Source organism: Lentzea atacamensis (genome assembly GCF_003269295.1).
Lineage (GTDB): Bacteria > Actinomycetota > Actinomycetes > Mycobacteriales > Pseudonocardiaceae > Lentzea > Lentzea atacamensis.
In genome coordinates, this window is sequence record NZ_QLTT01000006.1 from 1 (window position 1) to 55,522 (window position 55,522).

A 55,522-nucleotide genomic window follows, 5' to 3' on the forward strand; every position below is an offset into this window, starting at 1 on the left:
GTTCATCGATCTTGGTCGACGTTGTTCTAGCAGGAACCCTGTTGCCCATCCCAGCAGGTTGACAGCTCCGCCCACTCCCTAACTTCCCGGCATTGGGTCTAGTCCGGATCGGCGAGCACGACAGGAGCCGGGCTGTCGTCGCCGACGGCCACGGTGAGATGGTCGTGGCGCAGTTCCAGGCGAAGACGTGCCTCGGAACTCGTGTGCTGGATCGTGTTCTGCACCAGCTCTGAGGCGACGTGCACGTCGTCGTACGTCAGCACGTCCGGCAGTCCCCACTCCGCGCACGTCCGGCGCACGAAAAGGCGGGCGTCGTGCGGGCCGCCGGGATGGTGTGCCAGCACAGCGAGCGCGCGTTTGCGAGGTGCCGGGCGGTCGACGTTCGCCAACGCCTCGTCGACGTCGGCGAACACCGTCAAGTACCGGCGGATGGGTGCGCGGCGGAGAGTTGCGGCATGAGCGGGACCGGTCGCCACGAGCACGGGCACCGCGGGCCAGTCACTGATGCGCAACGACACCGTGGTGAAGACGCTCAGGGCGCTCGTGGTCCCGATGGTGACGTCGCTGAGGTCCACGATCAACGCCCGCGGCACTTCGACCGCGTGTTTGAGCATGCAGTCCCGGAGCCGCGCGTACGTGGAACGATCGAGCACTCCCCCCGGCCGGATCACCACGCAGTTGCTGAGCACGTCAGCGTCGAGCGCCAGTTGGTCCGCGGTCATCGGTCCGCGTCCGTGGGGACGACGATGCTGGTCACCGCCTCCGAAATGGACCGGCTCATCGGCAGGTACGTGTCCAGGCCGCTGATCTCCATGGCCCGCAGCACAGGGTGCGTGCTCGCGACGACGCGGAGTGCGATGGCGCGCCTGAGCGCTGTTTCGCGGGCCCGCACGAGGATGTTCAGACCGGTCGAGCCGATGAACTCGACGTTCGTCAGATCGACGACGACCGGGTTCGACGCCGTGTCGAGGCACGAGAACAGTGGATCGCCCACCAGATCTCCCGTGCTGCCGTCGATTTCGCCGGTCATCCGCACGACGACGACTGCCCCGAGGTCTTTGATGCTGACGGACGCCAGGTCGTCCGGGGTGAAACGTGCGTCAGCCATACGGCTCCTCCTCCGGGAAGCGGAGCACATGAGCCGGGCTGCTTCTTCAACCCAAACCGCAGCAGATCTGCTGCAACTCCGACCATATTCCTCCGGTGCCGGAACGTCGACTCCCAGGCAGGTCAGTCGGACGGACCAGCCTCACAGGTCGGCGGCACGCCGGCGATCAGCCTCGGCCGCGGCACGGTGCTGAGCAGCCGCGTCGCGGTGCTCCGCCGCACCGCTGCCACCTCGTTCCGCCGCCTGCGCATGGACCTCCGCTGCTCGTTCGTGTGCGGCAGCGGCGCGGCTGAGGCTCTCGCCGAGGCTCTCCCGTGCTTGAGCAGCGTGGGCCTTGGCCTCGGTCAGTGCGGCCACAGCCGTTTCGGCGTCTTCCGATGTCGACGCCCTGCCGACGCGTGTTCTGAGCTGAGCGCGACGTGACGCCAGCTCGCGGATGCGCTCCGCCGCACCGCGCGCCCTCGACCTTGCCCGCTCCCCGGACGCCATACATCAGCGTCTCTCCCTTCCGAGCGCGGCACAAGTGCGTCAGGGCGCCGTCGGCAGGTACGCGGGCGCTCGCCGGGCCCGCGCCGCGTCTTCGAAGGCCGCCGCGAACCGCAGCAACGCCTCGTCCGTCCCGTGTCCGCCGATGAACGACATGCCGATCGGCAGCGGACCGGCGAATCCGGCCGGGACGGTGATGCTCGGGTAGCCCGCGACCGCCGCGGGCAGAGCTGTGCGGGGACCGGCCGGGTCGCTGCCGCTGGCGAGCCACGCCGGACCGTTGGTGGGCGCCATGATCACGTCCAGACGGTGGGCCGCGAGCACCTCGTCGATGGACCGGCGCGCAAGGACGATCGCGGCGCGCCGCTGGCCGAGGTAGGTGGGATCGGTGAGCGGCGGTGCCTTCTCGGCGTCGTGGAACAACTCCTGGCCGAACAGGGCCAACTCGACCGGGTCGGTCTCGTTGAACTCGATCAGCTCGCGCATCGTGCGCGGCGCGCCTGGCCGGGTGCGGAGGTACTCCTCGAGGTCGTGTTTGAACTCGGCGAGCATCGCGGGCCGGTCGGCCGCCTGGATCTGGTCCTGGTACGGCAGGTCCACGTCGACCGTGGTCGCGCCGTGAGCGTGCAAAACGTCCACCACCGACGCCACGAGCCCGTCGAATCCGGCCCTGCGCCACACCCCGACCCGCTTGCCCCGCAACGAGTCCGGCGTGAAGGAGCCGATCTGGGCGCCTGCCATGACCGCCATCAGGATCGCGGCGTCCACGACGTGCCGCGCCATCGGGCCGGCCGTGTCCCTGCGAGTGGTGATCGGCACGATCCCCGCGTTGCTGATCCGGCCGGGCGTCGGTTTCAACCCGACGACACCGGCGTGTCCGGCCGGGGACACGATCGAGCCGTTGGTCTCGGTGCCGACCGCGACCTGAGCCAGCGACGCCGCCACCGCCACGGCCGATCCGGACGACGAACCGCACGGGGTGCGGTCCAGCACGTGCGGGTTGGAGGTCTGACCGCCCACCGCCGACCAGCCCGACGTGGCCCACGGGGAGCGGAAGTTCCCCCACGCCGTCATGTTGGTCTTGCCCAGCACGACGGCCCCAGCTGCGCGCAGGCGTGCGACCACCTCGGCGTCAGCGGTGGGCGGCACGCTCAACACCCGCGATCCGGCCGTGGTCGCCAGCCCCAAGGTGTCGATGTTGTCCTTGAGCAGCACGGGAATGCCGTCAATCAGCCCACGTGACTGGCCCTGCGCACGCCTGAGGTCGCTCTCCTCGGCCTGTTGCACCGCGGTCGGGTCAACCGCGAGCACCGACCGCAGCACCCGGTCCACGTCGGCGATGCGGCGCAGGTAGGCGCGGGTCAGGTCGGCAGAGGTGAGCTCGCCGTCCGCCATCCGCTGCGCGAGCAGCGGGATGGTCGCCCGGTCCAGGTCGGCGGCCAGGAGTTCCACGAGCCCATTGCCGGGGTCCGGGCCTGCGCGCGTCAACCTGCAAACGAGCGAGCCAAACGTGACCTTGCTCACATCCTGGCCAAACCGCAGGTCAAACATGATCGTCGGCATTCGGGGTATTCGGACGTCACCGTCAGCGATCGGCCCCGAGGAGACGCCATGTGTGGAATCGCCGGCGAGGTCGTAACCGAGCAGGCGAATCAGCCTGACCTCGGCGCCGTGGAGCGAATGACCCGGTCCATGTGGTCGCGCGGACCGGATGGTTCCGGCTGCTGGTCCGAAGGACGGGTGGCGCTCGGGCACCGAAGACTGTCGATCATCGACCTGTCCGACGCCGGCAGGCAGCCGATGGTCGACGACGAGCTCGGGCTCGCCGTGGTGTTCAACGGCTGCATCTACAACTACAAGGAACTGCGGGAAGAGCTGTCGGACAGGTGCCGCTTCCGGTCCACCAGCGACACCGAGGTGATTCTCAAGGCCTACGACCGCTGGGGTGAGCGGTTCGTCGAGCACCTCGTCGGCATGTTCGCGATCGCGTTGGTCGACCGGCGCCGTGACCGGGTGCTGCTGATCAGGGACCGGCTCGGCATCAAGCCGCTCTACGTGGCCGAGGTGCGCGGGCGCACGCGGTTCGCCTCGACTCTGCCAGCGCTGCTGGCGGGCGGGGGCGTCGACACCGAGCTCGATCCGGTCGGACTGCACCATTACCTGACCTGGCACTCCATCGTGCCCGCACCGCGCACTGTCCTGCGCGGAGTGCGCAAGCTGCCGCCCGCCACGATCCGCGTGCTCCAACCGGGACGGGCGCCGCGCGACCACGTCTACTGGCAGCCGTCGTACACACGGCGGCCCGAGCACGCGGGCTGGACCGCGCAGGACTGGCAGCAGGCGGTTCGGGAGGCGTTGCAGCTCGCGGTCCGGCGGCGCACGGTGTCCGATGTGGACGTCGGCGTGCTGCTCTCCGGCGGGCTGGACTCCAGCCTCCTGGTGGCACTGCTCGCCGACGAGGGACAGCAGCCCAGCACCTTCAGCATCGGTTTCCGCGACCGCGACGGTGTGGACGGCGACGAGTTCGCCTACTCGGACGTGGTCGCGCAGAAGTTCGGCACGGACCACCACCAGCTGCGCATCGGCGACGAGCAGATCGCCCCGGCGGTCGAGCACGCCGTGGGGGCGATGAGCGAGCCGATGGGCAGTCACGACGTCACCGCGTTCCACCTCGTGTGCCGAGAAGTTTCCCAGCACATCAAGGTCGTGCAGTGCGGCCAGGGCGCCGACGAGGTGTTCGCCGGCTACCACTACCACCAGCCCGCGGCGACTGCGGCACGGCATCAGGCCGTCGGCGTGTTCGTGGACGCGTTCCACGACCTCGGCCACGACGAACTAGCGCAGGTCCTGCACCCGGACTGGCTCGCCGACCACGACGTGAGCCGCGACCTGATCACCCGGCACCTCGCGGCTCCCGGCGCGGAGACGGCAATGGACGCCGTGCTGCGCACCGACACGCATTTGCTGATGCCCGACGATCCGGTCAAGCGGGTGGACAACATGGCGATGGCGTGGGGCGTCGAGGCGCGGGTGCCGTTCCTCGACCAGGACCTCGTGGAGCTGGTCGCGGCGTGCCCGCCGGAGCTGAAGTACGGCCAGGACGGCAAGGGGATCCTCAAGGACATCGGGCGCGACCTGCTGCCCGTCGAGGTGGTCGACCGGCAGAAGGGCTACTTCCCGGTACCGGCCCTCACCCAGCTCGACGGCGAGGTCCTCGACCTGATGCACTCGGCCATGAGCTGCGCCGCCGCACGTCGCCGCGGTGTCCTGCGACGCGAGTACGTCGACGCGCTGCTCGCCGACCCCAACGGCAGCGCCACCAAGGCGGGCGGGAACGAGCTGTGGCACCTCGGTGTGCTGGAGCTGTGGCTGCAGCAGCACGGCATCGGGTGATCAACCCGCCGTCGGCAGGGACGTCTCCAGACGCACGCGCAGCGGCAGGAGGTTGTCCATGGCGGTCGCGCGCAACGTGCGCGCGACCGCCGCACTGGCCACCAAGCTGATCGGCACCCCACGCTCCAGCCCGAGGACGCGGATCCTGGCGAGTGCGGTGATGCCTGACGAACCGAAGAACGCAACGTCCGACAGGTCGAGCACGACCTCTTCCGCGCCTGCGTCCATCGCCTGCGCACAACGCCGTTCGAGCTCGTCGCTGTTCGACAGGTCCACCTCCGCGCCCATCTTCACCTCGACGACACCGTGTGCCGGACGGTCCCCCGCGCCGAGGTCGAGCAGGTTCAGAAGAGCCTGCGTCCCACCGTCGCGGAACGCACGCCGCTGCCGGTCCGCGCCACAGCCGAGCCGGTCCAGCAGCCGCACACCTCGCTCCACCAGTGGCAGATCACCGTTGGCTTCGAGAACCGGCTTCAACTGACACACCAACAAGTCCAGTTGGTGCCGCAGCGGCAGCAGCTGCCCGGACAGCACGTCCAGAGCGTGCCCGGCGAGGCCGTCCCTGGCCGCTCGCCAGCAGGACTGGCGCAGGGTCTCGACGGGAACCGGCACCGCCTCCACACCGCGTTCGACATCGGCCACGGCCTTGGTCACGAGAGCACGCGCGAGCGCCGCCAGCAGCACCGTGTCGTCCACACTCGCGGCGACGTCCGAGACGCGCACCTCCACGGTCGGCCATTGATCAGAGGGCCGCACGTCCCAGTAGATCATCGCCGGGTCCAGCGCGGTACCCGCTTCCAGCAACGTGCCGCACACGTCCTGGTAGTGATGCCACGAGGTGAAGAACGGCGGCGGTCCGGACACCGGCCACCGCGACCACACCATCGAACGCCAGCTCGCGAAACCGGTGTCCACGCCGCGCGAGAACGGCGAGTTGGCGGTGATCGCACCCAGCAGCGGCAGCCACGGCCGCAGGTGGTTGCAGACCTGCACCGCGGCCTCCCGGTCCGGCACGGCGACGTGCACGTGGCACCCGCAGATCAGCTGCTGTGCCGCCAGGGCACCGAACTCGCGCGCGATCCGCCGGTACCGCAGACCGTCGGTGATCTCGCCGGTCGTGTCACCCAGCGGCGGCGCACCGACCGCGATCGCCCGGCAGCCGGCCTCCCGTGCGGCCCGCGCGACACTTCGCCGCAGGTCACGCAGTTCACGCCGCACCTGGTCGGCGTCACGACACACCGACGTCTTGGTTTCGACCTGCGTGCCGGTCAGCTCGTGCTCCAGCTCGAGCCCGAACACGTCACGCGCGATCGCGACGACCTCGGCCGCGCGGTTCACCGCGACCCCGGTCACGGGATCCACGAGGAGGAACTCCTCCTCCACGCCGACAGTCGGACCGCACGCAGCCGTCGATGATGTCCGTTCCACGTCTCACCGCCTTCAGCGACCGCCACCCGAAGTGGCGCCGGCGCACTGCTTCACCGGTGGATGCCCCGGCCGAATACCCGCAGCCACCAGCACGAAACACGACGGACGTGATCGTCCACTTCAGATCAGTCAGGCATTGTCGTCGGACGTCCGCAACCACGCGACCATCCACGCGGCCTCCATCGCGGCATCGAGCAGATACGTCTTCGCGATGCGCCCCTTCGGCACGTAGACGAGGTCGATCGCCAGCAACGTGGCCGCCGTGGCCAACCCGAGCGTCCGCGCGTGTTGCCACTGTCCCGCCGCGGCCGAGCGGGTCTGCGCCCAGCCGATCCCCATCAGCAGCCCGGCGGTGGTGCGTTGCAACCAGCGGTCCTCCTTGCGACCGAACACGGCTTCGAAGGAGCGGGCACTCACCATCGGCCAAAGTCCACCCGCGATGTTGAACAGACCGTGAGCCCGTGCCAATGCGGAACCTGTCGCCATGCAACCCAGGTACCCACTGCATGTGCACGCAATCTGACGGTTCCAGCATTGCCGGGAGGGTTTCAGAGCCGCTGACACGGGTAGCCTCGTCATTCACAGTAGCGAACGGTGACTCCGAGTTGACCAAGCAGCTCGCAACGTGCTTGTCGAACCTCATCAGCTGGAGTGATCATGAAGATCGCGATGGTGTCTGCCCACGCGAGCCCACACGTCGCCGGGCTCTCTTCCGCCTTGAGCCGACACGGGCACGACGTGACGGTGTACACCCGCAAGGACGACCCGGACCTGCCCAGCCGGGTGCGCACCGATCGCGGTTACAAGGTGGTGCATGTATCCGCCGGGCCGGCGTCGCCGCTCGCGGATGAGGACTCCTTGCCCCACACCGGCGCCTTCATCTCGCTCCTGCTTCAGGAATGGGCAGCGTCTCCGCCAGACGTGGTGCACGGGCACGGGTGGATGTCCGGCATGGTCAGCGTGCTCGGCGGGCAGCGGGTTCGAGTTCCGGTGGTGCAGACGTTCCATTCGCTGGCGGCGGTCGAGCGGCGTCATCACGTCAGCGACACGGACCCTGAAGAACGCGGCCGGATCGAAGTACTCGTCGGGAAGGAGGCCGCGCACGTCGCGGCGATCAGTTCGGACGAGATGGCCGAGCTGATCAAGGCAGGAGTGGGCAGGCGGAAGATCTCCGTCATTCCGAGCGGCGTCGACATCGACAGGTTCACACCCGAAGGCACCCTCGCAGGACGCGGCCGGCTGCATCGCGTGCTCACCACGGCACCGCTGCTGCGGTACGCGGATGTCGAGCCCGTCATCACGGCGTTCTCCAGTCTCGACGGCACCGAGCTGGTAGTCGCTGGTCGTCCCGGAAGTGGACGACTGCACGACGATCCAGAACTCACGAAGCTGCGGGAACACGCTGAACACCTCGGTGTCGGAGACAGGGTCGTGTTCGCCGGCGCGGTTGCGCGCTCGGCGATGCCCGCTCTGTTGCGATCGGCCGACGTTGTCGCCTGCGCACCGTTGTACGAACCGTCTGGTGCGGTCGCGATCGAGGCGATGGCGTGCGGGGTGCCGGTCGTCGCCACCGCAGTCGGAGCGTTGGCTGATGTCGTTGTGAACGGTGTGACGGGCCTGCTCGTGCCGCCACGAGAACCAGAAAGCCTGGCACGGGCGCTGCGCTCGCTCGTGCTGGACGACACGCTGCGCAACGAGTTCGCGGTGGCGGGCCGGGATCGCGCCACCGCACGGTATTCCTGGAGTCGCGTTGCCGAGGACGTCCTGCGTGCTTACACACTGGCCGGTGCTGATTCGTCCGGACGGATGCGCCCTGCGGAGTGTGACGTGGATTCTGCGGGGTAGTCCGGGCGCTGCGCGGCGCGTGCCGTGCGGTGCCGAAGGGGGATCATGACCACGCTGAAACCCACACCGGTCGTCCCGCTCCCGACGAGGGCCGCTCGGGGCCGCAAGGGCGCCGCCTTGCTGAAGCTGCTGAACACCACCGATCACAAGCTGATCGGGATCATGTACATGGTCACGTCGTTCGGCTTCTTCATGATCGGCGGCGTGATGGCGCTGCTGATGCGTGGTGAGCTCGCGCGGCCGGGTCTGCAGTTCCTGTCCAACGAGCAGTACAACCAGCTGTTCACCATGCACGGCACAGTGATGCTGTTGCTGTACGCGACGCCGATCGTGTTCGGATTCGCCAACTTCGTGGTGCCGTTGCAGATCGGATCCCCCGACGTGGCGTTCCCGCGCCTGAACGCCTTCTCGTACTGGCTGTTCCTGTTCGGCGGCCTGATCGTCGTCTGCTCGTTCATGACCCCGGCCGGCGCGGCAGACTTCGGCTGGACCGCCTACACACCGCTGTCGAGCGCGACGCACTCCCCCGGTATCGGCGGTGACCTGTGGATCTCCGGGCTCGTGGTCGGTGGTCTCGGCACGATCCTCGGCGCGGTCAACATGATCACCACCATCGTCTGCCTGCGCGCGCCCGGCATGACGATGTTCCGCATGCCGATCTTCACCTGGAACATCCTGGTCACGTCGATACTCGTGCTGCTGGCGTTCCCGATCCTCACCGCCGCCCTGCTCGGGCTGCTCGCCGACCGCCACTTCGGCGCGCACGTGTTCGACCCGGCCAACGGCGGCGTGATCCTGTGGCAGCACCTGTTCTGGTTCTTCGGCCATCCGGAGGTCTACATCGTCGCGTTGCCGTTCTTCGGGATCGTGTCGGAGATCTTCCCGGTGTTCAGCCGCAAACCGCTGTTCGGCTACAAGGGCCTGGTGTACGCGACGATCGCGATCGCGCTCTACTCCGTGGTGGTGTGGGCGCACCACATGTACGCCACCGGTGCCGTACTGCTGCTGTTCTTCTCCGCCACCACGTTCATCATCGCCATCCCGACCGGCATCAAGTTCTTCAACTGGATCGGCACGATGTGGAAAGGACAGCTGACGTTCGAGACACCGATGCTGTTCAGCATCGGCTTCATCGTCACGTTCCTCTTCGGCGGCCTGTCCGGCATCCTGCTCGCCTCACCACCGCTGGACTTCCACGTCACCGACACCTACTTCGTCGTCGCCCACTTCCACTACGTGCTGTTCGGCACCATCGTGTTCGCCACCTACGCCGGCATCTACTTCTGGTTCCCCAAGATCACCGGCCGGATGATGAACGAGCCGCTGGGCAAGCTGCACTTCTGGACCACGTTCATCGGCTTCCACGGCACGTTCCTGGTCCACCACTGGCTAGGCAACCAGGGCATGCCCCGCCGCTACGCCGACTACCTCGCGTCCGACAACTTCACGTTCCTCAACACGATCTCCACCATCGGCTCCTTCGTACTCGGGCTGTCGGTGCTTCCGTTCGTGTACAACGTCTTCCGCAGTCGCCTGTACGGCGAGCCCGCTCGGAGCGACGACCCGTGGGGCTTCGGCAACTCGCTGGAGTGGGCCACCACGTCTCCCCCGCCCCGGCACAACTTCCACGAGCTGCCCAGGATCCGGTCCGAGCGCCCCGCGTTCGAACTGCACTACCCGCAGATGGTCGAACGGATGCGCGACGAGTCGCACGTGTCCATCACGAAACGCGGACCCGCCGGCGTCGACAAGACCACCGAAGAGGTGCTCGCCCCGACCGACCGCGAAACGAAGCACTGAGCCGTGGACGCCGCGCACGAACGCCACGAGCTCCGCCGGATCGAGCGCTGGCTGGCGGTCAACGATCCCGGACTGGCCGCGGCGCTCAGCGCACCGGGTGCCGAGCCGCGGCGGCTCAACCGTCGGCCGGTTCGGTTCACCGTCGACCTGCTCGGTGCGACGTGCGTGGTGATCGGCGCGGCCACCGGCGTGCTCACGTTCGTCTTCGTCGGTGTGGTGGTCCTCATGGTCGGCGCGTGTCTGCACACGACTCGCGTTTGAAGCGCAACGAAGTGGGCACAGGCACGGTATGGGAATGCGAGATCATCGTGGAGACCAGTCGTTGCGGCTCCTGATGGAGGGCTACGCCTGGCTGCCAGGTCTGCGGCGCAGCACCGGCAGCGATGTGGTGCGGACACGCGTGATGGGTCAGCCCGCACTCGGGTTGTGCGGACCGGAAGCCGCGCAGTTCTTCTACGACGAGAAGCACGTGCAACGGCACGGCGCGATCCCCGGCCCGGTGCTGAGCACGCTGTTCGGTCACGGTGCCGTGCACACGCTCGACGGCGACGCGCACCGGCAGCGCAAGAGCTTGTTCCTGTCACTGGTGACGCGGGAATCGACTGCCTCACTGGTCTCCTGCGTGGCCGCCGCGTGGGAGGACACCGTCGTCGGGTGGCCCGAGGCCGCGAGGTCGTGCTGTTCGACGAGGCGAGCCGGGCGCTGACCGCGGGCGTTCGCCGGTGGGCCGGCATACCCGTGGAAACCCACGAGGTGGCCGCGCTGGCAGCCGATCTGGTGGCGATGGTCGACGGGTTCGCCACGGCCGGTCCCCGGCACTGGCGAGCCCGGAAAGCCCGCAAACGCCGTGAGGCGTGGCTCGCTGCGCTGGTGCGACAGGTGCGCGACAACGAGCTCGGCACACCGCAGGGGGCAGCCCTCGATGTCGTTGCCCGGCATCGCGATGCGGACGGCGAGCTGCTCGACCCGCACACCGCGGCGGTGGAGCTGCTGAACGTGATCCGGCCGACCGTGGCGGTGTGCTGGTTCGTCGCCTATGCCGGACACGCGCTGCACCGCTGGCCGCAGCACCGCGAACCGCTGCGCGCGGGCGGTGACTTCGCTGTCGCGTTCGCGCACGAGCTGCGCCGGTTCTACCCGTTCGCACCGTTCCTCGGAGGCCGCGCCACCCACGACCTGACGTGGCAGGGCGAGCACGTGCCAGAGGGATCCCTCGTCCTGCTGGACCTGTACGGCCAGAACCACGACAGTCGCTTGTGGACGGATCCGTACCGGTTCGACCCGCAGCGGTTCGTCGACCGCGAGATCGGCGCGTGGGACCTCGTGCCGCAGGGTGCCGGTGATCCGCACACCGGGCACCGCTGCCCCGGTGAACCGTTCACCGTCGCACTGCTCGCCGAGTTGTCCACCCGCCTGGCCGGCCTGGACCACGACGTGCCCGACCAGGACCTCACCATCTCGCTGAGCCGGATTCCGGCACGCCCACGCAGCGGCTTCCGGCTCATTCCCGCGACGGCACGCCAAACGTGACTCTGCTCCGCGTTTGTCTCCGCTCTGCCGGGCTAAACAGAACGATGAGTGCTGTTGGACAACTGCGATCACTGGCACGCGAAAACGTCGCCGTCGCCGCTCTCACGATCCCCCGCCTGCTGCGCCATTCGGTGTGGCGCGACGTGAATCCTCACGAAGGCGCGGGCCTGGGCGTCGTCCTGATGCCCGGATTCGGCGCGAGCGACTTCAGCCTCACCTTGGCCACCACCTGGCTGCGAGACCGCGGCTACCTGCCGGTCGGTGCCGGCGTCGGGTTCAACGTGGGCTGCACCTCCGCACTAGTCGACCGCATCGAACAACGCCTGGAGGAACACGCCGAGGCCACCGGCGGCCCGGTCGTGCTGCTGGGCCAGAGCCGCGGCGGTGGACTCGCCCGGCTGGCCGCTGTTCGCCGCCCCGACCTCGTGCGCGGCCTGGTGATGCTGGGCAGCCCGGTGCTCGACCCGATGGGCGCCCACCCACACGTGCTGCTCGCCGCCAGGGCCCTGGCGGGGTTGTCCGCGATCGGCGTGCCCGGTCTGATGGACAACGACTGCCTCTCGGGCACCTGCTTCGAGGACAACGTCGCCGCGGCCACCGCGCCGCTGGAGATCCCTGCAGTGTCGGTGTACTCCAAGTCGGACGGAATCGTGCCGTGGCGGCTGAGCCTCGACCCGTCCGCCGAGCACGTCGAGGTGCACAGCACCCACACCGGCATGGGACTGGACCCGGACGTGTACCTCGCGCTGCGGCCGCGCCTGGCCGCCTGGGCCGCGGAAAGGTTCGACCTGCGCGATGTCGGCTGACGAACGGCCTCTCCGGACGGCCGAAGAGGTCTTCGGCTGGACCGAACTGTGCCCCGAGCTGCGCGGCGTGCGGCACGTCCGGTGTGGACACCGCTGATCCCGGCGACGATGCCCGGGGAGAAGGTCGATGACTTCGGTGCGCAGACATCGATGGGACGTGCCGTGCAACCCGCCGAGCTGCCACCGGTCGTCGTCTTCTTCGCCTCGCAGGAGTCCAGCTACATCACCGGCGAGGTCCTCGGCGTAACCGGCGGCCAGCTGCTCACATGGCGCGCGTTTACCCGCCCTTCGCCGGGCAATCCAGCTGCCATGCCAGCTGACCTGCCCTTCGAGGCACCACGAAGCCGTCTGTCGCCGGAGGAGCTGGCGGACATTGCCAAGGCCGTCGCGAACCAGCCCGCACTCTGGGAGGACGGACTGCGACAGACCACAGCGGAACGCACCTATTCCGAGGTGTTCACCAACGAGCACCTCGGAGTGTGGGCCATCTCCTGGATGGCCGACGGTCACGACACCGGGTTCCACGACCACGACCGGTCCTGCGGCGCGGTCCACGTCGTCAGCGGCTGCATCCGCCACGAACACCTGCGGCTCGGCGCGCGTCCCACGGGAACGGCGGTGGACGCCGGCGGGACGTTCTGCTTCGACGACACCTTCATCCACCGCATGCGTCGTGAACCCGGCGCCGGACCGACGATCACCATCCACGCCTACTCCCCGCCACTGGTCCAAACCGGCCAGTACGGCGAGAACCACGACGGTCTGCTGCACCGCACCCCGACCGACGCCGAAGAGCAGCTCAAACCCCACGGACACCAAGGCACCCCGACCGGCTGAAGCGTTCTGCGATCTGGTTTTGCGCTCCTCCTCCTGGCAACTCTCCTATATGGACCAGAACAGGGCACCGGTGCTGGAGGCGTTGCAGGCGTTCCGCGAGTGCGGTTACACACCGTTCAACCCGCCCGGCCACCGCCAGGGCCGCGGCGCGGACCCCCGCGTGCTGGAGATCCTCGGTGAAGCCGTGTACGCCGCCGACATCATCTCCGTCAACGGCCTGGACGACCGGCTCAACCGCCAGGGTGTCATCGAGCAGGCCCAGCAGCTGATGGCCGAGGCGGTCGGCGCCGAGCAGGCGTTCTTCTCCACCTGCGGCAGTTCGCTGTCGGTCAAGAGCGCCATGCTGTCGGTCGCCGGCCCGCACGAGAAGCTCATCGTGCCCCGCCACGCCCACAAGTCGGTCACCTCGGCCCTCATCCTCAGCGGCGTCTGCCCGGTGTGGCTGTCCCCGCACTGGGACGCCGAACGCCACCTGTCCCACCCACCAGGCCCCGACGAGGTCCGGGAGCTGTTCAAGGCAGAGCCCGAGGCCAAGGGCATGCTGCTCGTGACGCCCAACGACTACGGCACGTGCGGGGACATCCAGGCCATCGCCGAGGTGTGCCACGAGTTCGGCAAGCCGCTCATCGTCGACGAGGCGTGGGGCGCGCACCTGCCGTTCCACCCCGACCTGCCGCCGTGGGGCATGGACGCCGACGCCGACGTCGTCGTGACCAGCGTGCACAAGTCCGGTGCCGCGGTGGAGCAGAGCTCGGTGTTCCACCTGCAAGGTGACCTCGTGGACCCGAACGTGCTCAAGGCCCGCGAGGACCTGCTGGCCACCACGAGCCCCACGTCCCTCGTCTACGCCACCCTCGACGGCTGGCGGCGGCACATGGTCCAGCACGGCAAGGAACTGCTCACCGCGACCCTCGCACTGGCCCACTCCACCCGCGCCGCGATCAACGACCTGACCGGCCTGCGCGTGATGGGCGAGGCCGAGTTCCTCGGGGAGGAGCTGGCGAAGTCGCTCGACCCTCTCAAGATGGTCATCGACGTGTCCGCCCTGGACATCAGCGGCTACCAGGCCACCGACTGGCTGCGCGAACACCAGCGCGTCACCCTCGGCCTGTCCGACCACAGGCGCGTCGTCGCCCAGTTCACCCACGCCGACGACCACCGCACCGCAGGCATCCTGCTCGACGCACTCAGTGCTCTGGTCAAGGCCGCAGACGACTTCGAGACACCGCCACCGGTGGACCTGCCCTCATCGGACGAACTGCAGCTCGAGACGGTGATGCTGCCCCGCGACGCGTTCTTCGCCGAGGTCGAGCAGGTCGACGCGGACCAGGCCGTCGGGCGGATCAGCGCCGAGATGGTCACGCCGTACCCGCCCGGCGCGCCTGCTGTGCTGCCGGGTGAGGTGATCACCAAGGAGGTCGTCGACTACGTCCGCAGCGGCCTGAACGCCGGGATGGAACTGCCCGACCCGGCCGACTCGGAGCTGAAGAGCTTCCGGGTCGTGGCTCGGAAGCCGTGAATGTACGCGGATGACCTGGTGCGGCCGTGGTGGGACGCGCTGCACGTCGACATGCCGCTGTTCGACGTCCACACCCATGTGGGGAATGCACGATCCCAGCGGTTTCCGCCCCCTTCGGGGAGCTGACGGAGCAACTGTCCACAGTAGACGCGGACGCGGCGGTGTTCGCGATGACCGAACCCGAGGGCTATCAGGCCGCGAACGACGCGATGCTGGACGCCAGAGCGGTCTTCGACTCCGTGCGGCCTGCTCGGCCTTTACGAGCAACACGCCCCGCACCTCGACACCGGCAACGAGTACGCCGTCGGCTGGGACCTCATCGCCACCGTGGCGCTGATCGCCCGTACTCCCCGGCCCTCCGCTGCCCGCGACGTGATCACTTCTTCGCGGCGTCGTAGCCGACGTGCAGCCAATCTGAAGCGGCGACAGCGGACAGGGCGGTCATGACCAGACGGGTGGCCCTCGGCGCGAGCACCAGTCCCGCGGTGAACGCACTCGCCATCCAGACACCCGAACAGAACGGGCACGTCATGAGCTCACCCACGGCGTGCCGCACGCCGTGACCGCGCACGGTCTCTTTGACCTCGGCCACACCGGCGGGCTCCTCGTACCGGGTGAACGGTGCGCGCAGCACGCTGGTGATCGACGACTTGGTGACTAGCCTGCTCGCCTTGTGGGTGGCCAGCGCCAGCAGGGCCGTGTCCCCGACCGAGAACCGCTCCGGCAGCCGAGTCCCCCGATGCCGGCCGACAGCCGTGGCGGCGCCTGCGAGAGCACCGTACGAGCACAGCGATGCCAGATATCCGAGCAGCGGCCGTCGTTCACCATCCGCGTAGGCGCGCTGGACACTCTCGAAGGACTCCGCGATCGACATGGCTGAGGTGTTGCCATCGCGGGTGCGTCCAAACCACCGGGATGGGCGACGCGCGGCGGGGTATCCGCAGCCATGAACCTTCATGACGTACTGCGAACCGCGGAGAACCTCCGTGCCGCTGACCGGCCGGCAGCCGCAGTGGCGACGGCGGCTCGGCGTCTGCTGCGGTCGTCACGCCTGCGCGAGGTGCTGCGCGGATCGTGGCTCGGCCATCCGCTGCACCCCCTGATCATCACCGTGCCCATCGGAGCCTGGGTGTGCGCGTCGGCGCTGGACGTTCGAGCAGGCAACGAGGACGCGGCCCGCCGCCTCACCGGCATCGGTCTGGCAGCGGCACCACCGACCGTCCTCTTGGGACTGGCGGACTACGACGGGCTGGGGCCGCGGCAGCAACGCGTCGGGGTGGTGCACGCGGCCGCGAACACCGCCGCGTTGGCCTGCTTCACCGCGTCCTACGCCGCACGACGACGCGAGGCCCATACCGAGGGGAAGCTGCTGAGCCTGCTCGGACTGGCGGCGCTGGGCGTCGGCGGCGCGCTCGGCGGCCACCTCTCCTACGCCCAGGGCGCCGGAGTGTTCCGCTGGCAGCGCCCCGCGGAGGACAGCAACGTGCACCCGTTCGAGGCGCGCCGATCCACCCGGCAGGTCCGTTGAGTCACTCCACCTGCACGGCAAGCCCGCGGACGGCGAGCACCGTCGACTCAGGGCTCTCCGGCAGCACGAACTCGGCGTCGACCGGCTGGCCGTCCCAGCGCAGCGGTTCGCGTGCGGCCAAGCGGATCTCACCGCCCGGCTGGGTGACGGTCGCGGCGTCCTGCTCCAGCACGACGGTCCCGCCGTCCTCGGCTCCACCGGCGTCCGGCAGCTCGGCGACCAACCGGATGGCGGCGCCGTCGCACTCCCCGGTGAAGTCCAGGAGCATCGTCTTGGACCGCAGCGTCACTTCGGCGCCGTCAGCGCGGCAGCGAGTTCGGGTCATACGCCAGCCGTACCCGCCTGCGTCAGGATCTAACCTCCGTCACCCGCCCGGTTGTCCACGGCAGAGCTCAGCGTCGCGGCCACCTCGTCGAGGTCGCGGTCCGTGATCTACCGTCCGCCGAGGCGTTCGAGCAGCTCGTCTCGCGTGACCACGGGGAGGGCGCCGGACAACGGCTCCTCGCGGTCCGCCACCACGTAGCTGCCCTCCACCAGCACCAGCGTCGCGTTCGGCCGGTCCGACCGGAGGAGTCTTGCGGGGATCGCTGGGCGCGGTCCGACGCCTCCTCCTCGGTGGCGCCAACGGCGCACCGCTGCTCGGAGCGCTGTGCATCGTGATCGGCTCGGTTGCCACCGCGTTCCTGTTCATCTTCATAGGCGTGATCGGTGCGTGCCTGCACACCACGTGCCGAGGCCCGGTCACGACCGGTTTGAAGCGGAAGGACGGTCGGAACCAAGGTGCCGAAGAAGACCAACGATCTCGGTCTCGCAGGACGGCCACATTCTGGCACCCTCTGGCGGCCGGACTCTCCCGACGAGGTCGCGGCGCTGGAAAACCACTCGGCAAGCCCGGATGACCACTCCAGACGCGTCCACTTCGCACGGACTCTGTCGGTGTCATCCGGCAGTGCGGCAGACGAAACCGTCTCGGGGTTGGATGTCCACGACGAAGAAACTGTCGAATCCTTCCTCGACGCGCGGCTCCTCCAATCGTGCGAGTGTGGCGAACAACGCCACCTCTGGAACGCGTGCCCGGCCCGTCCGCGCGCATTGCGCGCAAGCAACACCGGCAGGCCCGGCGGGAACCACTATCCGGTCACCTGAGCCCCGAAGTCCTTGGCCGCCGCGATGATCCGCTGCCGTTCCACCGCGGAGGCGTTGGTGTTGTCGACCACGACTGAGGCACCGCGGGTGAGAGCGGCCACGAGAAGGGCGTGCTGACGGGTCTACTTGCGGCCCCGTTGCGCATCAGGTCCTTGCTGATGTGCACGTGAGTGACAGCGAAGCGCTGCCGGAAGAACATGCTCTTCCCGGACGCCTGCAGTCCGACCAGCACGACCACCTCCGGCCGATCACCATTCATGACGTCGGCGGGGACCTACTCATGTTTCACCGTCGGGCAGCGACGAGTCGTTCTCGCCGAGGCCATCTTCCTGTTCGGTGGCACCAGCCGCGAAACGCACCTCGGAGCGGCTCGTCCGGGCTCTCAGCGACGCTCGGGTTCCTGCACGTTGACGATGTTGGCGGTGTCCAGAACCGATATGGTGCGGTCTGACCGCAGGACCGGCACCCACGTGTGTGAGGTCTGCGGGTCGACCACGTGCGCTCCGATCACCACGCCGCGTACGTAGACGGACGGGTGCATCACATCGGGGTTGAGGTAGGTGACGACCGCACCGCGGCCTGGGCAAGGCTTGGTTGCCATGGCGACTCCAGTGGGTTCGCTGCTCGCCTCGGTCGGCGCCGCGATCGAGACGGTCCGGGGTGTCGCCGACTGCTTGACGTTCCGGTCGGATACCCGAGGCAGACCGACGAAACCTCCTTCCTGCCTGCGGTGGCGCCCACAACGGGAGTTTGCGAGTCCTCCGTCTTTCACACGAGTTTGTCCGTGCTCCGCGGTGGTATTCCAGCGTTCCTTCCGGCGAGCTCGGACACGGCAGCCGGAAGAACTTCTGGTCGGTCAAACAGCGTGCCGACACCGCTACGTGATCGTTCCGCCATGAGTTGGTGCCGTCATCATGGCTGTGCCGGCGGTGTGAACGGATCGCGTGCGGATCACCGCAGAGCGCTGAAGGAACGTCATGATCCATACCGATCGCCCGCTCGCCCGGGGCGTCGAACTGCCGACCCTGGGTGTCGAGGAAGAGTTCCTGATCGTCGATCCGGCCACCGGCCTCCCCCTCCCCGTGGCGAGGGAGGTGATCACCGTGGCGAACGGCTTCGGCACCGAGCTCCAGCAGGAGATCACTCGCGTGCAAGTGGAGAGCGCCACGCCGGCGTGCCGGGGAATGCGGGAAGTGCGGGGACACTTGCTGGCAGCGCGGTCCGTCGCCACCGCTGCCGCATTGCGGGCCGGCGGGCAGCTGGTGGCGATGGGTGTCCCCTTGGCGGGGGCCACCGAGCAGCCGATCACCGACACCGATCGCTACCGGCGCATCGCCCGCGACTTCGGACTGCTGGCCGCCCAGCACGGGGTGTGCGGTTGCCACGTGCACGTCGCGGTGCCCGACCGGGAGACCGCGGTGCAGGTGTGCAACCACCTGCGCCCGTGGCTGCCGGTTCTGCTCGCGCTGACCGCCAACTCTCCGATCCACCACGGCGTGGACACCGGCTACGCCAGCTGGCGTTCGGTGCTGACCAGTCGCTGGCCCTGCTCCGGTGCCCCGCCCTACTTCACCTCCGCCGAGCACTACGACGCCGTGACGGACATGCTGGTCGGCAGCGGCGCCGTGCTGGACCGGGCGATGATCTACTGGGACGTGCGGCCCTCCGATCACCTGCCCACCGTGGAGGTCCGGGTGTGCGATGTGCCGGCCACGGTCGACGAGACCGTTCTGCTGGCAGTCCTGGTGCGAGCATTGGTCGTCACCGCCGTCCGTGCCGTCGAACGGGGAGAGCCGGCGCTTCCGGTGAGCGAGCAGGCAGTGCGCGCGGCCCGTTGGCGCGCCGCTCACGACGGCATCGTGGGCCAGGGCATCGACCTGTTCACCGGCCGTCGCACCCCCGCTGTCGAGCTGCTGCGCCGACTCGTTCGCGACGTCGGGCCCGTGCTGCGTCATACCGGGGAGCTGCGCGCCGTCAACGCGCTGCTGACCAAGGTCCTCCGGCTCGGCAACGGGGCCGTGCGGCAACGGCAGGCCTTCCAGCGGCGTGGGCGGCTGGAGGACGTGCTGGCCGTGCTGGACCGCGCCACCGGTCAGGACAGCCGGCCCGAAACCGCCGCATGAGGTCACCTCGCGCCTGCGCGTGGTTGACGAACTGGCAAGACCCGTCGATGTCAGAGGAAGCAACATGGATCACCAGGCCAGCCACGACGCACCGGCTCGCGTGCACACCGCCACGACGCACAACGGGATCCCCGTGATGCGGGTGACCGGTGCACTCGACACGGCGTCGAACCAGCACGTCGCCACCCAGCTCGGCGCACTGCTCGACACCCGGCCGGTTGCGGTCGTGATGGATCTGCGTGGCGTCGGCTTCCTGGGATCGGCAGGTATCGCGATGCTCATCAACGCCCAGCATCACGCCGGCAGACTCCACGTGCCGTTCGCCGTTGTCGCGGACAACCACAGCGTGCTGCGACCGTTGCAGGTCAGCCAGGTGTACCACACGCTCGCCATGTGCTCGACCCTGGAGGAGGCCGTCACGGCGGTGCGACTGGCCTCCACCTGATCACCGCCGCTTCAGTCCACCCTCTGGAGCACGACGAGCGAGCGTGGGGGCAGGCTCAGCTGACTGGACGCGGCGACCGGCTTGTCGCCGTCGCCCACCTCACCGGTGCTCGTGTCGACCACGACCTTCCACTCAGGACCGTAGTCGGCCTCGGGCAGCGTCACGTCGATGTCCTCGTGATGGGCGTTGAACGCCATCAGGAACGAGTCGTCCACCACCCGCGCGCCGCGTGCGTCGAGGTCCGGGATGCCCTCGCCGTTGAGGAAGACGACGATGCACCTGCCGAAGTCGTCCTCCCAGTTCTGCTCGGTCATCTCCTCGCCCGAGGGGGTGAACCACGCGATGTCTCGCAGTTCGCCGCCCTTGCGGATCGGCCGGCCGGCGAAGAACCGCTTGCGCCGGAACACCGGGTGCGCCTTGCGGAACGCCGTCAGCGCCGCGGTGAACTCCACCAGCTCGGCGTTCGTCTCCGCGAGGGACCAGTCGACCCAGGACACCTCGTTGTCCTGGCAGTACGCGTTGTTGTTGCCGTGCTGCGTGCGGCCGAACTCGTCGCCGTGCAGGATCATCGGCACACCCTGCGACAGCAACATGGTCGCCATCAGGTTGCGCCGCTGCCGTGCCCTCAGCTCCAGGACCTTCTCGTCGTCCGTCGGCCCCTCGACGCCGCAGTTCCACGACCGGTTGTGGCTCTCGCCGTCCTGGTTGTCCTCGCCGTTGGCCTCGTTGTGCTTCTCGTTGTACGACACCAGGTCGTTGAGCGTGAACCCGTCGTGCGCCGTCACGAAGTTGATCGACGCGTACGGCCGCCGCCCGTCGTTCTGATACAGATCACTGCTGCCGGTGATGCGCGAGGCGAACTCGCCCAGCGTCGCGGGCTCTCCGCGCCAGAAGTCGCGCACCGTGTCCCGGAACTTGCCGTTCCACTCCGTCCACAGCGGAGGGAAGTTGCCGACCTGGTAGCCGTCGGGACCGACGTCCCACGGCTCGGCGATCAGCTTGACCTGCGACACCACCGGATCCTGCTGCACGACCTCGAAGAACGTGGCCAGCCGGTCCACGTCGAAGAACTCGCGCGCCAGCGCGGCGGCGAGGTCGAACCGGAACCCGTCGACGTGCATCTCGGTAACCCAGTACCGCAGCGAGTCCATGATCAGCTGCAGGGTGTGCGGCGTGCGCACGTTCAGCGTGTTCCCGGTTCCGGTGTGGTCGAGGTAGAACTTCGGTTCGTCCTCCACCAGCCGGTAGTACGCGGCGTTGTCGATACCGCGCATCGACAACGTCGGGCCGAGGTGGTTGCCCTCCGCGGTGTGGTTGTAGACCACGTCGAGGATGACCTCGATGCCTGCCTCGTGCAGAGCCCTGACCATGCCCTTGAACTCCTGCACCTGGTTGCCGGAGCCGGCCTGCGAGGCGTAGCCGTCGTGCGGGGCGAAGAACCCGATCGTGTTGTAACCCCAGTAGTTGGTCAGCCCTTTCTCGATCAGCGTGTGGTCGCTGATGAACTGGTGCACCGGCATCAGCTCGATCGCCGTGACACCCAGCCGGGTCAGGTGCTCGATCATCGCCGGATGTGCCAGGCCCGTGTACGTGCCGCGCAACCTCGGCGGGATGTCGGGGTGGCCGATGGTGAGACCGCGGACATGAGCTTCGTACAGAACACTTCGGTGATACGGCGTCTTCGGTGGCCTGTCGTCGCCCCAGTCGAAGAACGGGTTCACCACGACGGCCTTCGGCACGTGCGCCGCCGAGTCCGCGTCGTTGCGCTCATCAGGAGCACCGAACCGATATCCGAACAGCGACTCGTCCCAGGACACGCCGCTGCTGATCGCCTTCGCGTAGGGGTCGATCAACAGCTTGTTCGCGTTGCAACGCAGACCCAGCTCAGGGTCGTGCGGGCCGTGCACGCGGTAGCCGTACCGCTGCCCCGGCCCGACACCGTGCAGGTAGCCGTGGTGGACGAAACCGCTCACCTCCGGAAGCGGCACGCGGGTCTCGGTACCGTCCTCGTCGAACAGGCACAGCTCGACGCGGTCCGCGACCTCCGAGAACAGCGCGAAGTTGGTGCCGACACCGTCGTAGGTGGCACCGAGCGGATAGGACGCTCCCGGCCACGCTCGCACACCCGCGCTCCGGCCGAAATCGATCGATGTCTTCATCGCGCCTACCTCCCGCTCGTGGCTGCCGCAGGTATGCCCGCAAGTCGCGGGCTCAACCGGAGAAGCGGAATCGGTTGATCGGACGGCCATCGGGTACACGCCGGTCATGGCGACACATGACATGACTCCGGGCGACGACCAGGCGTCCTACACACCGCCGCACGACACCGGCTCACCCGACGCCGTCGAGACCGACCCCGCCGCGCTCAACAGCGCCGAGGACCTCGACGAGGATCGGATCCGGCTCGACCCGCTCGAAGCAGGTATGGACCCGCCGGAGCGCTGGACCGGCGTCGACAAGTACGGCATGACGCCCTACGAGGAAGCTCACCCGCGTCCGCTGGCCGACCGGCTCGCCGAGGAACAGCCCGACGTGCCGGTCGCCGCAGGAGATCTGGACGAGGAAGTGCTGTCCGAAGCCACCGGCCGCGGACAGCTCGCGGACGAACCCGGCGGCTCGGTCGCGAGCGCGACACGCACTCCCGACGACCCGATCTGACGGTCGGCCCAGCTGCGCGGTGGACGCAGTCGTGCCCGGCCGATCGCGGCGACCGGCCGCGCTCGACCTGTGGACGGATCAACGGCTCCCAGCAGCGTCACGCGAGATCGGGCCGACATGGGCGTGACGACCCGGTCGCTTCGCCGCGTGCCGCTGCCCAGGACTCGGTCCCCGGCGAGCCGCCAACGCGTCGGCCACGGCCCCCGTGACGAATCCGTAGACCGCCTTGTGCAGCACGTCGACCATCAATTCCTTGCGGGGCCAGGTCTGTGGCGGCGCGCCGACACCGGTGGCGTTCTCCAGAATCTGGTCATTGCTCAACCGCACCACGGTGAACATGGCGGAGGCGACCGGTCCCCGCATCCCCGCGTTCGCCATCAGCGATCGAACCACCCCGGCCAACGCGCCCTGACCGAAATGCATGGCGAGATTCACCGGCCGCGGCTGCTCCCCCGGTCGCTCCGGCATCCCGGTCAACCGCTGCAGAACCCGAGCGGGCACGTGGGAATCCGGGCGCCTGGTCAGCCGCTGCTCGAGCTTCTCGCCCACCGTCATCACGGCCGCTCCGAGCGTCCCCGCGATCAACCCCTGCCACAACGCGCGTTTCACCATGACCGCCGAATACCCGGCCACCCTTCCCCCAACCTCGCCGTCAGCCTCTCGGATCGAGTTTCCTGGACCGGCGGAAGGACGAACATTGTTGTCCCGGATGGTCGTCCCCGCCGAGGTAGCGCACGATGAACCGGCAGCTGGCGCGATGACCGAACCCGCCAGGCGAACGTCGCCCACAGCCGAGGACGTGACGCCGATCCACTCTTCCAGCCGACTCGGTGATAGCCCCAGGCCCCGATCGCTCGACCTCGACGAGGTGCAGGACGTGGCGGCGGCGCGCCGCTGGACGAGCGCCGTCCTGTCCGGTGTCACCGACGACGAGCTCGACGACATCCTGCTCGTGGTCGATGAGCTCGTGAGCAACGCCTTCGACCACGGGCTCAGTCCCCGCCTGATGCGACTGCACAGGTCGGAGGAGCCGTGCCTGGTCCGCGTCGAGGTCTGCCACGCCTCGACGCAGGTGCCGGTTCTCGGCAGATCACGGCTGGGAGGGCACCAAGGCCGTGGAATGCTCATCGTCAACCGGCTGGCCAAGGACTGGGGCGTCACTCTCGTCCCGCACGGCAAGACGGTCTGCGCCGAAGTCGAGTGCGAGCCCTAGTTCGGCGGCTGGCACAACACCTCGCCTCCACCGTCGGCACTTCTCGCCTTCAAGCGGGCCGCGCTACTGCGCGACGTGACCTGCTCAACGCCCTTCGGGCGGCGTGATCGGCCGTTGCTCACACACACTCGCCCGGCAGCTCCTCGTCACCGGCGGCCTTGTGCCGGCGCCCGGAGTGCGGATGGCCGCTGCTCCCATCACCCCGTGTGGGCACCGAGTCGTCGTGCGCGCTGCCGATCGTCGGGCTGCCGGGGTGCCGGCCAGCGTCCCCACCAGGCGGCGTGAGCATCATCGTGTCCGGTCTCTGGCTTGTCGTTCTCGAGGCTCATCATCACGTCCTTTCACCGATGACCGTCATCCGGCGCCGGTGTCTCGAGCCCCGCCGAACCGGAAGCACGCGACCACACCAACAGCCACGCGGCCTCCATCGCGGCGTCAAGCAGATAGGTCTCGGGAATGCGGTTCTTCGGCACGTAGACGAGATCGATGGCCAGCAGCGTGGCCGCGGTGACCACCCCGAGCCCGCGACGAGCGACCACGTTGGCCCATCGACCGACGACGACAAGTCCTCATCCCGGCAGGAGCACAAGCGCACTTCAACCTCCACGCGGGCGACCGCCTACTTCTCATCGCCCTCCCCAAACCCGCAGTGTTGCTGGCGCAACCAACCGCAGTGGTCACGTCCATCCTGAGAGCGGACTACGCCGACTCCGGAAAACTTGCATGAGCATTACGAGAACGACAAGGCAGAGGGTAGACATCGCGGTCTTCGAAGCTACTCCAGATAGGTTGGTCTCGACAAGAACTGGAATAGCCTAACTACGGCGAGGTCTTGAGGGCGCAGCAGAGCAGACTCAAACACACCAAGATTCCACAATGAGGCAACACGCGCCAGGTACTGAAGCGCCGTCGACTTGCGGCCACCTCCTAACAAGGCTTGACCCGCCATGCACACTTCCTGTGGTGCTCTTCACCGCGCATGCGGTCACAGAGCTTTCCACTGTGGTTTAGTGGCAACCAGTTCCAGCGCTTGACATTCGAGTAGCGCAACTGAGGCGCTATCTAAGCCGACACCAAGAACATCAACCCCGACCAATTCGATTAGCCCTCTAATTTGGCGGCGAGCTATCCATAGCCACATGAACACGCGAATGTTGCGCGCTTGCCACGCGTGGGGGTTCATGTCCCCCCTCGGACACGAGCGTTAACCACACGCGAAGAGGTCGTCGCACAGACGGCCTCTTTTGTTTTGTCGTACTTCAACTGGGCCCCGAGTCTCCCGTGGTGCGACATCCCAGGTGACCAGCGGCCCTGGCAGAGGCCTCGGACGAGCTCGGCCGGCACATGCTTGCGGTAACCCGGTTGCAGCAGGCGCCGATGATTGAAGCATGCGCGCAACAGACGACGCCGGTGCCGTGCTCAACGCGGAGTTCGAGATAGAGCCGGACGGCGATCAGCTCGCGTTGGTCATGAAGAGTGCGGGCGGCAAGGTCAACGGAAGTCCGCACGGCCGCAACCACCAGTACAACCTTGCCCTGGAACTGCTGCTCCGCCGACTTCGCGAGCGCGGCGCAGTACTGGAGAGCGGGGTCGTGGACTCCACCCCGGTCAAGCATCTGCCCGAGACGCAACGCACGATCGTCGAGTCGCCGGTCGTGCTGGCGGCGACGCCCGACATCGAGGCGTTGCGCAGGAAGCTGGGCCGCGCACAGGGAAAGATCGGGAAGAACCCGGACGGCAACGCCACCAAACAGATCCGGCTCAGGCTGCGGGTGCCCGGATACGCCGCCGACGACGCCGACCGTCTGGAGGCAGACCTGGCACGACCGGCGAACCGCGGCAAGGCACCGGATGCGTCGGCTCTGCTGCGTTCGCTGATGGGAGATCCCATCGAGACGGTGACCGGCAGCGTGAACACCATCGTCGAGGTCAACCAGAAGCAGGTACGGGTGACCACAGACCGGTCACCCCAGGGGCAGTGGGTCGATGTTCGCGATGTCGAGGCGGGCCTGGAGAAGCTGCACGCTCAGGGTTCGGTACTCGTGAGCGTTGACGAGCTGGGGCACCGTTCCTCGTTCGTCGGAGCTGTACTGGCGACCATTCCCGGCACAGTTGTCTCCCTCCGGCCAGCCGTCGTCACGTTGCACGACCCGAAGTTCCCGCTGCGCATCCGGCAGTTCGCTGTGCTCGACGGCAGCGCACTGGTCACGACCCGCAAGGAGCAGAGGGAACTGCGCAGGTTGCTGCTCGGCGGCCGGACCGCCGCACCCTGCGACCTGTGCGGACACGACTACCCCGGGGACTTCCTCGTTGCGGCCCACATCAAGAAGCGGTCGTTGTGCACCGACGACGAGCGCAACGACCTGACCAACGTGGCGATGCTGGCATGCAAGTTCGGTTGCGACAGCCTGTTCGAATCCGGCCACATCACCGTGGACGACACCGGTCGCGTTCTCTCCTGGTTCGAGGACGGACTCCGCGGCCGGCTGCGCGATCACCTGAACCAGCTGCACGGACGCCCCTGTGGAGCACACCGCACCAGCTCACAGCCCTACTTCGCTTGGCACCGCGCCAACGTCTACCGCGGATAGCGACAAGAGCTCCCGCCCTCCAAGTAGCTCCGTCGACGCGGGTTCCACCAAGGCGGCGTGGCCACTAGCCGGCGAACAGGTGCCCGAGCCGGTAGTCGATGATCCGCGTCGCCTGCTCGGTGTCTAGGCCTCGACCAGCATCGCGCTGAGCAGGCCGGCTGTCATGGTCGCGAGCGCGTCGGCCTCCAGCCGGGTGTCGAGGTGCGCCGGAACGCCGCCGCGCTGCTGGGCTTGTTCGAGCTGGTCGGCGAGCAGGCGTACGAGGTGGGGCATCATGGCCTGCTGGTCCGGAGCCTGGCCGCCGCGGGTGACGTCGACGGCGAAGTAGGCGATCTGCACCGCGCACAACATGCGGCTGCGTTCGTCGGTCGGCAGCACGGCGAGCAGGCACGCGCGGGTGACGGCGCGCTCGTCGCCTGTCTGCAACGCCTCGGCGATGTCTCGTCCTGCCCGCTCGCCGCTCAGCTCGGTGATGCGGTGCCAGGCGTACCGCAGCATCTGCTCCTTGGTGGGGAAGTAGTACTGCACCTGGAACATCGAGATGCCGGCCTCCGCAGCGACCGCCCGCAGCGTCACCGCCTGAAGGCTCTGCGTCGCCGCGATCCGGAAGAGATCGCGAGCGTGATCGCCTTCGAACCGGGGGGCTTCGGGACCATTGGGCTGCGGTTCGTCCTCTGGAGCTTCGGCCAGATGTTCCGCTGGCTGCTGCCGGCGCCGATCCTGCGCCGGATCATGCCCGGAGATCCCTACGTGCGCCGCACACTGGCCCCGTTGCTGCTCCGCGGGCTCAAGTACAAACCGCACTTCCCGCCACAGTACGAGTTCACCGACGACCAACTGCGCGCGATCGAGGTGCCCGTCCACTTCGTGCTCGCCGAACGCTGCGCCGTCCACAACTCACGCGAGGTCGCTGCTCGCGTCGAGGCGCTCAATCCCCGCCTCCGCGCGGAGGTCGTGCCGAAGACCACCCACGCGCTGCCCTGGAGAAACCGGACCTGACGATCTCCCGGATCCTCACGCTCGTCGAGGACGACAGGGCGGACATGCCGGAGTGAACACCTTGGCGTCACCTGTCAGCGCCGTGTCAGCACCGGCTCCTAGCTTGTCGAGGCGGGTCACACCCGTCCGACCATGAAGCTGGGAGTCCGATGATTCGCTTGGCCAGAACGGTTCTCGTTGGTGTCGCCGGTGTCGCGCTCGCCGCCGCGATCACGCCGCCCGCCGCCGCGGCTACCTACTACAACCTGGTGAACCACAAGAGCGGCAAGTGCATGTCCGTCGCGGGCGGTGGCAGCACCGCCAACGGCGCCAAGATCGTGCAGTGGACCTGCAACGACAAGGGCGAGCAACTCTGGTACCGGGTTGGTGACCAGCTCAAGAACCGCAAGAGCGGCAAGTGTCTCTCGGTGTCGGACGAGGGCGCGCCCGTCAACGGCCTCGAGCTCGTCCAGTGGAGCTGCAACGGCGCGTTCGAGCAGAAGTGGAGGCCGTCGGACGGTCTGCTGATCAACCACAAGAACGGCAAGGTCGCTTCGGTTGCCGGCGGTGGCAGCACCGAGAACGGCGCCAAGATCGTGCAGTGGACTGCGACCGGTCGCGCGGAGCAGGGCTGGACGTTCGACGCTCGCGTCATCGACGCCTGAGTCCTGCACGAGAGGACAGCAGGACGGACCGTCCCGCTGTCCCCTGTGAAACTGTCTGCGCAATTCCATTCGGTACACCTGCAATCCGTTAGAACGGCTGGGGTTACCCTTGGCCGCGACGGCGACCCAGCGGGCACCTTGGCTGCGCGAACTTGGAGGAGCTAGTGGTGGCAACGGCGCGGCAGGTCGGGCGCGAGAAGCTCGAAGGCGTGCATTACACGCCCGCCGAGCTCGCTGGGTACGTTGCCAGGAAACTGCTCTCGTACGGCTCCTTCCCGAAGGGGCGGGCCGTCAAAGTGCTCGACCCCGCGTGTGGCGATGGAGAACTTCTGCTGGCGATCGCACGGGAACTCGCGGAACGTGGTGTTGCGGCCGAGCTCGTCGGTACGGACACGGACGCGAATGCCATCGAGGTCGCGACCGAACGGCTGGCGAACACCATTCCCGGTGTGAGTTTCCGAGGCGACGTGGCCGATTTCCTGCTGGGACTCGCCAAAATCGACAGGGAGCAGCCCGCAAGCCTCTTCGACCTGGGAAGTGTGGACGAGGAAGAGAAATTCGACCTCATCATCGCCAATCCGCCGTACGTTCGCACGCAGCACCTCGGATCCGAACGGGCACAGGAGCTCGGACGCAGGTTCGGTCTCACCGGCAGGGTCGACCTCTACCAGGCGTTCATCGCCGCATTCCAGTCGGTGCTCGACGACAACGGTTCGTTCGGCATCATCGTGCCCAACCGGTTTCTGGTCACGAAAGGTGGCGAAAGCATCAGGAGGCTGCTCGCGAGCCGCTACCAGGTGAACGAGATCATCGACCTGGGTGACACCAAACAGTTCGCTGCCGCAGTCCTGCCGGCGATCGTTTTCGCGTCGAACATCAAGGTCGACTCCCAGAAGATCCCCGTCTCGTCGATTTACTCGGTGGAGACCGGAACTCAGGCGACCAGCACCGCCGCGTCGATTTATGACGCGCTTGATGGAACCCCCAACGGCGCAGTTCAGGTCGGAACGAGCACCTGGACGGTCGAGCGTGGAGAAGTCGTTGTTCAACCGAAGGCGCGTTTCGACGCGCCCTGGGTGAGCCGCTCGTCGGATCTGAACTTCCTGGCGGCTGTCGATGAAGCGTCGTACGCCAGGTTCAGCGATCTGGGGAAGATCAGAGTCGGCGTGAAGAGCACCGCCGACAAGGTCTTCATCCGGCGAAGCTGGGACGAGCTCGAGGCGCGTGTGCGTCCGGAGCGAGAGCTTCTGCACCCTCTCGTCAGCTCGGACACCGCTGAGCGCTGGAACTGCCGGCACTCGGCGCTCTCGATCCTTTACCCGTACGACATGACCAACCGAAAGCGCGTTCCTCTCGACATCAGCCGATTTCCGCGTGCTGCTGCCTATCTTGAGCTGCACCGCGAGCAGCTTTCGGGACGCAAGTACGTCATCGACGCCGGCCGGCACTGGTGGGAGATCTGGGTTCCGCAGAAGCCGGCGGACTGGGCGGCACCGAAGATCGTCTTTCCGGACATCTCCACGAACGGGAAGTTCGCCATCGACCGGACCGGTGCCTTGGTCAACGGCAACTGCTATTGGATCTCGCTTTCGCCAGAGCAGGAAGACCTGGGCTACCTGGCGGTCGCGGTGGCGAACTCCTCGCTGGCGATGCGCTACTACGATGCCCGGTTCGGCAACAAGCTGTACGCGGGCCGGCGTCGGTTCATCTCGCAGTACGTCGATCACTTTCCGCTGCCGGACCCCGGGAATCCCGCGGCCAAGCGCGCTGCTGAGCTTGCGCGCGAGCTCGAGGGAACGACCGAGTCCGCTCCCTCGCTCGAGCGTGAGGTAGAAGCTGCGGTGTGGTCAGCATTTGGTCTCGAACAGTCCTGAGGGCAGCGGGATCTGGAGCTTGCGGTTCGAGACCAGCCCCTCGAAGCGCCTGAACTCGGTGAAGAAATCTGCCCCGGTGGTCGTCACGACGGCATCAAGAGTTACCACTGACCCGCTTCGAGCGCCGAAGAAGACCGCGTAGCGGACATCACGGTGCCGGAGGCCGCCGCCGACGTCCTCGGCGAGGTGGTCGCTGTCGGGAGACACCAAACCCAGGTCGATCGTCGGGCTGAGCTGAAGCTTCACTTCCAGGGCCTGGTTCAGGATGTCCGGGAACTGTCCCTTGTCCCCGTAGGGGCCGACCCCGAGTGTCTCGGTCACCAGCTTCTGAAGCACGACACCGCGCCCACGCTCATTTGTCAGTCCCGGGTCGTCGAAAGTGACCCCTTCAAGCGGCAACAGCCGGGAGTGCACTTCGCTGATCGGCAGTACCTTGCCGCGACGAGGCGGGCTCGCGGGACTCAGACCGGTGATGTCGACTTCTGCTGTTGCACCGGGTAGAAGCACCTCGCGGAAGAGCTCGGTGTCGAGAGCGCTGACGAGCTTCGAGCCGGTGCGCCCATCGAGACGTGCAGCCTGGAACTTCGAAGTCAGGGTGCCGGTCTTGTCCCACAACGCGACGGCCTCGCCCGTCACGACACGAACTGCGGTGACCGTGTTCGTCGTATCCAGCCGGACGAGCGCGTAACGCCGCTCGGGATCGACCTCTTCGTTCCAGATCTGAAGGTTGTTGCTCTGCTGGAGGAACAGATCAAGGTTCTGGCTGGGGAACCGGGGTTGAGTTTTCCTGAAACTCCGCGGCACCGGGTATCCGAGGGCGACGGTGACTGCCGCCTTTCCCAGCTTCGAACGAGTTCGAATCGGAGCGTCCCACTGCTGGCCGACGAGCGCGGACTCGAGTCGCTCCTCCAGGGTTTGGTTGTCGTAGTACTCGTCGCTGTCCCTGTTGAACAGGTCGTAGATCGAGGCTCCTGAAGCGGCAACACGACGAGCGATCTGGTCACCGGCCATCTCGGTCATGAGACGAGCATATGCATCGAGGCTGCTCCTCAGGCGCCCTGGCGAGGCCGGGGAACACGAGAGCCGGGACGGGGGTTCGTCACCCGTCCCGGCCGCTGTTCCCGACTCGCCCGCTGGAGCTCAGGCCGCGCTCGTGGCGTCTTCCGTCCCGCCGGCCGGTTCACGGAACAGACCCGTGTACGAGCGCTGGTCCTCCGCGGGTGCGGGGCCGGACGTCGCGCCGCCGTGGTCCTGGTCCGGGTGGCTGAAGAGCCCGTCGAACTCGGTGGTTCGAGGTGCGTCGGGCTGAGAGTCTGACTGGGCGTTGTGCATCGGTTCCGGCTTTCTTCACGTTCTGGGCACACCCGCGGCAAGGCGCGTCCACAATGGACTCTGGCTTGGTGTTCCACCGCGCTCGGTCGATCCGGCAGTCAGTCGCGGCCGGGTGGCCCCGCCGACGGGGGTGCGGCCGCGTCGAGGTCCGCCACGCGAAGACGGAACACCTGCAGGTCGAGACCGAAGTACTTCCTGGTCTCGCCGACCCAGTGCATCCCATTGTTCCGCACGGTGGACGAGGCCCGCGTGTTGCCCGGCCGGACGACGGCGAACACCTCGTAAACGTCGTGGTCGAACGCCCACGCGGCGAGGGCGTGGGTCGTCTCGGTGGCGTAGCCGTGGCCCCACAGGTCAGGCCGGAGCTGCCAGCCGACCTCCAGGTCCTCCTGACCCGGTGGCAGCGGGAGCAGGATGGCGCCGCCGATCACCTGACCGTCGGCGGTGTGCTCGATCGCCCATCGGCCGGCGGGTGCCCGGAGGCGGGCGGCTTCGGCGATCCACTGCTGCAGCAGCAACCTCATGGCCGTCTCGTCAGGGACCTGGTCCATCTCGGGGCTGAGCCAGCGGGTCACCTCGGCGTTGCCGTAGACGTTCAGCGCGGCCGACGCGTCCTCGACACGCCAGGGGCGCAATGTGAGCCGGTTGGTGGTCAACACGTTCGTCATCACGGTCACCGGCAGATACATCCTCGAGTGAGCGCTGACGCCGTGGTCGCGGTGCAGTACCGCGCGCCGAGCGGGTCGTGCTCGTGCCACGGGTGAGGACACACCTCGCAGCTCGCGTCGTTGTCGAGGGCGGCGGTTCGTGGCTCGGGCATGCGGACACTCCGGTGATCTGTGCTGGAACGAGAGAACGGGTTGGTCAGCGCGTGCGCCTGGCCGGGGAACCGAGCACCGGCACGACGATGGCCGGGTCGGTCGACAACGGTCGCCAGCCCCCGGCGAAGTGCGGGTCCCGCGTCAGTCTTTCGCCGCGTGACGCGGCCAGAGCCGCAGTGGTGCAGAGCTGTTCCGAGTTCATCTCGGCGCTCCCGCCTCCAGCCGAACCGGCCGGGCTTCCTGATGCGCCCAAGGCGGCACCAGCTTGAGCGCTGCTGCACGACGTACCCTCGGTGACCCCATCGTACTCCGCCACGGGCAGAACCCGCTCAGCGCCACGACGGGGCGAGGTCCTCTTCCGCCTGAACGACCATCGACTCCAGCCGCGGACCCCCGAACGTGGTGACCATGGCGACGTCCGCGGCGTCCCGGCCGCGGCCGATGACGACACGTCCCTTGCGAGGCTCGTTGTTGCGCGGGTCGAAGGTCCACCAGCGGTCCCCCAGCCAGACCTCCATCCACGCCGCGAAGTCCATCGCCGCGTCGCCGGGTGGCACGTCCAGGTCCGGCAGGTAGCCGAAGACGTACCGGGCGGGGATGTTGAGGGCGCGGCAGAACGAGATCGCCAGGTGCGTGAAGTCGCGGCACACGCCGAAGCCCGCCGCATTGACGTCGGCTGCGGTGGACAACGCGGTGGAGGTGCCGTAGCCGAATTTCAGCGATTCGTGGACGTGCCGGCAGATCTCCTGCACCCTGCCGTAGCCGCGCGGGTGAGCGCCGAACCTCGACCACGCCTCGTCGCCCAGCACGTCGGACACGCAGTACCGGCTGGGCAGCGTGTACAGCAGCACGTCGTCCGGAAGAGCGTCGGGCAGCATCTCCGGCACGCTCTCGTCCACGTCCTCCGCCCTGTCCGGCACGTCCACCCACGCGCTGTAGTGCACTGTGGACAGACCTTGGGGAAGCACGACACGGGTGCTGCGGTTGCCGTACAGGTCGAGGTGGTGCCTCATCGGGACGTCCGGCTTCACGTCCAGGTTCTCGTGACTCAGCCGCACGTCCGCGCTCCAGAGCGGCTTCACCAGGAAGATCGCCGGTGTGGGCACCTCGGCACGGTAGGTGAACGCACAACCGACGCGGAGCAGTCGGGTGCCCCACGTCAGCTGTACCGCGCCGGTGCCGTAGTGGCGCGAGTTCAACGCACCCGCTCCGGGATGTGGTCCAGCGCGCGCAACACGCGCACCGCGAGGTCCCGTGTGGCCTTGCCGCCGAGCTCGGTTCGCTCGGTCAACACGTCCTCGACCATCTTGAGCCTGCGCTCATACGCGGATGTGCAGGTCGATGTGGTCATCCAACTCCTCGAGTCGTCTGTTCAGGTATGCAGGCACTGCCGGCTTCCACAGCGTCCACAGTGGACTCGTCCGTCACGCTGTCGTGAAGCAGAATCTCGACGGTGTCGGCGTTTTCGCGCTGGGCGGCGCACATCATGGCGCGGTGAGCGGCGGAGGGTTCGGTGTCCGGCGGAACGAGGAGCAGCGTCAGGTGGCGCCGGTCTCCCGCGACGACGTCCACGGTGTGCGGGGGCCTGGACCAGAAACCGCTGAGCCGCACCCGGACGCCGCGTGCGGCGATCTGGCGTGGCGCGGTGTCCCACTCGGTCAGGTTGTAGCTCACCCGCGGGGTCTCGCCCAGCCGAACTGCCAGCACCGCGAGCAGCGCGGGCAGTTCGGCGGCGAGGTCCCGGGAACGTGGCCACCAAGCACCGTCGACATACCCCGTGGTGAGCGCCTTCGGCCGCAACCGCAATCGCAGCGGATACCGAGGCTGCTCGTTGGCCGTGACAGCCGGAGGGGCCGTGGAATGGTGAGGAGCCGACGTCATGCCGGGACTCCCGTCTCCGGCCCGAAGTGGACCGGTTCAGGTTTCACCGAGTGCGACGTGGGCTTGAGCGCTCACGTGCGAGATGCTCTCGGTAGAATCGACCTTACACGCTTTCCGGCATGATCGACCGAAAAGTGGCTTCATTTCGAAAATTCACGACCCGGCATTCGCCGTGGAATTTCCGGGCGAGGGCGCTGCGTCGTCAGGTGCGTAGCGTTCCATGCACTCGGCGAGATCCGACCAGCCCATGGGCCGTGCGTCCGCCGCCGGCGGCTGCCGGTCGCCCACGTGCGTCATGGCTTGGGTCACGAAATCCGCCACCGCCTCCGGTGCCTGCACGATGTCCCCGGAAAGGCGGGCGAGCACGATCAGGGGCTCGGCCGGATCGGTTTCGATCGACACCGCCCACCCCTGCGTCGCGCTCCAGACGAGCATGACGTCGCGGTCCGGATGGGCGACGGCGCGGCCGCCGAGTGCGATGTAGGCCGTCGCGGTGTCGGTGACCTCGAAGCTCGCGCCGTCGCGCGGCACGCCGAGAACCTCGGCGACCTTCCGCACGTAACGCTCGAGGGCTCCGGTCAGCAGGTGCGTGCCCTCTGACGTGGGCACGGTCGCTGTCATGCGGACTCCATCTTCCTCAGGTCGCTGCGAAGCCACCGCGGGCGCACAGACCGCGGAGGTGACGAAGCGAGTGGACGAGCCGAGCAACGACTCTGCGGCCCCACTGTAGCCGCTGGGCCCGAGATGACGCTCTCGCGGCGGCTGGCGCCGGGGTTCTGGCCGCCACATTTCTGGTCACCATTCGCTACGAGGAGATCGATCACGGCTGCCAGGTTTGAAAAGCTGCGCCAAGCCTGACGAAACTCCGCGAAACGCCGGAAAACGCTCTCCACCGAAGGTCAGACTCGGAGATGACGACCGGATGGGGGCGCATGGAGTTTCGCGTGATGGGGCCGGTGGAAGTGCGCTGCGACGACCGGGCGGAGGTGTTGTCCGGCCGGCTGCAGCGGACACTGCTCGGAGTGCTGCTGGCGCGGACGAACCAGCCGGTGCCGGTCGACGTGCTGACGGACGCGTTGTGGGGTGATCAGCCGGGTCCGAGGGCGCCCCAGAAGCTGCAGCTGCACGTGCATCGGCCGCGCGGCCTGCTGGACACGCCGGACCGGCTGTCGTTCGGCGAGACCGGCGGCGCCGGAGGGACCTTCAACGTGCGACCTAGATCAGAAGTCGACGGGGGCCGCGTCCTCGAAGCCCTGCTGGTCCCGATGGCGCCGGCAGACCTCGTCGACCACGTCCTGGTCGAGTTCGGGCGCCACCCAGTCGTGGGCGGCCATCCGGTCGAGGAACTCGGCGGGCAACTCCACGTGGTGATTCGTCACGTAGTACGCCAGCGAGTTGGGCCAGATCCATTCCCCGTCCGTCCGAAGCGCGAACTGGGCGATCGGCCCGGCCTGCTCGTCGAGGAGGTCGTTCTCCCAACCGGGAGAAGCCAGGAAAACCTGCCCCTGCTCCAGATAACGAACCGCGGACGAGGCCCACTCCGGCGCTGCGGACCTGCTCGTGGCCGCCACGTCATCCGCCGTCTCGAAGAATCCGGCTTCCTTCAGCGGTCCGCCCTGCGTCACCTGCCACCTCCCGGCCTGAAGCCCCGCCAGCGGCCACCGCTGTCGCCGCTCTTGCGCACGGGGGCACCGTCACGCCCCATATTGTGACCGCCGTCCTCCCACACATACAGGTAGCCCTCCGGTGCCAGGACGTTCTGTCCCAGCTTGTTCGCGAGGTCCTGAGCGAACGACCCCGAGACGGAGCCTGTGTTGCAGGAGCAGAGCCGGACCGGGCCGCCGGGATAGTTCGGCGAGTTCTGGATCATGCGGGCGAGCACCCGGTGGTCGATCAGGTCCGTGCCACCCTCGGCCGCGTCGTAGTCCGGGGCGACACCGCGCGGTGACCCGTGGACCCAGACATCGTCGTAGTCCTCGAATCCCTCGACCGACTTCTGCCTGGGGATGCTCTTCTGCACCTTGTCCTCCGGCAGCATGAAGACGGTCGGGCCGCACGGGTTGCCGTTCGGCTTGTCGTCCTCGTTGTGGGCAAGGACTGGCGCCGACTCCCGCGAGCTCGCCACGTAGTACGTGTGCAGCCCGTCGACCGTGAAGTTGTGGACCTTGTGCAGCCATTGCGCGCCCCGGTCACGCCCCGTGACCGGGTCGGTTGCCAGGACGTACTCGGCCGCAGATTCTCGATCTTCTTGCGCGAGCCGTCGGCCATCAGGACCAAGGTTCCGGGCACTAAGCTGTTCGAGGACGCCCACGGCACCCGGCGCCTTGCAAAGCCTCCTGCTTCGAACTCTTGCCCTTGCCGGACGTCCGCTTCTTCTTGCGGCCGCCACCGGCGATGTCGACCAGGTTGTCCACATACGACAGAACGGACATCGCCACGGTTTCCGCGACGTGTGCCTGCGCGGCCTCCTCACCACTTCCTCGCCGACGCCCAGGATCGCGGTCTTGATCGACTCGTGGACCTCACTGGCGGCGCAGGCCGCCGACACCGTCTGAGCCGCATCGCGGGCACCGAGCCACCGGTGCTCGACGTGGCACTGGTGGGTTCGTGCGTCAGCCTCGGCCGGCGGGCGGGGCTGCGGCAGTTCGCCCGCAAGGACGACTCCGCGTTGAACTTCTACTTCGGCGGCCGCGTGGGCCTACAAGGAGCTGACGTGCAAGCTCGGGGTGGCGAAGATCCGCCGGGAGACCCGCAAGCCGGGCTCGCTGTTGTGGGCCAAGGGCGGGCCACGACCGGCTGGATCATCCGATGTGGATGGTGCTGCCGTTCACGGTCACTTGAAGAGAATGACGTAGACCGCGCTCATGCCACTGGTTCACGAACAGCGTGTAGGAGGCTGGGACGACTCCGACTTGTGGCAGAGGGCCCCTCCGGCGGCGCCGGAGAGGCCCTCGACGATCAGTTGGCGTCGTTCAGGCGTGTCCCATCCTGTCTACGCTGCCCCAAGTACCGGTCGCAGATCTCGTCCAGCGCGTCCTCGTCCAACTCCGGCACGTCCCAGTCGCGCGATGCCATGTGCTCGACGAATTCGGCGGGCAGCTCCACGTGATAGGTCTTCACGTAGTCCGCCAACGAGCTGGGCCAGATCCATTCCCCGTCTGTCAGGATCGCGGCCTGGCAGATCGGCCCGGCCTGTTTGTCAAGCAGGTCTTGTTCCCAGCTCGGGGAGGCCACGATCTCCTCCCCACGCTCCAGGTAAAGAACAGTCGCTGACTCCAGTCCCGCGCTTCGGCGGTCTTCACGGCGGAGACGTCGTGCGCTGACGTGAAGAACCCGGCTTTCTTCAAGGGAACGTTCGTCATCACTTGTTGCGGCCCTTCCTCGGCGTGAAACGAACCCGCTCGCCACCCTCCATGTCCTCCCAGAGCGGAGCGCCGTCGCCACTGACAGAATGCTGGCCGCGCTGGTAGACGTAGAGATACCCGGTAGGTGCGAGGACGTTCTGGCCCAGTGGTCCGCGAGCGACTGCGCGAACGTACCGGAGGCAGACCCGGTGTTGCACGAGCAGAGTCCGACCGGGCCACCTGGGTACCTCGCCGAGCTCTTGATCATCCGAGCGAGGAGACCACCCTTGATGTCGCGGGAGTCGGCGCCGATCCTCGTCCACAGCGAGGACACCAAGGGGAACCGGTACGTGGGCTTCAGGTCGACAGCCTTGACCCAGCGCTTCTCCGACTCCACCCAGAACGGGTGCTCATCGGTCGCCTGAATCTTGCCGCCAGACGAGTCCTTCAGCTCGACCATCGTCCACACAAAGGTCTTGGTGCGGACCTCGGTGACCTTGCGCGCACCGCTCTCGCCCGTGGTCGGGTCGGTCGCCAGGACGTATTCGCCCGCTCGCAGGTTCTCGATCTTTTGCGCGAACCGTCGGCCGTCAGGACCAAGCTGGCCCTCGCCCTTCGACGTCACGTTCCGCGCGAGCACCGGCTCTGCGGGCGGCAACGAGCAGCGGATCTTCGCCAACTCCGGCGAGGGCTACTTCCTGCTGATCGACTCACCGCCGTACTCGTCCGACCAGACGCAGGCGATGCCGGCGGATGCGTCGACCTCGCTGTCGAAGTCGAGCGTGGACGCCCCCGCCAAGGCGACCAAGCAGAGCAGCACCAGGTAACACCGCTCTGCTGAGGAGGGGCTGCCCGATCGGGCAGCCCCTCCTTCGTCTGTCTAGAGACCTGGCTCTGCGACGCGCACGAGGATGGCACCGCATTCTTCGCAGCGCACGATCTCGTCCGCGCCCGCTTCCTTCAGCTTCGACACCGCGCCGCGGTCGAGCTCGATCCGGCACGCGCCGCAACGGCGGGACTGGAAGGGCGCCGCGCCGATGCCGCGCTGCTCGCGCTGGCGGTCGTAGAGCTTCAGCAGGTCGTCCGGGAGGCCCTTGGCCATCATCGAGCGGTCGGCGCTGCGCCTGGTCTCGGTCGACTCCAGGTCGGCGAGGACGGCGTCGCGGCGGCTGGTGGCGTCCTCCAGGGCCTCACGGGCCTTGTCGAGCTCCACGCGGGCGAAGGAGACGTCGGCTTCGACGGCCTCGCGGCGTTCCATCAGCTCCAGCAGGTCGTCTTCGAGGACGCCCTGGCGGCGCTGCAGGGTGGCGAGCTCGTGTTCGAGGTCGGTGAGCTGCTTGGCGCCGACCGAGCCGGACTGCATCAGCTTGCGGTCGCGCTCCCCGCGGGCGCGGACCTGGTCGATCTCGGTCTCCTGGCGCTTCAGGTCGCGGTCCAGGTCGGTGAGCGTCGTCTCGATGGCCACCAGCGCGTCCTGCTTCGCGCGCACGAGCTGCTCGGCCGCGGCGATCTCGGCGATCTCGGGCAGCGTGCGGCGACGGTGGGTGACACGCGCCAGTTCGGCGTCGACCTCTGCCAGGTCGAGCAGCCTGCGCTGCACTGCGGGATCGGCTTTCACGCATGTCCTCCTGCTGCTGTTCTCGTCGCACCGACGGTCCACGGGTCGGTCCGGCGGGTGGAGACGAGTACCTGGACCCTACCGCCGAAGGCCTCGCGCAGGATTTCCGCCGCCTGCTCGCACCACGGCCACTCGCTGGCCCAGTGCGCCACGTCCACCAGCGCGGGGCCACCGGACTCGATGTGCTCGCTCGCGGGGTGGTGGCGCAGGTCGGCGGTGACGTAGGCGTCGACGCCCGCGCGCTGCACCGTGCTCAGGAAGCTGTCGCCCGCGCCGCCGCACACCGCGACCCGCTTGATCAGGCGTTCCGGGTCGCCGGCGGCGCGCACGCCCTGCACCGTGGCGGGCAGGGCGTCGGCCACGCGCTGGGCGAAGACGCGCAACGGTTCCGCCTCCGGCAGCTCGCCGATGCGGCCAAGCCCGGTGTCACCCGGCAGGTCGGCGAGCTCCTGCACGGTGAAGTCCTCGTGCGGGTGCACGGCTCGCAGCGCCGCCAGGACGGCCGATCGCCGGGCCCTCGGCAGGACCACCTCGAGACGTGAGTCCTCCTGCTCGCCGATCGCGGCGGCGCCGGCGTCGGTGAGCGCCTTGAGCACCTGTTCCGCGTTCGTCACCGGCACGAACACGGTCAGCACGTCCATCGGTGCGCGGGACGCGGCGTCCAGCGGTCCGGTGATCGTGAGGCCGATGGCGCGGGCGAGCGCGTCCGAGACGCCGGGCAGAGCCGAGTCCGCGTTGGTGTGCGCGCAGTACAGGGCGGCGCGGTTGCGGATCAGCTTGTGCACCAGCGCGCCCTTGGGGTCGTCGGCCGGAACCCCGTTGACGCCGCGCAGAAGCAGCGGGTGATGTGCGAGAAGGAGCTGCGCGCCGCGTTCGACCGCCTCGTCCACAGTGGACGACGTCGGGTCGACGCAGACCAGCACGCGCGTGACCTCCTCGGCCGGATCGCCGCAGACGAGGCCGACCGCATCCCACTTCTCGGCGGTCTTCGGCGGATACGCGGACTCCAGTGCCGCGATCACGTCGGCGAGCTTCACGCCAGTTCCTCCATCACTACCCGCAGCGCGTCCACGAACACCGCGAACTCCCCCGGCGGCCGGATCGCCACGCGCAGGTACGTGTCGTCGAGACCGGGGAAGGTGTCGCAGCGCCGTGCCGCGATCCCCTTGTCCCGCAACGCCTCCCGCGTACCCCTAGGCACCCTGATCAGCACGAACGGCGCTTTCGGCGGCACGACGACCAGATCTTGGAGCTGCTCCAACGCGTACGCGGCGTGCTCGGCGGCCTCGAGCGCGAACCGGTGCGACGCCTCCAGCGCCTCCGGCTCGCAGCACGCGGTGATCGCTTCGAGCGTCAGGCTGCCGACGGGCCAGTGCGGACGTCCGTGCGCCAGGCGCTGGAGGGTCTCCGGATCGCCGAGGAAGTAGCCGGCCCTGAGCCCCGCCAGGCCCCAGGTCTTGGTGAGGCTGCGCAGCACCAGCACGTCCGGGTCGTGCGCGAGCGACTCGGGCTCACCCGGCACGGCGTCCATGAACGCCTCGTCCACGACGAGCTTGCCGGGCAGAGCCTTGAGCGCGGCGCTCGGGTGCAGCACCGACGTGGGGTTCGTCGGGTTGCCGATGACGGTGAGGTCGGCGTCCACGGCGGTGCCGGACAGCGTGAAGTCGCCGTCGAGCAGCACGTGGCCCACCGGAATTCCGGCATCGCGGAACGCCACTTCCGGCTCGGTGAAACCGGGGTGCACGATCGCGGCCCGGCGCGGCGCGAGCTTCGGCAGCAGCGCGAAGCCCTCCGCGGCGCCGTTGAGCAGCAGAACCTCGTCAGGCGAGCGCCCGTGACGGCGTGCGACGGCCGCACGGGCGCGTTCCTCAGCCTGTTTCGAGGGATAACGGCCCAGGTCGCCGAGCGCCGCGGCCAGCCGTTCGCGCAGCCAAGCGGGCGGGTGCGGCACCCGCACGTTGACGGCGAAGTCGGCGAGGCCGGGTGCGGCGTCGACGTCACCGTGGTGGCGCAGGTCTGGGCTGGTCATCGCCGGAATTCTAGGCGACCAGCTCAGAGCACCGCGTCACTGCATGTAGCGGCGGAGCTCGGTGAGGTGGCTGATCAGCTCGTCCAGCTGGAAAGCGTCGAGCTGGGCCGACTCACCGGGCGGGGTGCGGAAGCAGACGCGACCCTTCTCGTTGAGGTACACCTCGAACGCACGTCGGCGCCCGAGGGCGTCGGTGCACCCGATGATCTCCCGTTGCGGGGGCACGTCGGTACCTGTCTGCATGGGCGGCCTCCATGTCGTTTGTCCATACATCTTGTGACAGCGGTTGAGCGTTACCGTGTGGCGGTGAAGGTCGCCTTTGTCTGCACCGGCAACATCTGCCGGTCCCCCATGGCAGCGCTCGTCTTCCGAGAATGGCTGATCCGGGAAGGATTGTCCTCTCTGGTCGAGGTGTCCAGTGCCGGTACCGGTGGCTGGCACGTCGGCGATCCCGCCGATGCGCGAGCGATGAAGACGTTGGCGGACAACGGATATCCCACCGACCACGTGGCCGCGCAGGTGTCTGACCTGCACTTGGACGCCGATCTGCTGGTCGCGCTCGACTCCGGCCACGCACGGGCGCTGCGCCGGATGGCCGATCCCGATCGCATCCGGTTGCTGCGCTCGTTCGACCCGGACGCCGACAGCGCCGACGTGCCCGATCCCTACTACGGCGACGACTCCGGCTTCGAAGAAGTGCTGGTCATGATCGAGGCGGCGATGCCGGGGCTGATCGCGTGGGTTCGCGAGCAGCTCTGAGGACGAAGCACCAGTCACCGCAGGCCACCGCTGCCGAGGCGGCGGGCCTGCGGTGGCTGCGCGTCGAGGGCGGCCCGCCGATCCCGTTCGTGCACTCGTCCGACGGCGGCGTGCTGGTGATGGACGAGATCCCGCACGGCTCGCCAAATCTTCAGGCAGCCGTGACCTTCGGGCGCCGCCTGGCGACCCTGCACCTGGCCGGCGCCCCCGCGTTCGGCGCCCCACCGCCGGGCGGCCCGCGCGAGGCGACCATCGGGATGGCCCCGATGGTCAACGAGCCGGCACCGTCGTGGCCGGAGTGGTTCGCGTCACAACGCATTCAGCCGTACGCCCGGCAGGCAGGCCTCGACCTGGACGAGGTGTGCTCCCGCATCACCGAGCTCGCCGGCCCGCCGGAGCCGCCCGCGCGGCTGCACGGCGATCTGTGGAGCGGCAACGTGCTGTGGGGCGCGGACGGCCAGGTGTGGCTGATCGACCCGGCAGCTCACGGCGGGCACCGGGAGAGCGACCTCGCGATGCTCCAGCTCTTCGGGTGCCCGTTCCTCGACCACGTCCTGGGCGCCTACCAGGAGGTGGCTCCGCTGGCCGACGGCTGGCGCACACGCGTCAAGCTGCACCAGCTGTTCCCGCTGCTCGTGCACGCCGTGCTGTTCGGTGGCGGATACCGGTCAGAAGTCTTGGCCACCGCACGCTCTGTTTTGCAAGGATGAGCTCATGGACCTGACTGGGTGGACGTGGCTGAACGAGCCGCGGAAGTGGTCGACCGACCCCCTGACCGTGCACGCCGATCCGAACTCGGACTTCTGGCGCCTGACCGGCAACGGCGTGATCCGCGACAACGGTCACCTCTACGGCGTGACCCTGGCCGGCGACTTCACCATCACCGCGACGTTCAGCGGCGAGTACGCGGCGCAGTACGACCACGCGGGCATCGGGCTGGTGATCGACAGCGAGAACTGGATCAAGGCCGGGGTCGAGGTGTTCGACGGCAAGCTGCAGGCCAGCACGGTGGTGACCAGGGGGTTCTCGGACTGGAACCTCGCGCTCACCGGGGAGTTCGAGCGGTTCACGATCTCCGCCGAGCGGAAGGGGGACGCGGTGTGGGTGCGGTACGGGGTCGACGGTGTGGAACCCACCAAGGTGCTGCGCAAGGCGTACTTCCCGCCGCAGATCGAGACGAAGGTCGGGATCATGGCGGCGAGTCCGGAAGGTGAGGGGTTCGTGACCCAGTTCCACGAGGTCCAGGTCACGCAACTACCGTGAAGTCGTGCGGTTCAAGTTCCTCCTCAGGCCGGGCTGGCTGGCGCTGACCCTGGCTGTCTGGGTGTTCGCGGGTGCCTGCATCTACTTCCTGTCCCCGTGGCAGTTCGGCCGCAACGACGAGCGCCAGGCGCAGAACGCCGCCATCACCAAGTCGCTGCAGAGCGACCCGGTGCCGTTCGGGGCCAGGCACGACGAGTGGCAGAAGGTCGAGCTCAAGGGCCGCTACCTGCCGGAACTGGAAGCGCTCGCCAGACTGAGGACCGTCCAGGGCGAGGCCGCGTTCGAGGTCATCACGCCGTTCAGAACCACCAGCGGTCAGACCGTCCTCGTCGACCGCGGCTACGTCAGGCCGGTCAACGGCATCAAGCCGCCGGACTTCGCCGCCGCACCGGCCGGCGAGGTCACGATCGTCGGGCTGGCCAGGCCGAACGAGTCGAACGAGCAGCCCGCGTTCGAGCAGGACGGGCGGAGGCAGATCTACTCGATCAACAACAACGCCGTCGGGCCCGGCATCGAACCCGGCTACTACCAGCTGATCGAGAAGCAGCCGGGGGCGCTCGACACGTTGCCGCTGCCGCGGATCGAATCGGGGCCGTTCTTCTCCTACGCGCTGCAGTGGATCGCGTTCGGTGTCATGGCGGTCGGCGGGTGGCTGTACTTCACCATTCGCGAGGCACGGCCGGGTGGCGTGCTGCACGAGGGTACGAAGAAGCGCAAGAAGTCGATCGCCGAGCTACTTGCGGAAGAAGGCGATGACGGCGCTGACGAGACCAGCCGAGAAGCCGACGACGCGGGACAGCTCGACCGCACGCGTCACGTGACCTGAGTCCGGGTTGCGGCCGTGGCCCAGCACGGGGCGTTCCTCGACGCCGTGCGAGTACACGGTCCGGCCGCCGAGCCTGATCTCCAGCGCGCCGGCGAAGGCCGCCTCCACCTGGCCCGCGTTGGGCGACGGGTGCGCTGAGGCGTCACGGCGCCAGGTCTCCAGCGCTTGCGAGGCGGAGCCGCCGACGACCGGGGCGCCGCCGACGGTCAGCAACGCCGCCAGCCGGGACGGCAGCAGGTTCAGCAGGTCGTCGAGGCGTGCGGACGCCCAGCCGAAGCGCAGGTAGCGCGGGGACTTGTGGCCGACCATCGCGTCGAGCGTGTTCGCCGCGCGGTACCCCAGCAGACCGGGAACGCCGAAGACCGCGCCCCAGAACAGCGGCGCCACGACGGCGTCCGAGGTGTTCTCGGCCACGGACTCGACGGTCGCGCGCGCCAAGCCGAGCGTGTCCAGCCGGGAAGCATCACGGCCGCACAGATGCGGCAACCGTGCACGAGCGGCGTCCACATCACCCGAATCGAGCTCGCGGCCCATCGAGGTGCCCTCGGCCGCCAGCGAACGGCCGCCGAGCACCGCCCAGGTCGCCACACCGGTCGCCAGCGCCTGCGTCAGCCAGTGGCGGCGGGCAGCGCGTTCGACCGCCACGCCGAGGGCCACGGTTCCGCCCACCAGCACCGCCGAATACGCGACGCCGGCGGCCTGCGAGTCCGCGTACACGCGCTTCTCGAGTGCCGCGGCAGAGCTGCCGAATGCCGCTACCGGGTGAAATCGGCGTGGATCACCGAACACCGCGTCCGCGGCCACGCCCAGCAACAACCCCAACGCGCGCCCCGCGCCCACGGCATCCTCCCCAGCTCGCTGTAGGCACGGTAGCGCCGCATCACACCAGCGCGCGCATTAGGGTGGCCGGTCGTGGAGCACAAGCGGCTGAAGCTGTACGCCTATCTGGACGCGCGCGATCATCAGCGCACGTACCTGGCGATCATGCGGCTGTTCACCTCCACGCTGCTGGCGGATCTCAGCGCGGGCGAGGTCGCCGGGGCGCTGGCCGGCCTGGAGCGCGAGGGCAGGGTCGAGCAGGGCGAGAGCCGCATCGAGAACGTCATCAACCGCCTCAAGCAGCTGGTCGAGTGGGGCAACCTCGTCCAGGGGCGGCGTGAGGTGGTCGCGGCCAGCATCGCCGAGTTCCAGCACGGCAGCGTCCGCTACCAGGTCTCGAAGCTCGCCGTCCGCGTGCAAAGAGACGTCGACGAGCTGCTCAGGGTCCCCGAAGGCGCCCGCGAGGTGTCCCGCGAGCTGCTCCCCGCCATCGAACGCGGCCTCAACGAGCTGGGCGGGTCGCTGTCCGTCGCGCTGCTCAACGAAGGTGACAAGACCAAGGAGCTCCTGGCCGAACGCGTCACCACCCTGTTCCTGCAGCACGCCGAGCTCGCGGCGACGGTGCGCGACTTCTACGCCTACCTCGGCCAGGTCGTGACGCGCAACCACCTGGCGCCGGACGAGATCGCGGGCTTCCGGAACCTGCTGGTCGAGTACATCCAGCGGGTCGTCGAGGACGTCCTGAAGTACACGCCGCCGATCGCGGAGGCCCTCGCCGGCCTCACCAGAGCCCGGTCGGAACTGCTCAGGCTCCTCGGCACCGACCTCGGCCACAACGTCGAACGCGCCCGCGGCCGCACGCCGGAGGACTGGCAGGAGCTGACGGACTGGTTCGTCGACCGCCCCGGCCGCCCGAGCCAGGTCACGGCGCTGCGGGAAGCCACGGCCCGCGCGATCGGCAGCCTGCTGGCCAGCGTGAAGCGGGCGACGTCCGGCGGCGGCCTCCTCCCGGGACGCCGTGCCGAGCTGCTCAAGCTCGCGAGCTGGTTCGACAACTCGACCCGTGAGGAAGCGCACGAGATCTACGCGTCCGCGTTCGGTCTCTACAGCGCCCGCCACCTCTCCCCCGCACCGGAACACGACTCCGACAACGAGCGCACGCCGTGGCGCGACGGCCCGGTCTGCGACGTGACGGTCTCCGTGCGGTCCCGGGGCGACCGCGGCGCGCGCGGCAGGCCGTCCAGGATTCTCGACGACCCGATGACCGAGCAGTCGCTGCTCGCGGAAGCCCGTGAGGCCGACGAGATCCGCGCGAGGCACGTCGCGGAGCTGACCAAGGCCGCGGGGAACCTGGAGAACACCACGCTGACGCACGGCGCGCTGGAGGTGTTCTGCGAGCTGCTGACGCTCGCGATGGCCCAGCGCGACTCCCCCCAGGACAGCGGATCGGCCAGCGACCCCGTGCGCGGCCTCAAACTCGAGATCGCCCACGGCACCACGACGCAGATCAAGTCCGCCGCCGGGACGCTCACCCTGCACGACGCGACGGTGGCCCTGAAGCGATGAACCACTTGGACAACCTCTCCGACATCGACGCCGCCAACGTGGTGCGGTGCGCCAGGACGTTGCTGCGCAGGCCTTTGCTGCGCAGCGACGGCCCGGACGGCGAGCTGCTCAGCCTCGTCTACCGGCACCGCGCGGTGCTGCAGGACCTGTTCGCGGGCCTGCTCGGCTACCGGCTCGTGGTGGAACGCCGGTTCGCGCGCCTCTACAAGTCCGGCCCCGGCCACGACGACACGCGCGGCGTGCTCAGCATGTCCCCGCGCGGCTACGCCTACCTGGCGCTCACCCTCGCGGTGCTCACGGGAATCGGCCGCCAGACGCTGCTGTCCCGGCTCGTGGCCGACATCCGTTCCGCCGCGGTGGAAGCGGGCATCGACGCACCGGACGACGTGACCGAGCGAAGGGCGCTGACAGCTGCTTTGCGGCACCTCGTCTCCCTCGGCGTGCTGCAGGAGACCGAGGGATCGGTCGCGCAGGACGTCACGCCGCAGGAAGCGTTGATCACGATCGACACGGACCTGCTGGGCCAGCTCGTCACGGGCCCGGTCGGTGAGGCCCAGAGCCCCGCTCACCTCATCGAGCTCGCCGCCCGGCCCGGACCGCGCGGCATCGAACACGCTGTCCGGCGCAAGCTCGTCGAGACGCCGCTGGTGCTGTACGCGGACCTGCCGGACGACCAGGCCGAGTGGCTGCGCCGCAACCAGCGCAAGGAGACCGCGTTGCTGGAGCAGGCGTTCGGCCTCTACACCGAGTGCCGCGTCGAGGGTGTGCTCGCCGCCGACCCCGAGGACTTCCTGACCGACCTGTCGTTCCCCGGTGTCTCCACGGTCGCGCGCATCGCGTTGCTCGCCCTGCCCGACCTCGTCGAGGACGAGTCGGAGGACCCGCCGGCACGACACGTGGTCGCTGCCGAACGGATCCGCGAGGTCTGCGCCGGCCTGGTCGAGGACTACCCCGCCGCGTGGTCGAAGCAGTTCACCGACGATCTCGACCGGCTGGTCGCCGAGGTGACGGAGTTGTTGCGCCGCATGGGTCTCGCCGTACCCTGCGAGGACGGCTGGTCGATCAGCGCGGCCGCGCACCGGTGGCTGCCCTCGCCCGACGGCGACCCCGAACGAGAACAACCGGAACCCGTTGTGGTGCCTGAAGTACCGAGCTGGTCCCTGTTCGATGAGGAGAACGTGTCATGAGCAGGTGGCGGCTGCACCGCGGCGGCGTGGTCAACATCTGGCAGTACACCGAGCAGACGTTCGACTTCTCCGGTGGCCGCGCGATCTTCCAGGGCACCAACGGTTCCGGCAAGTCCCGCACGCTGGAGCTGCTGCTGCCGCTGTGCCTGGACGGCGACCTGCGCCAGCTCGGCTCGAAGGGCTTCGACACGGTCAGCATCCGGCGCCTGATGCTCGACGACTACGACGGTGGCCCGAACCGCATCGGCTACGCGTGGGTCGAGCTGATCCGCGAAGCGGCTGACCACTCGGGCAACGAGTACCTGACCTGCGGGCTCGGCGTGAAGGCGTCGAAGACCTCGCAGGCGATCACGGACTCGTGGCGGTTCGTCACGCCCATGCGCGTCGGCGCGGAGCTGCAGCTCGCGGGCCCCGAGCGCGTCCCGCACGGCCCGGCGCAGCTGCGTGACCTCATCGGCGCGGACTGCATGTTCGAGGAACCCGCGTTCCGCGCGAAGATCGCCGAGACCGTCTACAGCGTGCCCGCCGCCCGCTACGGCGACCTGCTGCACCTGCAGCGGACGCTGCGCAACCCGGACGTCGGCCTGAAGGTGCTGGAAGGGCAGCTGGAACAGATCCTCAGCGACGCCCTGCCGCCGCTGGACCAGGCGATGGTCGAGCAGCTCGCGACGTCCTTCGACGATCTCGAGTCGATCCGCGAGAACATCGTGCGACTGTCCTCTGCGGACAGTGCGCTCAGCACGTTCCTCAAGACCTACAGCGACTACGCGTTCGGTGGCCTGCGCAGCGCCTCCGAACGGCTGGAGTCCGCCGAGAAGTCGGTGACGAAGCTGCAGCGCGAGCAGGCGAAGCTCACGCAGGAGCTCGACGTCACGCGGATGGAACGCGCGGCGTCCGAGCAGGCACTCGCCGACATGGAGACCGGCGAGCAGCAGGCGGAGGAAACCATTGCCGCGCTGAAGGAACTGCCGGCGTTCCGTGACCTGCAGGATCTCAAGACGCGCGAGAACCTGGTGGCGGAGAAGCGTTCTTCGGCGGTTGCCGCGCTCGAAACCGCTCACCGGCAGCGCGCGCAGGAAGACGCCGCCGTCGACAACGTGCTGCGGCTCCTGCGGCGGCTCGCCGAGGATCTCCAGGCCGCCGACGCGCTGAGCGACCCGTTGCGCGAGAACCTGCGCCTGGCCGGCATGGACTCCGACCTGGCGCCGGACGTGCCGCAGGTCCCGCCCGCCGAGGCCACCGTGACCACGGATTCGGTGCGCGCCAAGCCGGATCCCGAGGCCGAGCCGCTGCCGATCGAACGCCGGGTGCCACCCGCCGCGGCGACCGAGGACGTGCTGGCCGCGCTGGCGTCGGTCATCGACCAGACCTCGGGCATCGCTTCCCTGGCCCGCCAGCGGGGTGCGCTCGCGCTGGCGTTGCACGAGCAGGCTCTGGCCCTGGACTCGCAGCAGCGCGAGGTGGAGTCGTTGCGGCAGAAGGCCCGCGACGCCCAGCTCGGCGCGACCGAGTCGACCGCGCTGCGCAACCAGGAGATGCAGGAGCTGGCCGAGGTCGTGCAGACCTGGCTGGAGCAGGTCGAGGCGTGGACGTCCAGCGGCCCGCTGCTCGACGAACGCCCCGCCGAGGCCCTGGTTCTGCCGCAGACCGCCGATCCGGCCGCTGCCAAGGCGTTGAGCACGACGGCCCGCGAGTGGGCCGGACCACTGGTGCAGGCCGCTCGTGACGCCGCGCACGCGTTCACCCAGCAGCGCACCGAACTGCGGGCTCGTCTGGACACGCTGGACGAGGAGCTCGTCGGCCTGCGCTCGGGCAACGAGCGGGTGCCGGTGCCGGGCCAGTACACGTCGGCGGACCGTGACCCGGCCGTGGGCGCGCCCTTCTACCGGCTGGTGGACTTCGCGCCGTCGCTCACCGACGACGAGCGGGCGGGACTGGAAGCCGCGCTGCAGGCGAGCGGCCTGCTGGACGCCTGGGTGAGCCCGCAGAACGCCGAGCTGAACGACGTTCTGGCCGTGCCGAGGCCCGCGGTCGACGGGCGTTCGCTGGCCGAGTTCCTGGTGCCGGCCGTCGAGGGCTCCCCGGTGCCCGAGTCACTCGTCGCCGACCTGCTGCGGGCGGTGTCGCTGGACGACATGACCACCACCGGCGACTGGCGCACCGGCGTGCTGACCGGCCGCTGGACCAAGCCGGAGGCCGAGCTCATCGGCGCGGGTGCGCGGGAGGCCGCGCGTGGGCGCCGAATCACCGCCCTGGAAGAGGAACTCGCCGAGCTCCGCACCCAGCTCGGCACCGCGGAAGACGAACTGGCCCGCGCGCACGAGCACGTCGCCACGTGGGAGGCGCACCTCGCGGCGTTCCCCGGCGAGGGCGAGCTCATCGCCAAGCACAGCCGGGTCCAGGCCGCCGACGAGTCCGCGGCACGGGCCCAGCAACGGACGTTCGAGCTGCGTGACGCGTTGGAGAACGCCAATGCGCGGCTGGAAGCGGCGCGCAGCGAACTGACCAGGCAGGCGGGTGACGCCGGGCTGCCGTCCGACACCGAGGCGTTGCGCCAGGCCCAGGCGGCGGCCTCGGAAGCCCAGCGAACGGCCGACATGCTCGGTGACGCGGTGCGGAGGCGTTGCCAGGGCACGATTTCCGACCTCACGGACGCCTCGCACCGCTACCACGAAGCGGTGGCGGACCGGCAGACCGCGGAGAGCGATGCCGATGCCCGGTGTGTCGACTACGCGGCCCAGGCGGGGACGCTGGCGGAGCTGACCGACGCGGTCGGTGGTGAGGCCAAGGAGATCAGCGAGCAGCTGACGCAGCTGGAGAAGTCGCGCAGGAAGATGCGCGAGGACCTCAAGGGTGTGCGCGAGAGCATCACGACCGCGCGTGAGCAGGCAGCGAAGCTGGAAGCGTTGCTGGAGACCAACTCCACGCAGGTCGCCGAGGCCACGGAGGCGCTGGAACGCGCCAGGGCCGGCTTCCAGGCGACCGTGCGCGCACCCGGCCTCCTGGCCGCCGCCTTCCCCGAGGCGCCGGAGGAAGCGCAGGTGCGCCAGGCCATCGCCGACGCGGGTGACCGTCGTGGCGGCACCGAGGCCACCGTGATCGCCAAGCTGCAGGCGTTGCAGACGTCGCTCGCCGGCAGCCACGACATCGCCGCCGAGCAGCACGCCGGCCTGCTGACCGTCACGGTGACCGGCGAGGAGGGCGCGAAGCCCGTCGCCGTCGCCGCCCGCCAGGTCACCACGAAGCTGGCGGAGCAGCGCGGGTTCCTCGACGAGCAGTACCAGGGGATCTTCGCCGACTACCTGATCCGCGACCTCGCCGAGTGGCTGCGCGGCCAGATCACCGTCGCCGAGGACCTCACCAAGCGCATGAACGAGGTCCTCTCCCAGGCCCGCTCCAGCCAGGGCGTGCACGTCAAGCTCGCGTGGAAGTCGTCCAGCGCGCTCGACGACCAGACGAGGCAAGCGCTTGCGCTCGTGCGCCTCCCGTTCGGCGAGCGCACGCCCGAGCAGGACGCCACGCTGCGGCGCGTCTTCACCGAGCGCATCGAGAACGAACGCGACACGCACTCCGGCGGCTACGCGGAGATCCTGTCGCGGGCCCTGGACTACCGGACGTGGCACCAGTTCACGGTGACCGTCGCCGACACGGGCCCGGACGGCAACCCGCGCGAACGGCGACTGCGCCAGCTGTCGTCCGGCGAGACCCGCCTGATCTCGTACGTGACGCTGTTCGCGGCCGCGGCGAGCTTCTACGACGCGGTGAGCGACGAGTTCGACCCGCTGCGTCTCGTGCTGCTGGACGAGGCGTTCGAACGGCTCGACGACCCGACCATCGCACGCATGCTGGGGCTGCTGGTCGACCTCGACATGGACTGGGTGATCACCTGGCCGAGCGGCTGGGGCGTGTCGGACAAGATCCCTCGCATGCACATCTACGACGTGCTGCGGCCCAAGAACGGCCGTGGTGTGGCGTGCACGCAGACGACGTGGGACGGGGCGGCGCTGGACCGGGTCGACCCCTGATCAGCCGTGCCAGTCGCGGAGGTACTCGGGGAAGTCGATGTCCTCCGCCGCGTCGTTGCCGATCATCCGACGGCCCGCGGTCTTGGTGCATTCGGGGCTGTGGCCGAAGACGACGCGCAGCGGCTGGTCACCGTGGTCGGCGAGGAACTTCCACAACGCCCGCGTGAGGTCGGAGTTGCGGGAGTTCTGGCTGCCGTCGTGGAAGTGGTCGACCGTGCGGTCCTCCAGGCGGATGGGCTCGCCGAGGCCGAGCTGCACCCGATGGGCGTCGCTGACCAGCCACGCTGACTCACTCACGTCTGCTCCCCATCTCTCACCTGGCAGCGTTCCGAGACCGGCCGTCAGCGGAAGGCGGCAGCGGAGGCCTGGTGCCGTGGCAGGCGGCCTTTGCCCCGTGCTCGGCGGTCAGACGGCCGCATCGCGGTGCCCCGCTGAGCGTCGAAGACGCGGCGAAGGTTGGCTGTCGCGGCACTAGGGTGAGGGCGTGAACATGGACGAGCCCGCGCTGGCGGAGTTCTGGCGCCTCGCCCGAGAGACGATGGAGGGCGGCGGCCGCTCGGCGTTCAGCTTCCGCGTCGAGGACGCGCACACCGCCACCGTCCTCGGCGAGCTGCTGCGCAAACCTGTCACGCACCCGGCCCGCCGGCAGATCTCGTTGGCACGCCTGGACGAACACATCCGCGCGCACGGCAGCACGTTGCCCGAGGTGCTGGAGGCCGTGCACGGCAGGCCGGTCGGCATGTCGACGTCCGAGGAGGCCTCGACCGCGGACGCCGTGCTGAAGTTCGCCTTGCGGGAGCACGGGTTGCTGCACGCGCCGTGGGCCGCCGACTGGATCGAGCACGTGCGGAGGTACGGCAAGATCCCGCAGCCCGCGCTGCCGATGATCGCGAACCAGGCCGCGGCGATCCTGGCCGGGCTGAGCGCAGAACCCCGGCGGTGGACGACCCGCTTCGCCCTGGCGGGCAACGACCTCGACGACGGCCGCCCGCTGACCCGCGTTGTCCAGAAAGCCCTGCTGCTCGCGGGCACCGACTGGGAACGCTCCGGTGTCCTCCCCGACGCGTACTCCGATCCGGTGCTGACGTCCGAGGGTTATCTGACGCTGAACGACACCCTCGAAAGCCAGGAGGTGCTCGTCGTCCGCAGCCCGCGGCTGCTCGAGTCCGGCGTGCCAGGCCCGTTGATGGTGCTCCCGAACGGCCTGACCCCGCAGGCCAAACACCACCTCGACGGCAAGACCGTCCGCTGCCACAACGACTTCACGCCGGACGGCATCCGCGCGGCCAACGAGATCCTGGCGTGGACCGGCGGCACGGCGTGGCGGATGTCGGCGGCCGACTACCGCGAGGCCGTCGCCACGCTGATCGCGCGCGGCGTCGAGCTGCCGACGTTGAACAGCCGCCCCTCCGGCGCGAGCTGGGATCCCGATCTTGCCGAGACCATGGCCACCACGGGACTGATGGTCACCGAGGAACACGTGCTGCCGTCACTCCTCTGACGGCGCGAACCTCTTCACGTCCCACCGGCCGTGCCCTTCGAGCAGCTTGCGCCCGATCCGGCGCAGGTCCGCCAGGTCGCGCTCGTTCAGCAGCCCGGTGAACTCCTCGGCGAGCGACGCCCGGTACACCCGCGCGGTGTTGCCGAGGCACGCCTCCTCGCCTTCCGGCGTGAGCACCGCGTAGACCTGCCGCCGGTTGTCGGGCGGCTGCTCGCGCGTGACCCATCCGCGTTTGACCAGCCGTTCGATCAGCCGCGTGACGCCGGACGGGCTCACGTCGAGCAGCTCGGCGAGCTCCAGCATCTTCAGCCGCCCGCCGTTGTGGTGCAGCTGGTAGAGCGCCACGTGCTCCAGCAACGAGCACCCGGCCTCCGCCTCCATCCGCTGCCCCATCGCGGCCTTCACCGCGTCGACGCCCTGCTGCACGTACAGCCACGAGTAGATCGGCTCGGTCACGCACCCATCCTAAATCATGTTTGACACCGGGATGTTTTCACGCTCAAATGTTGAGCATGAAAACTACTGGGGACGTCATCGTCGTCGGCGCCGGACCGGTCGGCCTACTGCTCGCCTGCGAACTAGCCCTCCAGGGCGTCCGCACCACCGTGCTCGAACGCCTCACCACCCAGGCCGACACCATCAAGGCCCAGATGATCAGCGGCCGCACCTACCAGATGCTCGCCATGCGCGGCTTCGGTTCCGCCATCGACGCCGTGAGCGAGGCGGAGTCCGCCCGCCTCGCCTGGCGCCCCACCGGTGCCACCGGCCACTTCGCCGGACTGTTCAAACTGGACGGTCTGCCTCTCGTCATGCTGACCCAGCAAGCACTCGAACGAATCCTCGAAGCCCGCGCCCTGGAACTGGGCGTCGAGATCCACCGCGGTGTCGAGGTCACCGACCTCGGCTTCGACGCGGGCTTCGTCGTCGGCTGCGACGGCGGCCGCAGCACCGTCCGCAAGCTCGCGGGCTTCGACTTCCCCGGCACCGGCCCGACGCTCACCGGCTACCAGGCGATCGTCGACCTGGAAGGCGACCTGCCGCGCGGCTGGCACCACACCCCGACCGGCGTCTACGCCTGCGGCCCGCTCCAGGGCCGCATCATGACGATGGAGTACGACGGCCCTCCCGCCACCCGCGACGCAACGCGCGAAACGCTGGAAGCCAGCCTGCGCAGGGTCAGCGGCCACGACGTCCGCATCACCGCCGTCCACACCGCGACGGTCTGGACCGACAACACCCGCCAGGCCACCACCTACCGCTGCGGCAACGTCCTCCTGGCGGGCGACGCGGCCCACGTCCACTCGCCGTTCGGCGGCCAGGGCCTCAACCTGGGCCTGCAGGACGCCCTGAACCTGGGCTGGAAACTCGCGACCGGCGACGACGCCCTGATCGACACCTACACCACCGAACGCCACCCGGTCGCGGCCCGCGTCCTGCACAACACCATGGCCCAGGTCGCCCTGACCCGTCCCGACCCGCACTCCCGCGAGCTGTACTCGCTCTTCAACACCCTGCTGGACCTGCCGGACGTCAGGAAGCACATAACGGCGATGGTCCAGGGCACCGACATCCGCTACGACACCGGCAGCGACGACCCGCTCGCAGGCACGTTCGTCCCCGGCCTGGACCTGTCCGACGGCAAGGGCACGTCGATCGCCCTGGACGGCGCCGAGGCCACGGTCCGCCCGGACGGCTACATCGCCGAGGTGACCCGGTGACAGGCGCCTGATCCCGGAGCGTCGGGCGTGCGTTCGCCGGGAGTCCTCGCCAAGATGGCGGTCATGGCTCTCCGAGGGCACGCATGAAACCGCATCACTGGCCGTTCGTCGCGCTGGGTGTGTCGGCCGTCGCCGCGATCACCGCCGTGGTCGTCGTGGGCAGCAGGTCGCCCGCAGTCAACATGCCGATCCTGCTCGGGATCCCGCTCGTGGCGACGTACCTCGCTCATCTGGTGTCGAAACGCGCGCCGAACAAGGTGCTGTTCGAGTTCCGCGTCGACCCCAGGCCCAGCTGGTACAACGACGCGGTCGAGGTCACCGCCAACGGCCTGGAGATCACGGCGATGTCCGGCGGCGGACGGATGGCCTCCACCGGACCGACCAGGCTGTCCTATGGGTTCGACGACCTCCTCGGCATCAGCACGCGGCAGGCGGTGCCCGGCGAGGCGCCCTGGATCACGCTGACCGACGGTCGCGGGCTGCCCGTGCCAGCGGGCGACGTCGTGGTGCTGCGGACGACCTCGGGCGAGCAGGTGCTGCCGGTCGAGGACCCCCAGAAGTTCGTCGCGCTCGTGCGATCACGGGTCTCGGGACTGCCAGAGGTCCACTCCACCCCCGTCGTGCAGACCGACAGCCACCTCGACGAGGTCGGCGAAGGTCCACCGCCAACCGGGGAAAGGACCACTCCGGTCGAGGGCCCGGCTGTGTCGCTCACCGGGCCACCGCTGGCGGTGCGCTGGCTGGTCGGGGCGACGCTCGCGCTGGCCGGAACCGTTGTGCTGCCTTCGGTTGCGCTGCTCACCACGCCCGGTGTGCCGTGGGCCGTGCTCACTGCCGCAGGTGTCGCGGGCGTGGTGTGG

The 55,522-nt window shown here is 68.7% G+C and carries 63 protein-coding genes (1 of these 63 cut by a window edge); 28 read left to right on the top strand and 35 right to left on the bottom strand.

Features of this window, described 5'->3' with window-relative positions; genetic code table 11:
• Positions 1-98 precede the first annotated feature (98 nt).
• The 4 genes from C8D87_RS25625 to C8D87_RS25640 form a co-directional block, all read right to left on the bottom strand.
• Positions 99-722: an STAS domain-containing protein gene (locus C8D87_RS25625; protein ID WP_112228716.1), complete on the bottom strand. Its 624-nt coding sequence runs from the start codon at positions 720-722 to the stop codon at positions 99-101.
• The gene (locus C8D87_RS25630; RefSeq protein ID WP_170166583.1) at positions 719-1,108 is read right to left on the bottom strand and encodes an STAS domain-containing protein; all 390 of its coding nucleotides are present in this window, start codon (positions 1,106-1,108) and stop codon (positions 719-721) included. Before C8D87_RS25630 ends, C8D87_RS25625 begins: the two co-directional genes overlap by 4 nt.
• Positions 1,109-1,249: 141 nt before the next feature.
• A complete protein-coding gene (locus C8D87_RS25635) occupies positions 1,250-1,597 on the bottom strand; it encodes a hypothetical protein (RefSeq protein WP_112228718.1) in 348 nt (115 codons plus the stop codon).
• Positions 1,598-1,636: 39 nt separating this feature from the next.
• Positions 1,637-3,046, bottom strand: a complete 1,410-nt coding sequence (locus C8D87_RS25640) for an amidase family protein (protein WP_233442286.1) — start codon at positions 3,044-3,046, stop codon at positions 1,637-1,639.
• 159 nt (positions 3,047-3,205) lie between these two features.
• Between C8D87_RS25640 and C8D87_RS25645 the strand changes: the two genes are divergently transcribed.
• A complete protein-coding gene (locus tag C8D87_RS25645; protein WP_112228719.1) occupies positions 3,206-4,987 on the top strand; it encodes an N-acetylglutaminylglutamine amidotransferase in 1,782 nt (593 codons plus the stop codon).
• Here C8D87_RS25645 and C8D87_RS25650 read toward each other — a convergent pair whose 3' ends face one another.
• Together C8D87_RS25650 and C8D87_RS25655 are read right to left on the bottom strand one after the other, a co-directional pair.
• Positions 4,988-6,370: a glutamate--cysteine ligase gene (locus tag C8D87_RS25650; RefSeq protein ID WP_233442287.1), complete on the bottom strand. Its 1,383-nt coding sequence runs from the start codon at positions 6,368-6,370 to the stop codon at positions 4,988-4,990.
• Positions 6,371-6,544: 174 nt separating this feature from the next.
• Positions 6,545-6,835 carry a hypothetical protein gene (locus C8D87_RS25655; protein ID WP_215732488.1) on the bottom strand — a complete coding sequence of 97 codons (291 nt, stop codon included), beginning with the start codon at positions 6,833-6,835 and terminating at the stop codon, positions 6,545-6,547.
• A 237-nt stretch (positions 6,836-7,072) separates the two neighbouring features.
• Here C8D87_RS25655 and C8D87_RS25660 point away from each other — a divergent pair, with 237 nt between their 5' ends.
• Genes C8D87_RS25660 through C8D87_RS25690 form a run of 8 tightly spaced genes read left to right on the top strand, consistent with a single transcriptional unit; the run spans position 7,073 to position 14,752 of the window.
• The gene (locus tag C8D87_RS25660) at positions 7,073-8,260 is read left to right on the top strand and encodes a glycosyltransferase (protein ID WP_112229030.1); all 1,188 of its coding nucleotides are present in this window, start codon (positions 7,073-7,075) and stop codon (positions 8,258-8,260) included.
• A 45-nt stretch (positions 8,261-8,305) separates the two neighbouring features.
• On the top strand, positions 8,306-10,060 hold the full coding sequence (gene ctaD, locus C8D87_RS25665) for an aa3-type cytochrome oxidase subunit I (RefSeq protein WP_112228722.1): 1,755 nt from the start codon (positions 8,306-8,308) through the stop codon (positions 10,058-10,060).
• Between the two features lie 3 nt (positions 10,061-10,063).
• Positions 10,064-10,321, top strand: a complete 258-nt coding sequence (locus tag C8D87_RS25670) for a DUF3040 domain-containing protein (protein WP_112228723.1) — start codon at positions 10,064-10,066, stop codon at positions 10,319-10,321.
• Positions 10,322-10,355: 34 nt separating this feature from the next.
• Positions 10,356-10,766, top strand: coding sequence for a cytochrome P450 family protein (locus C8D87_RS47095; RefSeq protein ID WP_215732489.1), 411 nt, complete (start codon positions 10,356-10,358; stop codon positions 10,764-10,766).
• Entirely contained in the window at positions 10,715-11,590 is an 876-nt protein-coding gene (locus C8D87_RS25675) for a cytochrome P450 (RefSeq protein WP_215732490.1), read from the top strand. Before C8D87_RS47095 ends, C8D87_RS25675 begins: the two co-directional genes overlap by 52 nt.
• Positions 11,591-11,634: 44 nt before the next feature.
• Positions 11,635-12,396, top strand: a complete 762-nt coding sequence (locus C8D87_RS25680; protein ID WP_170166584.1) for an alpha/beta hydrolase — start codon at positions 11,635-11,637, stop codon at positions 12,394-12,396.
• A gap of 48 nt (positions 12,397-12,444) precedes the next feature.
• A complete protein-coding gene (locus C8D87_RS46150; RefSeq protein ID WP_170166585.1) occupies positions 12,445-13,233 on the top strand; it encodes an SDR family oxidoreductase in 789 nt (262 codons plus the stop codon).
• Between the two features lie 49 nt (positions 13,234-13,282).
• Positions 13,283-14,752, top strand: coding sequence for an aminotransferase class I/II-fold pyridoxal phosphate-dependent enzyme (locus C8D87_RS25690; protein ID WP_112228725.1), 1,470 nt, complete (start codon positions 13,283-13,285; stop codon positions 14,750-14,752).
• Between the two features lie 376 nt (positions 14,753-15,128).
• On the opposite strand, the gene C8D87_RS25695 is transcribed toward C8D87_RS25690, so the two are convergent.
• On the bottom strand, positions 15,129-15,626 hold the full coding sequence (locus C8D87_RS25695; protein WP_112228726.1) for a DUF1360 domain-containing protein: 498 nt from the start codon (positions 15,624-15,626) through the stop codon (positions 15,129-15,131).
• 72 nt (positions 15,627-15,698) lie between these two features.
• On the opposite strand from C8D87_RS25695, the gene C8D87_RS25700 reads away from it, so the two are divergent.
• A complete protein-coding gene (locus C8D87_RS25700; protein ID WP_112228727.1) occupies positions 15,699-16,280 on the top strand; it encodes a DUF2231 domain-containing protein in 582 nt (193 codons plus the stop codon).
• Between the two features lies 1 nt (position 16,281).
• On the opposite strand, the gene C8D87_RS25705 is transcribed toward C8D87_RS25700, so the two are convergent.
• From C8D87_RS25705 to C8D87_RS25715, 3 genes are all read right to left on the bottom strand, one after another.
• Positions 16,282-16,605, bottom strand: a complete 324-nt coding sequence (locus tag C8D87_RS25705; RefSeq protein WP_146771872.1) for a hypothetical protein — start codon at positions 16,603-16,605, stop codon at positions 16,282-16,284.
• Between the two features lie 805 nt (positions 16,606-17,410).
• Entirely contained in the window at positions 17,411-17,527 is a 117-nt protein-coding gene (locus C8D87_RS47100) for an ATP-binding protein (protein ID WP_215732491.1), read from the bottom strand.
• Between the two features lie 281 nt (positions 17,528-17,808).
• Positions 17,809-18,027, bottom strand: a complete 219-nt coding sequence (locus C8D87_RS25715; protein WP_112228729.1) for a hypothetical protein — start codon at positions 18,025-18,027, stop codon at positions 17,809-17,811.
• Positions 18,028-18,403: 376 nt separating this feature from the next.
• Between C8D87_RS25715 and C8D87_RS25720 the strand changes: the two genes are divergently transcribed.
• The gene (locus C8D87_RS25720) at positions 18,404-19,549 is read left to right on the top strand and encodes a carboxylate-amine ligase (protein WP_112228730.1); all 1,146 of its coding nucleotides are present in this window, start codon (positions 18,404-18,406) and stop codon (positions 19,547-19,549) included.
• 64 nt (positions 19,550-19,613) lie between these two features.
• Entirely contained in the window at positions 19,614-19,994 is a 381-nt protein-coding gene (locus tag C8D87_RS25725; RefSeq protein ID WP_112228731.1) for an STAS domain-containing protein, read from the top strand.
• 11 nt (positions 19,995-20,005) lie between these two features.
• On the opposite strand, the gene glgX is transcribed toward C8D87_RS25725, so the two are convergent.
• Complete coding sequence (gene glgX / locus C8D87_RS25730) at positions 20,006-22,117, bottom strand: glycogen debranching protein GlgX (protein ID WP_112229032.1); 2,112 nt, start codon at positions 22,115-22,117, stop codon at positions 20,006-20,008.
• Positions 22,118-22,259: 142 nt separating this feature from the next.
• Between glgX and C8D87_RS25735 the strand changes: the two genes are divergently transcribed.
• Positions 22,260-22,652, top strand: a complete 393-nt coding sequence (locus C8D87_RS25735) for a hypothetical protein (protein WP_346131516.1) — start codon at positions 22,260-22,262, stop codon at positions 22,650-22,652.
• Positions 22,653-22,730: 78 nt separating this feature from the next.
• On the opposite strand, the gene C8D87_RS25740 is transcribed toward C8D87_RS25735, so the two are convergent.
• A complete protein-coding gene (locus C8D87_RS25740) occupies positions 22,731-23,264 on the bottom strand; it encodes a hypothetical protein (RefSeq protein WP_112228733.1) in 534 nt (177 codons plus the stop codon).
• A gap of 145 nt (positions 23,265-23,409) precedes the next feature.
• Between C8D87_RS25740 and C8D87_RS25745 the strand changes: the two genes are divergently transcribed.
• Positions 23,410-23,865 (top strand): ATP-binding protein, encoded by a 456-nt coding sequence (locus tag C8D87_RS25745; RefSeq protein ID WP_170166587.1) that lies wholly within the window; start codon positions 23,410-23,412, stop codon positions 23,863-23,865.
• 341 nt (positions 23,866-24,206) lie between these two features.
• Here C8D87_RS25745 and C8D87_RS45300 read toward each other — a convergent pair whose 3' ends face one another.
• On the bottom strand, positions 24,207-24,404 hold the full coding sequence (locus C8D87_RS45300; RefSeq protein WP_146771873.1) for a hypothetical protein: 198 nt from the start codon (positions 24,402-24,404) through the stop codon (positions 24,207-24,209).
• 849 nt (positions 24,405-25,253) lie between these two features.
• Between C8D87_RS45300 and C8D87_RS25750 the strand changes: the two genes are divergently transcribed.
• Positions 25,254-26,456, top strand: coding sequence for an HNH endonuclease (locus tag C8D87_RS25750; RefSeq protein WP_112228735.1), 1,203 nt, complete (start codon positions 25,254-25,256; stop codon positions 26,454-26,456).
• 123 nt (positions 26,457-26,579) lie between these two features.
• Here the strand turns inward: C8D87_RS25750 and C8D87_RS25755 are convergent, their stop codons facing one another.
• Complete coding sequence (locus tag C8D87_RS25755) at positions 26,580-27,032, bottom strand: TetR family transcriptional regulator C-terminal domain-containing protein (protein WP_233442288.1); 453 nt, start codon at positions 27,030-27,032, stop codon at positions 26,580-26,582.
• Positions 27,033-27,077: 45 nt separating this feature from the next.
• On the opposite strand from C8D87_RS25755, the gene C8D87_RS46155 reads away from it, so the two are divergent.
• The 3 genes from C8D87_RS46155 to C8D87_RS25765 all read left to right on the top strand — a co-directional run bounded on the left by C8D87_RS46155 (position 27,078) and on the right by C8D87_RS25765 (position 29,973).
• Positions 27,078-27,455, top strand: a complete 378-nt coding sequence (locus C8D87_RS46155) for a hypothetical protein (RefSeq protein WP_170166582.1) — start codon at positions 27,078-27,080, stop codon at positions 27,453-27,455.
• 158 nt (positions 27,456-27,613) lie between these two features.
• A complete protein-coding gene (locus C8D87_RS25760) occupies positions 27,614-28,099 on the top strand; it encodes an RICIN domain-containing protein (protein ID WP_170154762.1) in 486 nt (161 codons plus the stop codon).
• 167 nt (positions 28,100-28,266) lie between these two features.
• Positions 28,267-29,973, top strand: a complete 1,707-nt coding sequence (locus C8D87_RS25765; RefSeq protein ID WP_170166588.1) for an Eco57I restriction-modification methylase domain-containing protein — start codon at positions 28,267-28,269, stop codon at positions 29,971-29,973.
• Here C8D87_RS25765 and C8D87_RS25770 read toward each other — a convergent pair.
• From C8D87_RS25770 to C8D87_RS25825, 18 genes are all read right to left on the bottom strand, one after another.
• Positions 29,947-30,993, bottom strand: a complete 1,047-nt coding sequence (locus C8D87_RS25770; RefSeq protein ID WP_112228737.1) for a hypothetical protein — start codon at positions 30,991-30,993, stop codon at positions 29,947-29,949. The genes C8D87_RS25765 and C8D87_RS25770 overlap by 27 nt on opposite strands.
• Before the next feature lie 120 nt (positions 30,994-31,113).
• Positions 31,114-31,305 carry a hypothetical protein gene (locus C8D87_RS25775; RefSeq protein WP_109632684.1) on the bottom strand — a complete coding sequence of 64 codons (192 nt, stop codon included), beginning with the start codon at positions 31,303-31,305 and terminating at the stop codon, positions 31,114-31,116.
• Between the two features lie 98 nt (positions 31,306-31,403).
• Entirely contained in the window at positions 31,404-31,973 is a 570-nt protein-coding gene (locus tag C8D87_RS25780) for a GNAT family N-acetyltransferase (protein WP_112229034.1), read from the bottom strand.
• 5 nt (positions 31,974-31,978) lie between these two features.
• Positions 31,979-32,125, bottom strand: a complete 147-nt coding sequence (locus C8D87_RS46160; RefSeq protein WP_170166589.1) for an RGCVC family protein — start codon at positions 32,123-32,125, stop codon at positions 31,979-31,981.
• Positions 32,126-32,169: 44 nt separating this feature from the next.
• Positions 32,170-32,328 carry a hypothetical protein gene (locus tag C8D87_RS46165; RefSeq protein ID WP_170166590.1) on the bottom strand — a complete coding sequence of 53 codons (159 nt, stop codon included), beginning with the start codon at positions 32,326-32,328 and terminating at the stop codon, positions 32,170-32,172.
• A gap of 127 nt (positions 32,329-32,455) precedes the next feature.
• Entirely contained in the window at positions 32,456-33,325 is an 870-nt protein-coding gene (locus C8D87_RS25785; protein ID WP_215732492.1) for a transglutaminase-like domain-containing protein, read from the bottom strand.
• On the bottom strand, positions 33,322-33,477 hold the full coding sequence (locus tag C8D87_RS46170; protein WP_170166591.1) for a DUF6307 family protein: 156 nt from the start codon (positions 33,475-33,477) through the stop codon (positions 33,322-33,324). Before C8D87_RS46170 ends, C8D87_RS25785 begins: the two co-directional genes overlap by 4 nt.
• Complete coding sequence (locus tag C8D87_RS25790; RefSeq protein WP_146771875.1) at positions 33,474-34,007, bottom strand: DUF5994 family protein; 534 nt, start codon at positions 34,005-34,007, stop codon at positions 33,474-33,476. Before C8D87_RS25790 ends, C8D87_RS46170 begins: the two co-directional genes overlap by 4 nt.
• A gap of 153 nt (positions 34,008-34,160) precedes the next feature.
• Positions 34,161-34,628 carry a DUF6292 family protein gene (locus C8D87_RS25795; RefSeq protein ID WP_112228739.1) on the bottom strand — a complete coding sequence of 156 codons (468 nt, stop codon included), beginning with the start codon at positions 34,626-34,628 and terminating at the stop codon, positions 34,161-34,163.
• Positions 34,629-35,227: 599 nt separating this feature from the next.
• A complete protein-coding gene (locus C8D87_RS46175) occupies positions 35,228-35,632 on the bottom strand; it encodes a hypothetical protein (RefSeq protein ID WP_170166592.1) in 405 nt (134 codons plus the stop codon).
• Positions 35,629-36,318, bottom strand: a complete 690-nt coding sequence (locus C8D87_RS45310) for a hypothetical protein (protein WP_146771876.1) — start codon at positions 36,316-36,318, stop codon at positions 35,629-35,631. The genes C8D87_RS46175 and C8D87_RS45310 overlap by 4 nt, the downstream gene beginning before the upstream one ends.
• Positions 36,296-36,439 (bottom strand): hypothetical protein, encoded by a 144-nt coding sequence (locus C8D87_RS46180; RefSeq protein ID WP_170166593.1) that lies wholly within the window; start codon positions 36,437-36,439, stop codon positions 36,296-36,298. Before C8D87_RS46180 ends, C8D87_RS45310 begins: the two co-directional genes overlap by 23 nt.
• 526 nt (positions 36,440-36,965) lie before the next feature.
• Positions 36,966-38,030: a Hint domain-containing protein gene (locus C8D87_RS25805; protein ID WP_112228741.1), complete on the bottom strand. Its 1,065-nt coding sequence runs from the start codon at positions 38,028-38,030 to the stop codon at positions 36,966-36,968.
• A gap of 12 nt (positions 38,031-38,042) precedes the next feature.
• On the bottom strand, positions 38,043-38,171 hold the full coding sequence (locus C8D87_RS48685; protein ID WP_267899887.1) for a hypothetical protein: 129 nt from the start codon (positions 38,169-38,171) through the stop codon (positions 38,043-38,045).
• 60 nt (positions 38,172-38,231) lie between these two features.
• Positions 38,232-38,969: a zinc ribbon domain-containing protein gene (locus tag C8D87_RS25810; protein WP_109632656.1), complete on the bottom strand. Its 738-nt coding sequence runs from the start codon at positions 38,967-38,969 to the stop codon at positions 38,232-38,234.
• The gene (locus C8D87_RS25815; RefSeq protein WP_109632653.1) at positions 38,966-40,006 is read right to left on the bottom strand and encodes a Nif3-like dinuclear metal center hexameric protein; all 1,041 of its coding nucleotides are present in this window, start codon (positions 40,004-40,006) and stop codon (positions 38,966-38,968) included. Before C8D87_RS25815 ends, C8D87_RS25810 begins: the two co-directional genes overlap by 4 nt.
• A complete protein-coding gene (gene cobC, locus C8D87_RS25820; RefSeq protein WP_109632651.1) occupies positions 40,003-40,998 on the bottom strand; it encodes an Rv2231c family pyridoxal phosphate-dependent protein CobC in 996 nt (331 codons plus the stop codon). The genes C8D87_RS25815 and cobC overlap by 4 nt, the downstream gene beginning before the upstream one ends.
• A 36-nt stretch (positions 40,999-41,034) precedes the next feature.
• Positions 41,035-41,241, bottom strand: coding sequence for a hypothetical protein (locus C8D87_RS25825; RefSeq protein WP_030472678.1), 207 nt, complete (start codon positions 41,239-41,241; stop codon positions 41,035-41,037).
• A 108-nt stretch (positions 41,242-41,349) separates the two neighbouring features.
• On the opposite strand from C8D87_RS25825, the gene C8D87_RS25830 reads away from it, so the two are divergent.
• From C8D87_RS25830 to C8D87_RS25845, 4 genes are read left to right on the top strand one after another with little or no spacing between them, the layout of a single operon-like run.
• A complete protein-coding gene (locus C8D87_RS25830) occupies positions 41,350-41,757 on the top strand; it encodes a low molecular weight protein-tyrosine-phosphatase (protein ID WP_233439274.1) in 408 nt (135 codons plus the stop codon).
• Entirely contained in the window at positions 41,736-42,467 is a 732-nt protein-coding gene (locus tag C8D87_RS25835; RefSeq protein ID WP_112228742.1) for a fructosamine kinase family protein, read from the top strand. Before C8D87_RS25830 ends, C8D87_RS25835 begins: the two co-directional genes overlap by 22 nt.
• A 4-nt stretch (positions 42,468-42,471) precedes the next feature.
• A complete protein-coding gene (locus C8D87_RS25840; RefSeq protein WP_112228743.1) occupies positions 42,472-43,020 on the top strand; it encodes a DUF1349 domain-containing protein in 549 nt (182 codons plus the stop codon).
• A 4-nt stretch (positions 43,021-43,024) separates the two neighbouring features.
• The gene (locus C8D87_RS25845) at positions 43,025-43,846 is read left to right on the top strand and encodes an SURF1 family cytochrome oxidase biogenesis protein (protein WP_109632645.1); all 822 of its coding nucleotides are present in this window, start codon (positions 43,025-43,027) and stop codon (positions 43,844-43,846) included.
• Here C8D87_RS25845 and C8D87_RS25850 read toward each other — a convergent pair.
• Positions 43,754-44,686 carry a cobalamin biosynthesis protein gene (locus tag C8D87_RS25850; protein WP_109632642.1) on the bottom strand — a complete coding sequence of 311 codons (933 nt, stop codon included), beginning with the start codon at positions 44,684-44,686 and terminating at the stop codon, positions 43,754-43,756. The two genes, C8D87_RS25845 and C8D87_RS25850, sit on opposite strands and share 93 nt — an antisense overlap.
• Positions 44,687-44,758: 72 nt before the next feature.
• Here C8D87_RS25850 and C8D87_RS25855 point away from each other — a divergent pair, with 72 nt between their 5' ends.
• The 3 genes from C8D87_RS25855 to C8D87_RS25865 are packed head-to-tail and all read left to right on the top strand — an operon-like array spanning position 44,759 to position 51,443.
• Complete coding sequence (locus C8D87_RS25855; RefSeq protein ID WP_112228744.1) at positions 44,759-46,231, top strand: DUF2397 domain-containing protein; 1,473 nt, start codon at positions 44,759-44,761, stop codon at positions 46,229-46,231.
• Positions 46,228-47,418 carry a TIGR02678 family protein gene (locus C8D87_RS25860; RefSeq protein WP_109632638.1) on the top strand — a complete coding sequence of 397 codons (1,191 nt, stop codon included), beginning with the start codon at positions 46,228-46,230 and terminating at the stop codon, positions 47,416-47,418. Before C8D87_RS25855 ends, C8D87_RS25860 begins: the two co-directional genes overlap by 4 nt.
• On the top strand, positions 47,415-51,443 hold the full coding sequence (locus tag C8D87_RS25865; protein ID WP_112228745.1) for a TIGR02680 family protein: 4,029 nt from the start codon (positions 47,415-47,417) through the stop codon (positions 51,441-51,443). Before C8D87_RS25860 ends, C8D87_RS25865 begins: the two co-directional genes overlap by 4 nt.
• Here C8D87_RS25865 and C8D87_RS25870 read toward each other — a convergent pair whose 3' ends face one another.
• Entirely contained in the window at positions 51,444-51,740 is a 297-nt protein-coding gene (locus tag C8D87_RS25870) for a hypothetical protein (RefSeq protein WP_112228746.1), read from the bottom strand.
• 193 nt (positions 51,741-51,933) lie between these two features.
• Here C8D87_RS25870 and C8D87_RS25875 point away from each other — a divergent pair, with 193 nt between their 5' ends.
• Positions 51,934-52,944, top strand: a complete 1,011-nt coding sequence (locus tag C8D87_RS25875) for a DUF2399 domain-containing protein (RefSeq protein ID WP_233442330.1) — start codon at positions 51,934-51,936, stop codon at positions 52,942-52,944.
• On the opposite strand, the gene C8D87_RS25880 is transcribed toward C8D87_RS25875, so the two are convergent.
• Positions 52,933-53,400 carry a MarR family winged helix-turn-helix transcriptional regulator gene (locus tag C8D87_RS25880; RefSeq protein WP_112228748.1) on the bottom strand — a complete coding sequence of 156 codons (468 nt, stop codon included), beginning with the start codon at positions 53,398-53,400 and terminating at the stop codon, positions 52,933-52,935. The genes C8D87_RS25875 and C8D87_RS25880 overlap by 12 nt on opposite strands.
• A 56-nt stretch (positions 53,401-53,456) precedes the next feature.
• Here C8D87_RS25880 and C8D87_RS25885 point away from each other — a divergent pair, with 56 nt between their 5' ends.
• Together C8D87_RS25885 and C8D87_RS25890 are read left to right on the top strand one after the other, a co-directional pair.
• Positions 53,457-54,662 carry an FAD-dependent monooxygenase gene (locus C8D87_RS25885; RefSeq protein WP_112228749.1) on the top strand — a complete coding sequence of 402 codons (1,206 nt, stop codon included), beginning with the start codon at positions 53,457-53,459 and terminating at the stop codon, positions 54,660-54,662.
• An 83-nt stretch (positions 54,663-54,745) separates the two neighbouring features.
• Positions 54,746-55,522, top strand: the beginning of a protein-coding gene (locus tag C8D87_RS25890) for a hypothetical protein (RefSeq protein ID WP_112228750.1). Its footprint extends 870 nt past the window's final position; the window shows 777 of its 1,647 coding nt (coding positions 1-777); it begins with the start codon at positions 54,746-54,748; its stop codon lies off the right edge, out of view.

Bases quoted from the DNA above. Each gene is read 5' to 3' on its own strand.
- C8D87_RS25725 (WP_112228731.1), top strand. From the start codon at position 19,614: ATGGATCACCAGGCCAGCCACGACGCACCGGCTCGCGTGCACACCGCC.
- C8D87_RS25860 (WP_109632638.1), top strand. From the start codon at position 46,228: ATGAACCACTTGGACAACCTCTCCGACATCGACGCCGCCAACGTGGTG.
- C8D87_RS25775 (WP_109632684.1), bottom strand. From the start codon at position 31,305: ATGCACAACGCCCAGTCAGACTCTCAGCCCGACGCACCTCGAACCACC.
- C8D87_RS25690 (WP_112228725.1), top strand. From the start codon at position 13,283: ATGGACCAGAACAGGGCACCGGTGCTGGAGGCGTTGCAGGCGTTCCGC.
- C8D87_RS47095 (WP_215732489.1), top strand. From the start codon at position 10,356: ATGCGAGATCATCGTGGAGACCAGTCGTTGCGGCTCCTGATGGAGGGC.
- C8D87_RS25705 (WP_146771872.1), bottom strand. From the start codon at position 16,605: ATGACCCGAACTCGCTGCCGCGCTGACGGCGCCGAAGTGACGCTGCGG.
- C8D87_RS25885 (WP_112228749.1), top strand. From the start codon at position 53,457: ATGAAAACTACTGGGGACGTCATCGTCGTCGGCGCCGGACCGGTCGGC.
- C8D87_RS46170 (WP_170166591.1), bottom strand. From the start codon at position 33,477: ATGACCACATCGACCTGCACATCCGCGTATGAGCGCAGGCTCAAGATG.
- C8D87_RS25655 (WP_215732488.1), bottom strand. From the start codon at position 6,835: ATGGTGAGTGCCCGCTCCTTCGAAGCCGTGTTCGGTCGCAAGGAGGAC.
- C8D87_RS25790 (WP_146771875.1), bottom strand. From the start codon at position 34,007: ATGACGTCGGCTCCTCACCATTCCACGGCCCCTCCGGCTGTCACGGCC.
- C8D87_RS25825 (WP_030472678.1), bottom strand. From the start codon at position 41,241: ATGCAGACAGGTACCGACGTGCCCCCGCAACGGGAGATCATCGGGTGC.
- C8D87_RS25780 (WP_112229034.1), bottom strand. From the start codon at position 31,973: ATGACGAACGTGTTGACCACCAACCGGCTCACATTGCGCCCCTGGCGT.
- C8D87_RS25680 (WP_170166584.1), top strand. From the start codon at position 11,635: ATGAGTGCTGTTGGACAACTGCGATCACTGGCACGCGAAAACGTCGCC.
- C8D87_RS25625 (WP_112228716.1), bottom strand. From the start codon at position 722: ATGACCGCGGACCAACTGGCGCTCGACGCTGACGTGCTCAGCAACTGC.
- C8D87_RS25660 (WP_112229030.1), top strand. From the start codon at position 7,073: ATGAAGATCGCGATGGTGTCTGCCCACGCGAGCCCACACGTCGCCGGG.
- C8D87_RS25700 (WP_112228727.1), top strand. From the start codon at position 15,699: ATGAACCTTCATGACGTACTGCGAACCGCGGAGAACCTCCGTGCCGCT.
- C8D87_RS25840 (WP_112228743.1), top strand. From the start codon at position 42,472: ATGGACCTGACTGGGTGGACGTGGCTGAACGAGCCGCGGAAGTGGTCG.
- C8D87_RS25645 (WP_112228719.1), top strand. From the start codon at position 3,206: ATGTGTGGAATCGCCGGCGAGGTCGTAACCGAGCAGGCGAATCAGCCT.
- ctaD (WP_112228722.1), top strand. From the start codon at position 8,306: ATGACCACGCTGAAACCCACACCGGTCGTCCCGCTCCCGACGAGGGCC.
- C8D87_RS25630 (WP_170166583.1), bottom strand. From the start codon at position 1,108: ATGGCTGACGCACGTTTCACCCCGGACGACCTGGCGTCCGTCAGCATC.
- C8D87_RS25745 (WP_170166587.1), top strand. From the start codon at position 23,410: ATGACCGAACCCGCCAGGCGAACGTCGCCCACAGCCGAGGACGTGACG.
- C8D87_RS25750 (WP_112228735.1), top strand. From the start codon at position 25,254: ATGCGCGCAACAGACGACGCCGGTGCCGTGCTCAACGCGGAGTTCGAG.
- C8D87_RS46165 (WP_170166590.1), bottom strand. From the start codon at position 32,328: ATGAACTCGGAACAGCTCTGCACCACTGCGGCTCTGGCCGCGTCACGC.
- C8D87_RS25740 (WP_112228733.1), bottom strand. From the start codon at position 23,264: ATGGTGAAACGCGCGTTGTGGCAGGGGTTGATCGCGGGGACGCTCGGA.
- C8D87_RS46160 (WP_170166589.1), bottom strand. From the start codon at position 32,125: ATGCCCGAGCCACGAACCGCCGCCCTCGACAACGACGCGAGCTGCGAG.
- C8D87_RS25865 (WP_112228745.1), top strand. From the start codon at position 47,415: ATGAGCAGGTGGCGGCTGCACCGCGGCGGCGTGGTCAACATCTGGCAG.
- C8D87_RS25795 (WP_112228739.1), bottom strand. From the start codon at position 34,628: ATGACAGCGACCGTGCCCACGTCAGAGGGCACGCACCTGCTGACCGGA.
- C8D87_RS25830 (WP_233439274.1), top strand. From the start codon at position 41,350: ATGGCAGCGCTCGTCTTCCGAGAATGGCTGATCCGGGAAGGATTGTCC.
- C8D87_RS46180 (WP_170166593.1), bottom strand. From the start codon at position 36,439: ATGTCCGTTCTGTCGTATGTGGACAACCTGGTCGACATCGCCGGTGGC.
- C8D87_RS25770 (WP_112228737.1), bottom strand. From the start codon at position 30,993: ATGACCGAGATGGCCGGTGACCAGATCGCTCGTCGTGTTGCCGCTTCA.
- C8D87_RS25735 (WP_346131516.1), top strand. From the start codon at position 22,260: ATGGCGACACATGACATGACTCCGGGCGACGACCAGGCGTCCTACACA.
- C8D87_RS25720 (WP_112228730.1), top strand. From the start codon at position 18,404: ATGATCCATACCGATCGCCCGCTCGCCCGGGGCGTCGAACTGCCGACC.
- C8D87_RS25695 (WP_112228726.1), bottom strand. From the start codon at position 15,626: ATGTCGATCGCGGAGTCCTTCGAGAGTGTCCAGCGCGCCTACGCGGAT.
- cobC (WP_109632651.1), bottom strand. From the start codon at position 40,998: ATGACCAGCCCAGACCTGCGCCACCACGGTGACGTCGACGCCGCACCC.
- C8D87_RS25715 (WP_112228729.1), bottom strand. From the start codon at position 18,027: ATGGCAACCAAGCCTTGCCCAGGCCGCGGTGCGGTCGTCACCTACCTC.
- C8D87_RS25635 (WP_112228718.1), bottom strand. From the start codon at position 1,597: ATGGCGTCCGGGGAGCGGGCAAGGTCGAGGGCGCGCGGTGCGGCGGAG.
- C8D87_RS25875 (WP_233442330.1), top strand. From the start codon at position 51,934: ATGGACGAGCCCGCGCTGGCGGAGTTCTGGCGCCTCGCCCGAGAGACG.